64 protein-coding genes, 1 tRNA gene and 1 pseudogene (1 of these 66 running past the window's edge) are annotated in these 54,722 nt (G+C 57.6%); 34 read left to right on the forward strand and 32 right to left on the reverse strand.

Annotated features, from left to right (window positions below):
- From J5Y17_RS17295 to J5Y17_RS17305, 3 genes are all read left to right on the forward strand, one after another.
- On the forward strand, positions 1-215 hold a 215-nt coding region (locus J5Y17_RS17295; protein WP_219787027.1), incomplete at its 5' end, for a hypothetical protein.
- Between the two features lie 243 nt (positions 216-458).
- Positions 459-719, forward strand: a complete 261-nt coding sequence (locus J5Y17_RS17300; protein ID WP_219787029.1) for a pyocin activator PrtN family protein — start codon at positions 459-461, stop codon at positions 717-719.
- 7 nt (positions 720-726) lie between these two features.
- Positions 727-996, forward strand: coding sequence for a pyocin activator PrtN family protein (locus J5Y17_RS17305; RefSeq protein ID WP_219787031.1), 270 nt, complete (start codon positions 727-729; stop codon positions 994-996).
- A gap of 317 nt (positions 997-1,313) precedes the next feature.
- On the opposite strand, the gene J5Y17_RS17310 is transcribed toward J5Y17_RS17305, so the two are convergent.
- The 6 genes from J5Y17_RS17310 to betI form a co-directional block, all read right to left on the reverse strand.
- Positions 1,314-3,110, reverse strand: a complete 1,797-nt coding sequence (locus J5Y17_RS17310; protein ID WP_219787033.1) for an SUMF1/EgtB/PvdO family nonheme iron enzyme — start codon at positions 3,108-3,110, stop codon at positions 1,314-1,316.
- 526 nt (positions 3,111-3,636) lie between these two features.
- A complete protein-coding gene (locus tag J5Y17_RS17315) occupies positions 3,637-4,167 on the reverse strand; it encodes a flavin reductase (protein WP_219787035.1) in 531 nt (176 codons plus the stop codon).
- A 170-nt stretch (positions 4,168-4,337) separates the two neighbouring features.
- A complete protein-coding gene (gene betA, locus J5Y17_RS17320) occupies positions 4,338-5,987 on the reverse strand; it encodes a choline dehydrogenase (protein WP_219787042.1) in 1,650 nt (549 codons plus the stop codon).
- A gap of 12 nt (positions 5,988-5,999) precedes the next feature.
- Positions 6,000-7,463, reverse strand: coding sequence for a betaine-aldehyde dehydrogenase (gene betB, locus J5Y17_RS17325; protein ID WP_219787050.1), 1,464 nt, complete (start codon positions 7,461-7,463; stop codon positions 6,000-6,002).
- A gap of 23 nt (positions 7,464-7,486) precedes the next feature.
- The gene (gene betC / locus J5Y17_RS17330; RefSeq protein WP_219787052.1) at positions 7,487-9,001 is read right to left on the reverse strand and encodes a choline-sulfatase; all 1,515 of its coding nucleotides are present in this window, start codon (positions 8,999-9,001) and stop codon (positions 7,487-7,489) included.
- A 12-nt stretch (positions 9,002-9,013) separates the two neighbouring features.
- Positions 9,014-9,601: a transcriptional regulator BetI gene (gene betI, locus J5Y17_RS17335; RefSeq protein WP_219787054.1), complete on the reverse strand. Its 588-nt coding sequence runs from the start codon at positions 9,599-9,601 to the stop codon at positions 9,014-9,016.
- An 81-nt stretch (positions 9,602-9,682) separates the two neighbouring features.
- Here betI and choX point away from each other — a divergent pair, with 81 nt between their 5' ends.
- The 7 genes and pseudogenes from choX to J5Y17_RS17370 form a co-directional block, all read left to right on the forward strand.
- Positions 9,683-10,612, forward strand: coding sequence for a choline ABC transporter substrate-binding protein (gene choX, locus J5Y17_RS17340; protein ID WP_219787064.1), 930 nt, complete (start codon positions 9,683-9,685; stop codon positions 10,610-10,612).
- Positions 10,613-10,694: 82 nt separating this feature from the next.
- On the forward strand, positions 10,695-11,528 hold the full coding sequence (gene choW, locus J5Y17_RS17345) for a choline ABC transporter permease subunit (protein WP_219787066.1): 834 nt from the start codon (positions 10,695-10,697) through the stop codon (positions 11,526-11,528).
- Entirely contained in the window at positions 11,525-12,547 is a 1,023-nt protein-coding gene (choV, locus tag J5Y17_RS17350; protein WP_219787068.1) for a choline ABC transporter ATP-binding protein, read from the forward strand. The genes choW and choV overlap by 4 nt, the downstream gene beginning before the upstream one ends.
- A 312-nt stretch (positions 12,548-12,859) precedes the next feature.
- The gene (locus tag J5Y17_RS17355) at positions 12,860-13,957 is read left to right on the forward strand and encodes an ABC transporter ATP-binding protein (protein ID WP_370628997.1); all 1,098 of its coding nucleotides are present in this window, start codon (positions 12,860-12,862) and stop codon (positions 13,955-13,957) included.
- Between the two features lie 86 nt (positions 13,958-14,043).
- Positions 14,044-15,141 (forward strand): extracellular solute-binding protein, encoded by a 1,098-nt coding sequence (locus tag J5Y17_RS17360; protein ID WP_219787072.1) that lies wholly within the window; start codon positions 14,044-14,046, stop codon positions 15,139-15,141.
- Between the two features lie 93 nt (positions 15,142-15,234).
- Positions 15,235-16,521: an ABC transporter permease gene (locus tag J5Y17_RS17365; protein WP_219787074.1), complete on the forward strand. Its 1,287-nt coding sequence runs from the start codon at positions 15,235-15,237 to the stop codon at positions 16,519-16,521.
- A 5-nt stretch (positions 16,522-16,526) separates the two neighbouring features.
- Positions 16,527-17,378: pseudogene (locus J5Y17_RS17370) on the forward strand (ABC transporter permease); the annotation flags it as partial.
- Here the strand turns inward: J5Y17_RS17370 and J5Y17_RS17375 are convergent.
- The gene (locus J5Y17_RS17375) at positions 17,365-17,763 is read right to left on the reverse strand and encodes a carboxymuconolactone decarboxylase family protein (RefSeq protein ID WP_255572193.1); all 399 of its coding nucleotides are present in this window, start codon (positions 17,761-17,763) and stop codon (positions 17,365-17,367) included. The pseudogene J5Y17_RS17370 and the gene J5Y17_RS17375 overlap by 14 nt on opposite strands.
- The gene (locus tag J5Y17_RS17380) at positions 17,720-18,145 is read right to left on the reverse strand and encodes a MerR family transcriptional regulator (protein ID WP_219787078.1); all 426 of its coding nucleotides are present in this window, start codon (positions 18,143-18,145) and stop codon (positions 17,720-17,722) included. Before J5Y17_RS17380 ends, J5Y17_RS17375 begins: the two co-directional genes overlap by 44 nt.
- Before the next feature lie 188 nt (positions 18,146-18,333).
- Here J5Y17_RS17380 and J5Y17_RS17385 point away from each other — a divergent pair, with 188 nt between their 5' ends.
- From J5Y17_RS17385 to J5Y17_RS17430, 10 genes are all read left to right on the forward strand, one after another.
- Entirely contained in the window at positions 18,334-19,029 is a 696-nt protein-coding gene (locus tag J5Y17_RS17385) for an MOSC domain-containing protein (RefSeq protein WP_219787080.1), read from the forward strand.
- On the forward strand, positions 19,026-19,877 hold the full coding sequence (gene pdxY / locus J5Y17_RS17390) for a pyridoxal kinase (protein ID WP_219787082.1): 852 nt from the start codon (positions 19,026-19,028) through the stop codon (positions 19,875-19,877). Before J5Y17_RS17385 ends, pdxY begins: the two co-directional genes overlap by 4 nt.
- 273 nt (positions 19,878-20,150) lie before the next feature.
- Positions 20,151-21,452 carry a site-specific integrase gene (locus J5Y17_RS17395; RefSeq protein ID WP_219787084.1) on the forward strand — a complete coding sequence of 434 codons (1,302 nt, stop codon included), beginning with the start codon at positions 20,151-20,153 and terminating at the stop codon, positions 21,450-21,452.
- Entirely contained in the window at positions 21,445-21,915 is a 471-nt protein-coding gene (locus J5Y17_RS17400) for a hypothetical protein (protein WP_219787085.1), read from the forward strand. Before J5Y17_RS17395 ends, J5Y17_RS17400 begins: the two co-directional genes overlap by 8 nt.
- Before the next feature lie 68 nt (positions 21,916-21,983).
- Positions 21,984-22,160, forward strand: coding sequence for an AlpA family transcriptional regulator (locus tag J5Y17_RS17405; RefSeq protein WP_219787087.1), 177 nt, complete (start codon positions 21,984-21,986; stop codon positions 22,158-22,160).
- A gap of 157 nt (positions 22,161-22,317) precedes the next feature.
- Entirely contained in the window at positions 22,318-22,479 is a 162-nt protein-coding gene (locus J5Y17_RS17410) for a hypothetical protein (RefSeq protein WP_219787089.1), read from the forward strand.
- Complete coding sequence (locus J5Y17_RS17415) at positions 22,476-22,799, forward strand: hypothetical protein (protein ID WP_219787091.1); 324 nt, start codon at positions 22,476-22,478, stop codon at positions 22,797-22,799. The genes J5Y17_RS17410 and J5Y17_RS17415 overlap by 4 nt, the downstream gene beginning before the upstream one ends.
- Positions 22,796-23,668 carry a hypothetical protein gene (locus J5Y17_RS17420; protein WP_219787092.1) on the forward strand — a complete coding sequence of 291 codons (873 nt, stop codon included), beginning with the start codon at positions 22,796-22,798 and terminating at the stop codon, positions 23,666-23,668. The genes J5Y17_RS17415 and J5Y17_RS17420 overlap by 4 nt, the downstream gene beginning before the upstream one ends.
- Before the next feature lie 160 nt (positions 23,669-23,828).
- Positions 23,829-24,029: a hypothetical protein gene (locus J5Y17_RS17425; RefSeq protein ID WP_219787095.1), complete on the forward strand. Its 201-nt coding sequence runs from the start codon at positions 23,829-23,831 to the stop codon at positions 24,027-24,029.
- A gap of 304 nt (positions 24,030-24,333) precedes the next feature.
- Positions 24,334-26,799 carry an AAA family ATPase gene (locus J5Y17_RS17430; protein ID WP_219787097.1) on the forward strand — a complete coding sequence of 822 codons (2,466 nt, stop codon included), beginning with the start codon at positions 24,334-24,336 and terminating at the stop codon, positions 26,797-26,799.
- Between the two features lie 583 nt (positions 26,800-27,382).
- Here J5Y17_RS17430 and J5Y17_RS17435 read toward each other — a convergent pair.
- From J5Y17_RS17435 to J5Y17_RS17445, 3 genes are all read right to left on the reverse strand, one after another.
- A complete protein-coding gene (locus J5Y17_RS17435; protein WP_219787099.1) occupies positions 27,383-27,958 on the reverse strand; it encodes a hypothetical protein in 576 nt (191 codons plus the stop codon).
- A 548-nt stretch (positions 27,959-28,506) separates the two neighbouring features.
- Entirely contained in the window at positions 28,507-28,779 is a 273-nt protein-coding gene (locus J5Y17_RS19350; RefSeq protein ID WP_370628998.1) for a helix-turn-helix transcriptional regulator, read from the reverse strand.
- 112 nt (positions 28,780-28,891) lie between these two features.
- Positions 28,892-29,221: a hypothetical protein gene (locus tag J5Y17_RS17445; RefSeq protein ID WP_219787103.1), complete on the reverse strand. Its 330-nt coding sequence runs from the start codon at positions 29,219-29,221 to the stop codon at positions 28,892-28,894.
- A gap of 287 nt (positions 29,222-29,508) precedes the next feature.
- Here J5Y17_RS17445 and J5Y17_RS17450 point away from each other — a divergent pair, with 287 nt between their 5' ends.
- The 7 genes from J5Y17_RS17450 to J5Y17_RS17475 all read left to right on the forward strand — a co-directional run bounded on the left by J5Y17_RS17450 (position 29,509) and on the right by J5Y17_RS17475 (position 33,940).
- On the forward strand, positions 29,509-29,964 hold the full coding sequence (locus J5Y17_RS17450) for a hypothetical protein (protein ID WP_219787105.1): 456 nt from the start codon (positions 29,509-29,511) through the stop codon (positions 29,962-29,964).
- Between the two features lie 102 nt (positions 29,965-30,066).
- Entirely contained in the window at positions 30,067-30,198 is a 132-nt protein-coding gene (locus tag J5Y17_RS19250) for a hypothetical protein (RefSeq protein WP_255572194.1), read from the forward strand.
- A gap of 4 nt (positions 30,199-30,202) precedes the next feature.
- Positions 30,203-30,745, forward strand: a complete 543-nt coding sequence (locus tag J5Y17_RS17455; RefSeq protein WP_219787107.1) for an HK97 family phage prohead protease — start codon at positions 30,203-30,205, stop codon at positions 30,743-30,745.
- Positions 30,735-31,190: a hypothetical protein gene (locus J5Y17_RS17460; protein WP_219787109.1), complete on the forward strand. Its 456-nt coding sequence runs from the start codon at positions 30,735-30,737 to the stop codon at positions 31,188-31,190. Before J5Y17_RS17455 ends, J5Y17_RS17460 begins: the two co-directional genes overlap by 11 nt.
- 181 nt (positions 31,191-31,371) lie before the next feature.
- Entirely contained in the window at positions 31,372-32,112 is a 741-nt protein-coding gene (locus J5Y17_RS17465; RefSeq protein ID WP_219787111.1) for a DNA-packaging protein, read from the forward strand.
- The gene (locus tag J5Y17_RS17470) at positions 32,109-32,279 is read left to right on the forward strand and encodes a hypothetical protein (protein WP_219787112.1); all 171 of its coding nucleotides are present in this window, start codon (positions 32,109-32,111) and stop codon (positions 32,277-32,279) included. Before J5Y17_RS17465 ends, J5Y17_RS17470 begins: the two co-directional genes overlap by 4 nt.
- A 299-nt stretch (positions 32,280-32,578) precedes the next feature.
- Positions 32,579-33,940, forward strand: a complete 1,362-nt coding sequence (locus J5Y17_RS17475) for a P-loop NTPase fold protein (protein ID WP_219787114.1) — start codon at positions 32,579-32,581, stop codon at positions 33,938-33,940.
- Between the two features lie 218 nt (positions 33,941-34,158).
- On the opposite strand, the gene J5Y17_RS17480 is transcribed toward J5Y17_RS17475, so the two are convergent.
- The 14 genes from J5Y17_RS17480 to J5Y17_RS17545 all read right to left on the reverse strand — a co-directional run bounded on the left by J5Y17_RS17480 (position 34,159) and on the right by J5Y17_RS17545 (position 43,999).
- Positions 34,159-34,235: transfer RNA gene (locus tag J5Y17_RS17480), tRNA-Arg, on the reverse strand.
- A 92-nt stretch (positions 34,236-34,327) separates the two neighbouring features.
- Positions 34,328-35,545, reverse strand: coding sequence for a cysteine desulfurase (locus J5Y17_RS17485; protein ID WP_219787116.1), 1,218 nt, complete (start codon positions 35,543-35,545; stop codon positions 34,328-34,330).
- A 1-nt stretch (position 35,546) separates the two neighbouring features.
- Positions 35,547-36,041, reverse strand: coding sequence for a YIP1 family protein (locus J5Y17_RS17490; RefSeq protein ID WP_219787118.1), 495 nt, complete (start codon positions 36,039-36,041; stop codon positions 35,547-35,549).
- Positions 36,042-36,054: 13 nt separating this feature from the next.
- The gene (sufD, locus tag J5Y17_RS17495) at positions 36,055-37,353 is read right to left on the reverse strand and encodes a Fe-S cluster assembly protein SufD (RefSeq protein WP_219787121.1); all 1,299 of its coding nucleotides are present in this window, start codon (positions 37,351-37,353) and stop codon (positions 36,055-36,057) included.
- Positions 37,353-38,114 (reverse strand): Fe-S cluster assembly ATPase SufC, encoded by a 762-nt coding sequence (gene sufC, locus J5Y17_RS17500; protein ID WP_219787123.1) that lies wholly within the window; start codon positions 38,112-38,114, stop codon positions 37,353-37,355. The genes sufD and sufC overlap by 1 nt, the downstream gene beginning before the upstream one ends.
- Positions 38,115-38,240: 126 nt before the next feature.
- Complete coding sequence (locus tag J5Y17_RS17505) at positions 38,241-38,507, reverse strand: hypothetical protein (RefSeq protein WP_219787125.1); 267 nt, start codon at positions 38,505-38,507, stop codon at positions 38,241-38,243.
- 123 nt (positions 38,508-38,630) lie between these two features.
- A complete protein-coding gene (locus J5Y17_RS17510; RefSeq protein ID WP_219787127.1) occupies positions 38,631-39,188 on the reverse strand; it encodes a hypothetical protein in 558 nt (185 codons plus the stop codon).
- A gap of 129 nt (positions 39,189-39,317) precedes the next feature.
- Positions 39,318-39,941, reverse strand: a complete 624-nt coding sequence (locus J5Y17_RS17515; RefSeq protein WP_219787129.1) for a hypothetical protein — start codon at positions 39,939-39,941, stop codon at positions 39,318-39,320.
- Positions 39,942-39,953: 12 nt separating this feature from the next.
- Positions 39,954-40,166 carry a hypothetical protein gene (locus J5Y17_RS17520; RefSeq protein WP_219787130.1) on the reverse strand — a complete coding sequence of 71 codons (213 nt, stop codon included), beginning with the start codon at positions 40,164-40,166 and terminating at the stop codon, positions 39,954-39,956.
- A 3-nt stretch (positions 40,167-40,169) separates the two neighbouring features.
- Positions 40,170-40,481: a heavy metal-binding domain-containing protein gene (locus J5Y17_RS17525; protein ID WP_219787132.1), complete on the reverse strand. Its 312-nt coding sequence runs from the start codon at positions 40,479-40,481 to the stop codon at positions 40,170-40,172.
- A gap of 2 nt (positions 40,482-40,483) precedes the next feature.
- Positions 40,484-40,789, reverse strand: a complete 306-nt coding sequence (locus J5Y17_RS17530) for a hypothetical protein (RefSeq protein WP_219787134.1) — start codon at positions 40,787-40,789, stop codon at positions 40,484-40,486.
- Positions 40,790-40,832: 43 nt separating this feature from the next.
- Positions 40,833-42,374 (reverse strand): Fe-S cluster assembly protein SufB, encoded by a 1,542-nt coding sequence (sufB, locus tag J5Y17_RS17535; RefSeq protein WP_219787136.1) that lies wholly within the window; start codon positions 42,372-42,374, stop codon positions 40,833-40,835.
- Positions 42,375-42,450: 76 nt separating this feature from the next.
- Positions 42,451-43,500, reverse strand: a complete 1,050-nt coding sequence (locus J5Y17_RS17540; RefSeq protein ID WP_219787138.1) for an aminotransferase class V-fold PLP-dependent enzyme — start codon at positions 43,498-43,500, stop codon at positions 42,451-42,453.
- 37 nt (positions 43,501-43,537) lie between these two features.
- Complete coding sequence (locus J5Y17_RS17545; protein ID WP_219787140.1) at positions 43,538-43,999, reverse strand: Rrf2 family transcriptional regulator; 462 nt, start codon at positions 43,997-43,999, stop codon at positions 43,538-43,540.
- 374 nt (positions 44,000-44,373) lie between these two features.
- Between J5Y17_RS17545 and J5Y17_RS17550 the strand changes: the two genes are divergently transcribed.
- The 3 genes from J5Y17_RS17550 to J5Y17_RS17560 are packed head-to-tail and all read left to right on the forward strand — an operon-like array spanning position 44,374 to position 46,497.
- On the forward strand, positions 44,374-45,027 hold the full coding sequence (locus tag J5Y17_RS17550; protein WP_219787142.1) for an alpha/beta hydrolase: 654 nt from the start codon (positions 44,374-44,376) through the stop codon (positions 45,025-45,027).
- A gap of 13 nt (positions 45,028-45,040) precedes the next feature.
- Complete coding sequence (locus J5Y17_RS17555; RefSeq protein WP_219787144.1) at positions 45,041-45,310, forward strand: hypothetical protein; 270 nt, start codon at positions 45,041-45,043, stop codon at positions 45,308-45,310.
- Positions 45,311-45,318: 8 nt separating this feature from the next.
- Positions 45,319-46,497: an HD family hydrolase gene (locus tag J5Y17_RS17560; protein ID WP_255572196.1), complete on the forward strand. Its 1,179-nt coding sequence runs from the start codon at positions 45,319-45,321 to the stop codon at positions 46,495-46,497.
- A 64-nt stretch (positions 46,498-46,561) separates the two neighbouring features.
- Here the strand turns inward: J5Y17_RS17560 and J5Y17_RS17565 are convergent, their stop codons facing one another.
- A complete protein-coding gene (locus tag J5Y17_RS17565; RefSeq protein WP_219787145.1) occupies positions 46,562-48,043 on the reverse strand; it encodes a carboxypeptidase M32 in 1,482 nt (493 codons plus the stop codon).
- Positions 48,044-49,201 (reverse strand): heme A synthase, encoded by a 1,158-nt coding sequence (gene ctaA / locus J5Y17_RS17570; RefSeq protein ID WP_219787147.1) that lies wholly within the window; start codon positions 49,199-49,201, stop codon positions 48,044-48,046. It abuts the gene before it with no gap.
- Between the two features lie 188 nt (positions 49,202-49,389).
- On the opposite strand from ctaA, the gene J5Y17_RS17575 reads away from it, so the two are divergent.
- A complete protein-coding gene (locus J5Y17_RS17575) occupies positions 49,390-49,803 on the forward strand; it encodes an SH3 domain-containing protein (protein WP_219787149.1) in 414 nt (137 codons plus the stop codon).
- Positions 49,804-49,879: 76 nt separating this feature from the next.
- On the opposite strand, the gene J5Y17_RS17580 is transcribed toward J5Y17_RS17575, so the two are convergent.
- Positions 49,880-50,629 (reverse strand): RNA methyltransferase, encoded by a 750-nt coding sequence (locus tag J5Y17_RS17580; RefSeq protein WP_219787151.1) that lies wholly within the window; start codon positions 50,627-50,629, stop codon positions 49,880-49,882.
- 118 nt (positions 50,630-50,747) lie between these two features.
- Here J5Y17_RS17580 and J5Y17_RS17585 point away from each other — a divergent pair, with 118 nt between their 5' ends.
- On the forward strand, positions 50,748-51,374 hold the full coding sequence (locus tag J5Y17_RS17585; protein WP_219787153.1) for a thiamine phosphate synthase: 627 nt from the start codon (positions 50,748-50,750) through the stop codon (positions 51,372-51,374).
- Positions 51,371-51,595 (forward strand): hypothetical protein, encoded by a 225-nt coding sequence (locus J5Y17_RS17590; RefSeq protein WP_219787155.1) that lies wholly within the window; start codon positions 51,371-51,373, stop codon positions 51,593-51,595. The genes J5Y17_RS17585 and J5Y17_RS17590 overlap by 4 nt, the downstream gene beginning before the upstream one ends.
- Positions 51,596-51,607: 12 nt before the next feature.
- On the opposite strand, the gene J5Y17_RS17595 is transcribed toward J5Y17_RS17590, so the two are convergent.
- The 3 genes from J5Y17_RS17595 to J5Y17_RS17605 all read right to left on the reverse strand — a co-directional run bounded on the left by J5Y17_RS17595 (position 51,608) and on the right by J5Y17_RS17605 (position 53,607).
- Entirely contained in the window at positions 51,608-52,465 is an 858-nt protein-coding gene (locus tag J5Y17_RS17595) for a 1-acyl-sn-glycerol-3-phosphate acyltransferase (RefSeq protein WP_255572197.1), read from the reverse strand.
- Positions 52,462-53,238: a GNAT family N-acetyltransferase gene (locus J5Y17_RS17600; protein WP_219787157.1), complete on the reverse strand. Its 777-nt coding sequence runs from the start codon at positions 53,236-53,238 to the stop codon at positions 52,462-52,464. Before J5Y17_RS17600 ends, J5Y17_RS17595 begins: the two co-directional genes overlap by 4 nt.
- A gap of 189 nt (positions 53,239-53,427) precedes the next feature.
- The gene (locus tag J5Y17_RS17605) at positions 53,428-53,607 is read right to left on the reverse strand and encodes a DUF3553 domain-containing protein (protein ID WP_219787204.1); all 180 of its coding nucleotides are present in this window, start codon (positions 53,605-53,607) and stop codon (positions 53,428-53,430) included.
- A gap of 66 nt (positions 53,608-53,673) precedes the next feature.
- Between J5Y17_RS17605 and J5Y17_RS17610 the strand changes: the two genes are divergently transcribed.
- Entirely contained in the window at positions 53,674-54,309 is a 636-nt protein-coding gene (locus J5Y17_RS17610) for a histidine phosphotransferase family protein (protein WP_219787159.1), read from the forward strand.
- A gap of 55 nt (positions 54,310-54,364) precedes the next feature.
- On the opposite strand, the gene J5Y17_RS17615 is transcribed toward J5Y17_RS17610, so the two are convergent.
- Positions 54,365-54,722, reverse strand: the 3' portion of a protein-coding gene (locus J5Y17_RS17615; protein WP_219787160.1) for a glutamate-5-semialdehyde dehydrogenase. The gene runs 908 nt beyond the window's last position; only the last 358 of its 1,266 coding nucleotides appear in the window; its start codon lies beyond the right edge, outside the window; it ends in the stop codon at positions 54,365-54,367.

Genomic DNA, 54,722 nt, shown 5'->3' on the forward strand with positions numbered 1-54,722 from the left:
GCGACGAAATCCGGCGAGAGCTCAATGAGATCAAGCCCGGTTTTGGAGATGGCGCGATGCTCAGGGATACCAGCGAGGACTTTGGGATGTCGGATAGGATGGCGCAACTCTCGCATCTGATCGAAATCTTTAAAGCGTTTCGGCGCGCGTTGCGGGAAGCCCGGGATCATGTGCTCGCGTCGCGGACGGCCGAGCAACTGCTCGAAGAGCGGTAGGATAGAGGTCCCAAACGAAACTATTCGATCCCCGGGAACGCTCGGGGATCGTGTTATTAAAAAGCGATATCCAAGCAGAGCAATACATCACTCAAAGCCATAAAAAATATGGATTCAAACCCTATAAAAAATTTCTTCCGCGAAAACCTATTTGAGCCATTTCCTCAAAACCGTCGCCATGGGGGGCGGTTTTCGCAAGCCAGGCAGCCAAACCGAAAAGGCTGTCAATCAAGAGGAAATCAAATGAACACGGCGATCATGATGATGGCAATGTATAACGCCAAAGCAATTATCGACACTGAAACCGTCGCGCGCGATTGGTTCAAACTTTCTGTCGGGAAGTTCCACGAAAAAATCCGAGCTGGGGAAATTCGGCTTCCACTGGTTCTCATGGAGGAAGAAAGTCAGAAATGCGCCAAGGGTGTCCACCTAATCGATTTGGCAGACTACGTTGATGCCAGACGCGCTGCCGCCGAAAAAGAACTGACGCTGATGGCAGGGTGAAGTCTACATGACAACTTTGATGCTGCTTTTAGCCCGCCATGATGGGCGCGAGGAAATCCCGTTCTCCCAAATGGCGCGAGAGTACTTTGGGCAGGAACCAGAAGCTCTTGAACGAAAAATCAAACGGGGGGCGATTCAAATCGGCCTACCACCTGAAGGTCTGAAATATCTACGGTCAAGTAACGTGCCCTTAACCCTCTTGGCCAGGTACATCCAAGACCGGCGTTCAGCAGCGATGATCAAGATGGATGACTACGCAACGGACGTCTCATCATAAACGGCACCTGACCAACTTTGACTGTGAGGACGCGACATCTCCTCAACCGACAGAGGGCACAGACGGGGGCACCGATGCCCCCGCCCCTTTCAATACTACTTGCCTTTACCGCCACCGGCAGGGCCATTTGACCGTCCACCGCCAGATGGATTTCCTGTCGTGCTCGGCCATCCGCCACCGTTTCCTTGACCTTTGCTCATTGTCTCGTCTCCATGTTTGAGTTGTTCTAAATAATCGGTTGTGAATTGTTCAGATTTTGGAAGTGATTGGGCGTCGGAATGCTCTGTGCCAGAACAATTCCCGCCGCGCTCATTCGTTCATTCAAGCTCATAAACAAGCCTGAACCCGATACGCCAAGACTTGTATGCACCAGTTGAGTCCGGTGCCATCCGATCCCGCGTTGCAGACACCCTGTTTTCCCACCGTGGAGCGGAGCGATCACCGTCTTCCCCAAACGTCGCCGAGTAAGCCTCGAGATGAAGAGGAACCACATTCATAGACCCAAGGTGTTTGGTGTTGATCGCAGCCCCTTTGGGCAGCAACCATTCCCCAATATCAATGGATCTTAAGAATTTGACGTTATCTTTGGTTTCACACCAGGGTAAATCTGGATCGGGACACTTGTATGTGGTCCCGAACCAACCGTGCATGGGACTGGTTTCCCCTCTTACAACGACCCGTTGATCCGCTGAGTAAATATCGGCCATCTGCTCTGTATATAGATTCGACTGAAATTCTTCGGTGATCGCAAGCCACTCGTCCTCCGTAGGAAGTCGCACGGGTAAATTTCTTTTTTTGCTCATCGTGGCAGCGAAAGCAGAGGCATCATACCAAGTAACTGACGCAGGAGCCGTCCCAATGTCATCCTCCTGATTACATTGCTGCCAATCTTCCTGGTCGGGAGCTTTAGGGCGATACTCTGCATACAAATCGTTTTCTTGGATCATGAAATCGCGGAACCGAGAAATTGAAATCAAATCTGAGACCGCCAGAAACTTGTCGCCAACGCGGACCCTCTTAAAGCCATCGACCAATGCCGCCTTCTTAGATGGCGCCTTGTAGCGACCATTCTTCAGCAGATAGGCACGCAGGATTTCGTCTTTCCCCGGATAGTTTCTTGCTTGCCCACCCTGAGCGTAGAACGCAATCTCCGCTTCGTGCATATCCCATTCCCGCCAGCCATCGTATTCGAAGTAACACCAGCGCTGGAAATGATAATGATCATCCGACTTTGGAACATCGGCGTTTTTCAAAAAGGGCAGATGAACGTTGTGATCAAACCTTCCCTTCCGCAGGCGTGGGAAAACAAAATCATAACCTCCGTTCTGATCGCGCAGAAACACCAAACGCTCGTTGAACGGAATGATATCGACCCATCCTTTGTCGATCTTGGAAATGAGCCGAGAGAGAATGCGCCCCGCGCCCAGGGTTGCCTTTTGCTCCGATAAGATTTCCCCCGACGTCATCGAACTTGGGAAATAAAGCTGCGAAACAAATTCGCGTGTTTCCTGCTCACCTGCGAAGGTCAGAAGTTGATCACCCAGCAAGTTTTCAAGTTCTATACACCCGTGAAACGAGAGGCTATCTTCCTCATTATGAATGACCCATTGCGCGGGAGGATCACGCCGAGCAAGATCCACCTCAAAATCGTGACCAAGAGCTTGGTGACTGAAAAGATTCACGACAGTGAAACCCGGCAAATGCAGAGCCTCTGTCAGCAGGTCGTACCAATCGACCCCTACCCCGGTAAAAACACGCAATGGCCTCTCACGCTCCGAATGAAAGAGCCGGTCTGAAATCCGTTGCAAATCTATTCGAATAGGACGGTCAAAAATTTCAGGGTTGTAAAGGCCAGGTTGCTGCAGACCATTTCTTGCCATGAAATCTTCAACTTCACTCTCATAACCTTTTTTGTAACCCGCAAACCCACCTTGGAAGCCAAGTTCTTTGCAGATGAAATTGAGGGCTGTTGTGTGTTTGATGTCTTCCCGGTCGCGCACCAAACGGCGGGCGGACCCGCGCAGATAGTCGGGTTTGACATCCGTCAGTTCTGCAATATGGAATTCTTTATACGGAAGGTATTTTACAACACATTTACTTGATGATTTAGTCATCTTTTGCTTCTCCACTGTTCGGTGGAATAGCAGAACAATGTAGGCACAGCTGACGCTGTCGATCTCTTTGTCACCTACACCGAACTTCGTAAATGCCACTGGCCGATCAAGCCGTGACTCAGCAAGTAGGATGATCCAGCGGCTTTGTCAACCTATGCGAGCAGATCAAATTTGTGGTAACTCAACCCAGCATTTGCACCTGAAACGTATTCGCTATTTGGTACAACGCAGATCAATCAAAGAGAATGAAACGATACAGATCAATCAAAGAGAATGAAACGATACAGTGCTAAAATCGGTGCTACAGAAACACACAACGCGTCCAAAGCCCAATGAAACAAAGGCTTTCAAGAAGTACCCTTCCCATCCATCATCGGGGCGACGGACAGGCGGGCGGCCTGCTCTAAATTCAGGGGCAAACGGCTCATTTCGGGGCTTTCAGACAGATCTCGGGTGCAGCCGGTCGGATAACATTGCGCCCCTCAGATGCCAAGTCTCTTTGCTTTCACCCCTCGGGGGGAGCCACTCAGCTTTCTAGGGCGTGGAATTTGCGCGCGTAATAGACGGAGGCACGCGGGTGTTCGGCCCTCGTCACGTTCACCACTTCGCAGAACAGCACCGCATGTGTGCCGATCTCCTGGCGGGCCGTGACTTGGCAATCAAAACTGACCGAAGCACCTTTGAGGCACGGTGCGCCGGTGACGCCCGCGCTCCAATCTTCCTCGACAAAACGATCTTCCACCGGGAGTTTGCCGCCGAAATCCATCGCAAGCGCATCCAGATCGGGACCAACCGTGTTCACACAGATAGCCGTGTTCTCGAGAAAGGAATGCGCCACGGAGCTGTTCAAATTCACGCAGACCAAAAGCGTCGGCGGCGTGTCGGTCACGGAACACACAGCCGTCGCGGTGAACCCCGCCCGGCCCGCAGGCCCGTCGGTGGTCACGATGTTCACCGCCCCCGCCAGATGCGCCATGCCATCGCGAAACGCCTCGCGCGAGACATGCGGAAGCGACGCCGAGGCCTGATCCGAATTTGAACTCTTCACGTCCGCCATGAAAGCGCAACTCCTCTTCTTGCCTGCGCAGACATATATGGCATCACCGGGGCGCGACCAGTGCGAAACGCAGCGCAAACAGGCTCAACCAGCATCCCGGCCGAGTGTCAAGCAGCCCCCGAATGACCGAACGCAGTCACGAAGAGTCATATCACAGTTTTCACGACGTTCTAACGCTGAGCGCTCTCCCATCTCGGGCTGATCCAGGCTTCGGCGTTCGAGGCCGGCAAAGGCGTTTTGCCCAGAATGTGATCCGAGGCTTTTTCGCCCGACATGATCGACGGCGCGTTGAGGTTGCCGTTGGTGATCTGCGGAAAGATCGAACTGTCGGCGAGGCGTAGCCCTTCGACCCCAATTACGCGGTTTTCCGGGTCCACGACGGCCATCGGATCATCCGCGCGCCCCATACGACAGGTGCCGCAGGGATGATAGGCGCTTTCCACATGCTCTTTGATGAACCCGTTCAGCTCTTCGTCGCTTTGGACCCCGGCTCCCGGTTGGATTTCGTGTTTTACGTAGGGCTTGAATGCGTCCTGTGCAAAGATTTCGCGCGTGAGACGGATACAGGTCCGGAAGTCCTCCCAATCCTTCTCCTGCGACATGTAGTTGAACAGAATTTTCGGCGCCTCACGCGGGTCTTTCGAGCGTAGCGTCACCTCGCCGCGCGAGGGTGAGCGCATCGGGCCGACATGGGCTTGGAACCCGTGGCCTTCGGCCGCGGCCTGCCCGTCATATCGCACCGCAATGGGCAGGAAATGATATTGAATATCAGGGTATTCGACACCGGCCTTTGAGCGGATAAAAGCGGCACTCTCGAACTGGTTCGACGCGCCGAGACCCTGTTTCGTAAACAGCCATTGCGCGCCGATGAGAGCTTTGGAAATCAGGTTCCAATGCTTATAGAGCGTGATCGGCTGAGAGGCCGCCATTTGCAGGTAAAGCTCAAGGTGATCTTGCAGGTTCTTGCCCACGCCACGGCGGTCGGCTTTGACCTCGATCCCCAATGCGGCCAGCTCGTCCGCCGGGCCAACACCCGACTGCAAAAGGATTTTCGGCGAGTTGATCGAGCCCGCCGAGAGCACCACTTCGCGTCGGGCCTTGATCACCCGACCATCGACCAGACGCACGCCGGTGGCACGGCCCTCTTCGATCTCGATGCGGTCCACAAGCCCGTGCACCAGATCGCAATTCTCGCGTTTCAACGCCGGTTTCAGATAGGCATTGGCGGCGGACCAACGGCGGCCTTTCCAGACCGTCTGCTCCATCGGGCCAAAGCCCTCTTGTTTCTCGCCGTTATAGTCGCCGGTGACCTCATAGCCCGCCTGCGCGCCCGCATCGACAAAGGCCTGAAACAGCGGGTTGTCACGGGGACCACGCGTCACATGCAAAGGCCCGTCGGTCCCACGCCAGCTCGGATCGCCGCCATGACCACCGTCATGCCAGGTCTCCATGCGTTTGTAATAGGGCAGCACATCTTTATAGGCCCAGCCATCCGCGCCCATCTCCGCCCATGTATCGAAATCGCGCGCGTGGCCGCGCACATAGACCATGCCGTTGATCGAGGACGAGCCGCCGATCACCTTGCCGCGCGGCGTGGCGAGGCGGCGCCCGTCCAGATACGGCTCGGGTTCGGATTGATACCCCCAATCGTAGCGCTTCATGTTCATCGGATAGGACAGCGCGGCAGGCATCTGAATGAGAGGCCCCGCATCCGTGCCGCCGTGTTCGATGACCAGAACCGAGGCGCCGCTTTCGGCCAGACGATAGGTCATGGCCGAGCCTGCGCTGCCCGCGCCGATGATGACAAAATCTGCTTCCATAACGTGTTCCTCTCAGAAGGCGGCTTCGACCGGAGAGAGGCCGACATAGACGGATTTAACTTCGGAATAATGCTCAATGGCGGCATGCGCGTTTTCGCGCCCGACGCCGGAGGCTTTGACACCGCCAAAGGGCATCTCGATGGGCGTCAGGTTGTAAGCGTTGATCCAGCAGGTGCCCGCCTCGAACCCTTTGACCACCCGATGCGCGCGGGTCAGGTCCGAGGTGAACACACCTGCGGCAAGCCCGAATTCGGTGTCATTGGCACGCGCCATGACTTCCTCTTCGGTCTCGAACGGCAGAACGGACATCACCGGGCCGAAAATCTCTTCGCGCGCGATGGCCATGTCGTCGGTGACGTCGGAGAAGACGGTGGGTTCGATGTACAAACCACCCATCTCATGGGCCTTGCCACCGGTGATCAGGGTCGCGCCCTCCTCAATCCCCTTCTCGATATAGCGAAGCGTGATGTCGAGCTGGCCTTGCGACACCATCGGGCCGAAATTCGTCGTCTCATCCATCGGGTCGCCGATCACCGCGCGCTCGGTACGGGTTTTGAGCCGCGCGAGGAAATGCGGCAGGATGCCCTTTTGCACAAAGACCCGCGTACCGTTGGAGCAAATCTGGCCGGAGGAGTAGAAATTGCCATTGATCGCGGCAGAAATCGCGTCCTCGATGCTTGCGTCGTCGAAGATGATCAGGGGGGATTTGCCGCCCAATTCCATTGTGACATGCTTCATGCCCGCCGCCGCCGCCGCGTAGACCTTGCGGCCCGTCGGCACGGAACCGGTGAGCGAGACTTTCGCGACACGTTTGTCCTCGACCAGCGCGGCGCCCACGTCTCCGTAGCCCTGAACCACGTTGAACACGCCGTCCGGCAGACCCGCTTCGGAGAGGATTTCCGCCAGTTTCAACGCTCCCAAAGGCGTCGTCTCAGAGGGTTTGAACACCATCGTGTTGCCACAGGCCAGCGCAGGCGCGGCCTTCCAACAGGCGATCTGGGTCGGGTAGTTCCATGCGCCAAGGCCTACGCAGACCCCCAGAGGCTCGCGGATCGTATAGGCGAAATCCGCGCCCAACTGGATATGTTCGCCGGTCAGCCCCGCCGCGATCGACCCGAAATATTCGAGGCAATCGGCGCCGGAGGCGGCGTCGGCAATCAGCGTTTCCTGCAAAGGCTTGCCGGTGTCATAGGTCTCCATGACGGACAGCTCATGATTGCGGGTGCGGATGATCTCGGCGGCGCGGCGCAGGATGCGGCCACGTTCCGAGCCGGTCATCGCGGCCCAACCGGCACGCGCGGCATCGGCGGCAGCGAGAGCTTGATCCACGATGCTGGGCGTCGCGGAATGAAGTTCCGCGATCACCTCACCCGTCGCCGGATAGGTGGAATTGAGCGCTGCGCCGTCACTGTCTTCGACGTAACGGCCATTGATGAAATGGCTGGCTTTGGGTTGTTGGATGGGGGAGGTTGTCATCACTTCAGTCCTTTTAGCCAAAGTCATTCGCCACGCGGGAAGCGCGCGATGTCTTCGACGACATTCAAATCCATGTGGTTGCGCATGTAGCGCTCGGAGGCTTTTTGCAGCGGCTGGTAATCCCATGGGAAATAGTCGCCGTTGCGGAGCGCCTCATAGACGATCCAGCGGCGCGCCTGGCTTTCGCGAACCTGCGCATCGAAGAGGTCCAGATCCCAACGCGCGTCCGCCATGGCTCTGAGCCGCGTCAAAGTGTCGGCATGGGCCGGATCAGAGGCCAGATCACTCAACTCATGCGGGTCGTTTTCCACATTGAACAATTGCTCGGGATCGAGCGCGCAGCGGGTGTATTTATAGGCCCCATCCCGCAAAGCGACGAGCGGCGCATAAGACGCCTCTGCCGCATATTCCATGGCGACAGGGGCCGCGCGCATCTCGCCCTTGGCCAGTGGAATGAGGCTTTCGCCATCGGTCCAAGGCATGACATCCGCCATCGACACGCCTGCGATGTCGCAAAGTGTCGGCGTGACGTCGATGGTCGACACCGGTGTCTCGATCAGGCCCGGCGCGAGATCGGGAGAGGCGATCATCAAAGGCACCCGCGCAGAACCTTCATAGAAGTTCATTTTGAACCACAGCCCCCGTTCACCCAGCATATCGCCATGGTCGGAGACAAAGAGGATCACCGCGTCTTGGCGCGTGGCCTCCAGCGTGTCGAGGATGCCGCCGATCTTGTCATCAAGATAGGAGATATTGGCAAAATACGCCCGGCGCGATTTGCGGATGTCCTCTTCCGTGATGTCGAAATTGCGCCAATCGTTGGCGTCGAAAATCCGCTTGGCGTGGGGATCATGATCTTCGTAGGCCATCGCCGGAACCTCCGGCGAGAGGTGCTCGCAATCCTCGTAGAGGCCCCAGTATTTCTGCCGCGCCACATAGGGATCATGCGGATGGGTGAAGCTCACCGTCAGGCACCAAGGACGGTCATCCTTGCCACGCGACAAATCCTGAAGTTTGCGGGTGGCGTGATAGGCGACCTCGTCGTCATATTCCATCTGGTTGGTAATCTCGGCCACGCCCGCGCCGGTCACCGAGCCCATGTTGTGATACCACCAGTCGATGCGCTCGCCCGGTTTGCGGTAATCCGGGGTCCAGCCGAAATCGGCGGGATAGATGTCGGTGGTCAGGCGTTCTTCGAACCCGTGCAACTGATCGGGGCCGACGAAATGCATCTTGCCCGACAGGCAGGTCTGATAGCCCGCGCGGCGCAGGTGATGCGCGTAGGTCGGGATGTCGGAGGCGAATTCGGCGGCATTGTCATACACACGCGTGCGCGAGGGCAATTGCCCGGACATGAAACTCGCCCGCCCCGGCGCGCACAGGGGAGAGCCGGTGTAGCTGTTGGCAAAGCGCGTCGAGCGCGCGGCAAGGCGTTTGAGATTGGGGGCATGGAGCCAGTCGGCCGGACCATCGGGAAACAGCGTGCCGTTCAACTGGTCGACCATGAGGATGAGGATATTGGGGGATTGTGCAGTCATGTGAGTCTCCCGTCAGATGCCCTGCTCTTTCGGCAGGTGCAGGTTGAGATAATCGAGCACGATGGCTTCCGGATGCTCCGGGCGGTCGCGTTCGTCGCAAAGCACGAAACGAATGTAGGCGCCGTCGATCAGCGCCGCGATTCCCTCGGCCACCATCGGAGCCTCAGAGGGAATCACCTGCCGCAATTCGGCCAGGAGATTCGACCGTAACCGGCGATGATAGACCCGCAAGAGGCGCGAAACTTCGCCTGATCTTTGGGCATAAACATAAAAATTAAGCCAGGCACCGACCGTGTCCGGTTGCATGTTCATGTCGGAAAAACTGCTGCGAATGATCGTCTCAATGCGTTCTTTGGGATCAGTTTTGCCTTTGAGATTTTGCCGGATCTCTTCGCCGTATTTCGTCAGGATATGACGCATTGCGGCAATGAACATATTGGTTTTGCTACCAAAATAGTGGTGCGCCAAAGCGCTCGACATCCCCGCCCGCTTGGCGATCTGGCTTACAGTCACCTCCATAGAGCCGGTCTGTCCGATCTCCGCGATCACCGCCTCGATCAGGGCCGTCGTGCGGATCGGTTCCATTCCTACTTTTGGCATCACTCTCTCTTTCTGTTGTCAAACCAGACTCAACACGTTTTGATTAACTCATCAATCAAAATAAAACAGGGACCACCTCAGATGCTCAGAACAACCGCTCTCGCGACCATTCTTGCAGCCACCCAATTCAGCGCACTTGCGGCCTATGCCGAAACACCCTGCGACGCCGTGTCCTTCTCCGATGTGGGCTGGACCGACATCACCACCACCACCTCCATCGCCAAACAGATCCTCGAACCTCTGGGCTATGACGTGGATGTCTCCGTGCTCTCCGTACCGGTGACCTTCGCGTCGCTCTCTGGCGGCGACACCGACATTTTCCTCGGCAACTGGATGCCGGCACAGGCCGGCGCCGTGCAGCCCTACCTCGACGACGGCACCATCGTGATTGCGCACGAAAACCTGCAAGGCACCGTCTACACCCTCGCCGTCCCGGCCTATACCTATGAGAAAGGCCTGAAAGATTTCGCCGACATCGCCAAATTCGCCGATGAACTGGACGAGACCATCTACGGCATCGAGCCGGGCAACGAAGGCAACGACTACCTGATCGGTCTGACCGAGGCGAACACCCACGGTCTGGGCGAGTTCGACGTCAAGGAAAGCTCCGAGCAAGGCATGCTGAGCCAGGTGCGCCGTGCGTATGACAAAGGTGAAGACGTGGTCTTCCTCGGCTGGGCACCGCATCCGATGAACGTCAACTTCGATCTGAAATACCTCACCGGCGGCGAAGAGTTCTTTGGCGGCGTGGGCGTCGTGAATACGCTGACCCGCGCGGGTTTCTCCGAAGAATGCCCCAATGTCGGCAAGCTTCTGACCAACCTCGACTTCACCGTCTCCATGGAAAGCGAGATCATGGGCGCGATCCTCAATGACGGCGAAGATGCCGATGACGCGGTCAAAGCCTATGTCGCAGCCCACCCCGAGATTCTCGATCCGTGGCTCGAAGGCGTGACCACCACGGCGGGCGAGCCGGGTCTTCCGGCTGTGAAAGCGGCGTTCGGTCTCTGATCAAACACGGCCCGGGGGCGCACACCCTCGGGCCTTTCGTTTTGAGACCTACCGCCAAGACTCCCAGAAGATCGGAAACGCAATGAGCTGGATCACAGATTATAAAATCCCGGTCGGAGAGGTCGCCGCCGACTTTTTCGACTGGATGCAACACCACGGAGGCTGGTTCTTCGACGCGCTCTCCGCCGCGCTCGAATGGATGATCGATGCCGTTCTGTGGGTGCTGCAAACCCCGCCGCCGCTGGTGGTCATCGCCGTCTTTGTGGCAGGCACATGGGCGCTGCAACGCAATTGGAAAGCCTGCTTGCTCGTGGCTCTCGGGTTTCTGTTCATCCTCAACCAAGACTATTGGGAAGAAGCGACCGAAAGCCTCACGCTCGTTGTCGCCTCCTGTGTCGTCTGTATGGCGCTTGGCGTGCCCATTGGCATCTATGCCGCGCGACGCCCCGGATTTTACCGCGTGCTGCGACCGATCCTTGATCTGATGCAAACGCTGCCGACCTTCGTGTATCTGATCCCCGCGATCGTGTTTTTCGGCATCGGCATGGTCCCGGGCCTTTTGGCCACTGTGGTCTTTGTGCTGCCCGCGCCGATCCGTCTGACGCATCTCGGCATCAGCTCCACCCCGCCCGCTTTGCTCGAAGCCGTTCAAGCCTTTGGCGGCACCTCGCGGCAGTTGCTGTGGAAGGTCGAACTGCCCTTCGCCCTGCCGCAGATCATGGCTGGCCTCAACCAGACCATCATGCTGTCGCTCTCCATGGTCGTGGTTGCCGCCCTCGTGGGTGCCGATGGTCTCGGCGTGCCGGTGGTGCGCGCACTCAATCAGGTGAACACCGCTTTGGGCTTTGAAAGTGGCTTTGTCATCGTCGTGCTGGCCATCATGCTGGACCGTGTCTTGAGGATTGAACGCAAATGACCGCTGTGATTTTTGACAATGTTTCCATCGTCTTTGGAAACAAACCTGAGACCGCCCTGCCCCTTATGGACCAAGGCAAGGAACGCTCTGAGGTGCAGGAGGCCACCAGCCAGGTGCTCGGCGTGCACAACTGTTCACTTGAAGTGCAAGAGGGTGAAATCCTCGTCCTGATGGGCCTGTCCGGCTCGGGAAAATCAACACTTCTGCGCGCGGTCAACGGGCTAAACCCCGTGGTGCGCGGCGAGGTGAAGATTAGCGACGGCAACGGCATGGCCAGCGTGACACATGCCGACGCCAAAGGCCTGCGTGCTCTACGTCAGAGCCGGGTCGCGATGGTGTTCCAGCAATTCGGCCTCCTGCCCTGGCGCACCGTGCGTGAGAATGTCGGACTTGGCCTTGAGCTCGCTCATGTCCCGCCAGACGTCCGCGCGAAAAAGGTCGACGCCCAACTCAGCCTCGTGAACCTGACCGACTGGGCCGAGAACAAGGTCTCGGAACTTTCGGGCGGTATGCAGCAACGTGTGGGCCTCGCCCGCGCCTTTGCCGCCGATGCGCCGATCTTGTTGATGGACGAGCCGTTCTCCGCGCTTGATCCCTTGATCCGCAACCACTTGCAGGACGAATTGCTCGAACTGCAACGCAAGCTCAAACGCACGATCATTTTCGTGAGCCACGACCTTGATGAGGCGTTCAAACTGGGCGACCGGATCGCGATCATGAAGGGCGGGCGCATCGTGCAATGCGGCACACCCAAGGACATCTTCGAGAACCCCGCCGACGATTACGTCGAGGAATTCGTCAACCATATGAACCCCTTGGGCGTCCTGACGGCGGGCGATGTGATGGAAGAGGCCAAGGGCGACCATGTCGAAACCGTGGAAGCCTCCGTGCCGGTGATCCATCTCATGGCCCGTCTGGCGGAGATGGACACACCTCTGGGCGTGATGCAGGACGGGGCGCTGATCGGTCAGGCCTCGCGCGCCTCTTTGCTCAAGGAATTGGCGAAAAAATCGAACTAAAACCACGCCCCTCGCGGGGATCAAAACCGCGAGGGGCCTCTACCCGCCTGTGCGGCACCGCATGCAGCAAACAATTTTGCTACGTTTCAAAGAAATTTTTTGCATCTTTCGGAAAGGATCCTCGAAATTTTCTTTGGACAGCGGCGCCAAAACACGCAAGTATGATCAAAAATCAACCAACCTCGAATGGGTGGCTCAATTCTAAAGGGAGTGCGGTAGACATTCTCGCAAGGGCTGCTTTTCTAAAAGAACAACGGGGACGGCCCAGACGTCGAAAAGATGCAGAGGCCAAAAAACAGGGACGTAAACACTGTGCTTGATCAAGGCTCAGACGCCTTTGTCGTGTTCGACAAGGTGCAAAAAAGTTATGACGGACAGACGCTTGTCGTCAAAGACCTCAACCTCTCAATTGGCAAGGGCGAATTTCTGACCATGCTCGGGCCGTCTGGCTCTGGCAAGACCACCTGCCTGATGATGCTCGCGGGCTTCGAGACCGCCACCCATGGCGATATTCTGCTCGACGGTCAGGGCATCAACAACATCCCGCCGCACAAACGCGGCATCGGCATGGTGTTCCAGAACTACGCGCTTTTCCCGCATATGACGGTGGCCGAAAACCTCGCCTTCCCTCTCGAAGTGCGCAAACTCGGCAAATCCGACCGCGAGGCCAAGGTCAAACGCGCGCTCGACATGGTGCAGATGGGCGATTTCGCCAACCGCCGTCCGGCACAATTGTCCGGCGGTCAGCAGCAGCGGATCGCGTTGGCCCGCGCGCTGGTGTTCGAACCGGAACTCGTTTTGATGGACGAACCTCTGGGCGCGCTCGACAAACAGCTGCGCGAACACATGCAGTTCGAGATCACCCGTCTGGCGCATGAGTTGGGCATCACCACGGTCTACGTCACCCACGACCAGACCGAGGCGCTGACCATGTCCGACCGCGTCGCCGTCTTTAACGACGGACGCATCCAGCAACTCGATCCGCCTGACACGCTTTATGAAGAGCCGAAGAACAGCTTCGTCGCGCAATTCATCGGCGAAAACAATTCCTTGGAAGGCACGGTGAAAGAGCTGAACAACGACACTGCCGTGGTTCAACTCGACGATGGCGGGTTGATCGACTGTAAACCTGTGAACGTCAACAAAGTCGGCGACCGCACCAAGGTCTCGATCCGCCCCGAGCGCGTTGAATACCGGTCGGAACGCTTTCAAGAGGGCGCGCATCTGCTCAAGGCCGAGGTTCTGGAGTTCATCTACATGGGCGATGTGTTCCGCACCCGTCTGCGTGTCGCAGGGCGCGACGATTTCATCATGAAATGCCGCAACGCCCCTGACCAGATCCGGTTGAAACCCGGTGAAACGGTCAACATCGGCTGGATGCCCGAAGATTGCCGCGCGCTGGACGCCTGAGCGTAGCGCGTCGGCCAATTTACCCGTCAAAACGGCGGGTAACATAACCATAAAAACACCAACTAAAGACCAACTTGGAGAGTTACATGAAACTGACGACCCTTGCCGCCGCCTTGTCCGCGACTGCACTCACCCTGCCCGCCTTTGCCGCGGATATGACCATCGTGTCCTGGGGCGGCGCCTATCAGTCCAGCCAGCAAAAGGCCTACACCGAGCCCTATGCCGAGATGAACCCCGACTTCAACGCGATCTGGGACGAAAGCTCCGGCGAGGCCGTGGCAAAACTGCGCGCTATGGACGAAGCGGGCAATGTGACCTGGGATCTGGTCGACGTCGAAGGCCCGGACGCCGTGCGTCTCTGTGACGAAGGCCTCGCGCTCGAGGTTGATGTCGACGAAATTCTGGCGCCGGGCGATGACGGCTCCGCCCCCTCCGACGACTTCGGTCCGTCTTTGATCAGCGAATGCTTCATCCCGCAGATCGTGTTCTCCACCACCTTCGGCTATCGCACCGACGTCGAAGCATGGGGCGACAGCAAACCCGAGGACCTCTGTGCGGTCTTCGATCTGGAGACCTTCCCCGGCAAACGCGCTCTGCAAAAGAGCCCCAAGAAGAACCTCGAATGGGCGCTCCTGTGTGACGGCGTCGAACAAGATGCGCTCTATGACGTGCTGGACGAGGACGGCGGCGTGGAACGTGCGCTGGCCAAACTCGACACCATCAAGGACGAGGTTGTCTGGTGGTCCGCAGGCGCCGAAACCCCGCAGCTTCTGGCGGACGGCGAAGTTGTGATCGGTTCCACTTACAATGGCCGCCTTTTCTCCGTGATCGAAGAACAGGACCAGCCGGTCGCGATGCTCTGGGACTACCAAGTGTTTGACTTTGACGGTTGGGTGATCCCGGCGAACCTTCCGGCAGAGCGTGAAGCCGCTGTGATGGAATTCGTGAAATACGCCACCGACACGCAACGTCTGGCGGATCAGGCGAAATACATCTCCTACGGTCCGGCCCGTGCGTCTTCGCAGCCGCTCGTTGGCCAACACGCCGAACTGGGTATCGAGATGGCGCCGCATATGCCGACCAATCCGGAGAACGCACAGCGCTTCCTCGTGAATAACCTCGACTGGTGGGCCGACAACCAGGACGACGCCGAAGCCAAGTTCCAAGCCTGGCTTGCGCAATAAGTGTTTAAGCTAAACGCTTAAACATGAAATGAAAAAGCAAAGGGGCGCCCTGTCCCTTTGCTCCTGACACGCCTCAGACACGATGGACGGATCATGAGCGACACGACCACAGAAGACAGCACCCAAAACGGCCCGGTTCTCGCCGCCGATGGCACGCCCTTACGCCGCAGTCTCGCACGCGCGCTCCGCCGCCAGAAACTGCGGGCTTTGATGCTGATCGCGCCGCTTCTGATCTTTATCATGGTCACCTTCATTTTGCCCGTGGCAGATATGCTCTACCGCTCAGTCGAGAATGGCATCGTTTCTGAGACCCTGCCGCGCACGGTGGTCGCACTTGCGGACTGGGACGCCAGTGGCGATACCCCACCCGATGAGGCAGTCTTCGCCGCGCTGGCCGCCGATATGCAAATCGCCGCCGAGGAAAAGACTCACACCAAACTCGGGTCGCGCCTCAATTACGAAAATCCGGGCATGTCGTCCCTGTTCCGTAAATCCGGCCGCCAAGTGCGGCGTTGGGATCTGGAAACCGACGCGCCGTTCATGGAGAAATTCCTCGACATCGACGAGGACTGGAGCGACATTGACGTCTGGCGCACGATCCAGACCTATTCGCCCTCGACGACCTCCGGCTATTATCTGGCCGCAGTGGACATGCAGTTGGGCGCCGATGGCCCCGAGATGCGGCCGGAAAACGAACGCATCTACCTCAAACTCTTTGGTCGCACTCTGATGATGTCTTTGGCCATCACCTTGAGCTGTATCGCCTTGGGTTATCCGGTCGCCTGGCTTTTGGCGAACCTACCGATGCGAACGTCCAACCTCTTGATGATCCTTGTCCTCTTGCCCTTCTGGACCTCACTTTTAGTCCGAACATCGGCGTGGAAAATCCTGCTGCAACAACAGGGTGTGATCAACGACATCCTTGTCTGGATCGGCCTTGTGTCAGATGACGCGCGGCTTGTGATGATCAACAACCAATTGGGCACGATCATCGCCATGACGCACATCCTTTTGCCCTTCATGATCCTGCCGATGTATTCCGTGATGCAGTCGATCAACCCGAGTTACCTGCGCGCCGCCAAAAGCCTCGGCGCCACAGATTGGACGGCGTTCTGGCGGGTCTATTTCCCGCAGACCGTGCCGGGCATTGGCGCAGGATCGATCCTCGTGTTCATTCTTGCCATCGGCTATTACATCACGCCCGCCCTCGTCGGCGGCACCACGGGGACATTCATCTCGAACCGCATCGCCTTTCACATTTCGACCTCGCTCAACTGGGGCTTGGCGGCCGCGCTTGGCGGCATCCTTCTCGCGGTCGTTCTCGTGTTCTACTGGGCCTATGACAAATTTGTCGGCATCGACAACGTGAAGCTGGGGTAATTGCCATGAGTTTGCCATCCTACGCCACCACCGGTCAGCGCATCTGGTACTACAGTTTCCGTGTGCTTTGCGGTCTGATCTTTTTCTTCCTGATCGCGCCGATCGTCGTTGTCATCCCGCTCAGCTTCAATGCACAGGATTTCTTCACCTTCACGCCGGAGATGTTGCGCCTTGATCCCGAGGGCTATTCGCTCAAGCACTACCGCGATTTCTTCGGCAACAGCGATTGGCAGCTGGCGCTTTGGAACTCGCTGAAGATCGCGCCTCTGGCAACGATCCTCTCCGTGAGCCTCGGCACCCTCGCCGCCATCGGCCTTAGCCAGCCGCATGTGCCGTTTCGTCGGGCGATCATGGCGCTTTTGATCTCTCCGATGATTGTGCCCCTGATCATCTCCGCCGCCGGCATGTATTTCTTTTTCAGCCGGATCGGCTTGCAAGGCACTTATACCGGCGTCGTTCTGGCCCATGCGGCCCTCGGCATCCCCTTCGTGATCATCACGGTAACCGCGACGCTCGTGGGCTTTGACAATTCGCTCACCCGCGCCGCCGCCAATATGGGCGCCGACCCGGTGACCACGTTTTTCCGGGTGCAGATGCCGCTGATCCTGCCGGGGGTGATCTCCGGCGCGCTCTTTGCCTTTATCACCTCATTCGATGAGGTGATCGTCATCTTGTTCGTCGGCTCGGCCAGTCAAAAGACCCTGCCGTGGCAGATGTTCATCGGCTTGCGCGAACAAATCAGCCCGACGATCTTGGCTGTGGCGACCATCCTCGTGGTGATCTCCATCGCCCTTCTGACGACCGTCGAACTGTTGCGCCGCCGCTCCGAGCGCCTGCGTGGGATTACGGGGCGCTGAAAGCCGCGTCCTGCCGTGCGGCAAAGACCTCCTTGGCGGCGAACAAGCCGTTGAGCGCGGCAGGAAAACCGGCATAGACCGCCATTTGCATCAGGATCTCGGTGATCTCCTCTCGACTAAGGCCGACGTTGAGGCCGGCCTCCAGATGCACCTTGAGCTGCGGTTGCGCCGTGCCCATAGCCGTCAGCGCGGCAATTGTCGCGATTTCGCGATCCCGCAGTGACAGTCCGGGGCGCGAGTAGATGTCGCCAAAGGGAAACTCGAAAAGATAGGTGGCAAAATCTGGGGCAATATCGGCCAGCGCATCGATGACATGTTGCCCCGCTTGGCCGTCGATCTCCTCAAGTGCGCGCTTGCCGCGCTCCAAACGAGTCGTCGTGGTCATTCTGTCGTGGTTCGTCATGGGAATGCGTCCTTTGTTCCGCTTCGACATATGTGTCGATTTTGGTGTCGAGGACGAGAAGACAGGACTGAAGATCGGCCAGATGGGCGCGCACCTCTTCACGATGCTCTTCCAGCATGCGCCGACGCTCCGGCCCGGTGTGATCACCCGCCGCGCGCAACTCCGCATAGCGCAACATGTCACGGATCGGCATGCCGGTCGTTTTCAAACGGTCGAGAAAGGCGATCCAGACGAGAATGCTCTCGTCATAATCCCGCCGTCCGCCCGCATCGCGATCCGCATAAGGCAGCAGCCCGATGCGTTCGTAATAGCGAATGGTATGGGCCGAAAGCCCCGAGCGTTTGGCAAGTTCACCGATCTTCATAGCCCTGCTTTCTCATCAAGACGCAGACAAGCCTAGAGGTTCGAGCGCGCTCTAAGTCAAGCATGTTTCTCACATCTTTTTCCGGCCTTTGAGCCGCGCCCGTCACGCAAACCGGCCTGTGCATCTTCGGAACTGGCCCTTGGCGCATAGGCCGGATATGTCCAGACAAGCACCCATAAGGCCCCCAGATGACTGACAGCCCCACTTTTTCAATCACACTTTTGACCGGCCCCGTCGCCGCTTTGGGAAGCAGCGGCAAAGACAGTGCGATTGCCAAATACCCGGTGGACTGCCCTGTCGCGCTCCTCCCCCAAGGCTTTGAGAGTGACGCGCAGGCCGACCGGCGGGTGCATGGCGGCCTTGAGAAAGCCGTGCATCATTATCCTTATGAGCACTACACGACGTGGCGCACGGAACTTGGCCCCCGCCCCGCGCTGACCGAACCCGGAGGTTTTGGCGAGAATATCTCCACCACCGGGCTGACCGAACACGACGTGGCCGTGGGCGACATCTTTCGAATTGGCACCGCGCTTGTGCAGGTCTCACAGGGCCGACAGCCCTGTTGGAAACTCAACCATCGGTTCGAAACGCCGGATATGTCGCGCCGGGTGCAGCAAAGCGGACGCAGCGGCTGGTATTACCGCGTGTTGGAACCCGGCATCGTGGCACCGGAGGACCAGTTGACATGTCTCGACCGGGTGGCACCGGAATGGACCCTTCACCGGCTCTGGCATGCGCTTTATGTCGACAAAATGAACCTCGACAAACTCAAAGGCATCGCAGCGCTTGAGGTGTTGGCCGAGGGTTGGCGCAAATACGCGGTGCGGCGGCTAGAGAGCCGTCGTGTCGAAGACTGGAGCAAAAGATTGGACGGCACAGAATGACCCAGCCCCCCTTCGTGATCTCAATCCAAAGCCAGGTGGTCTTTGGCCATGTCGGCAATTCGGCGGCGCTGTTCCCGATGCAGGCGGCGGGGCTTGAAGTGGCGGCGATCCCGACCGTGGTGTTCTCCAACACACCCGATTACGAGACGCTGCGGGGCCGTGCGCTGCCGCCCGAATTCTTTTCCGACCTCTTACAAGGCGCACGCGAACGCGGCCTTCCTGAGCGTGCGGATTTCATCCTGACAGGCTATATCGGCTCGCTTGATGTTGCGGAAATGGTGGCGGATTTCGTCGCCGAGGCCAAGGCCGTGAACCCTGCCCTGCGCTATCTCTGCGACCCAGTGATGGGGGATGCAGGTCCCGGTCTCTATGTGCCTGAGGCGATTGCGGATGTGATGCGCGACCGGCTTTTGCCCATGGCCGACATTGCCACACCGAACCCCTTTGAGTTGGGATGGCTCACGGGTCGCGAAATTGCGACGCTCAACGACCTTGAGGCCGCGAAACGCGATCTGAAAATTTCCGAGACCGCGCATCTGATCGCCACCGGCTGCGCACTCGACACCACGCCCGAGGGCCAGATCGAAAGTGTCATTCTTGGGCCGAATGAGGGCATCAGCCGCCATCCGACCGAACACCTGCCGATCGCCCTGCCCGGCACCGGCGATCTGTTCGCCGGGTTGATCCTTGCGGGGCTGGGACGCGGTTTGGCTTTGCCGCAAGCTGTGGAAACCGCGCAGACCCTCACATCGCGCGCGCTTGCCCATGCAAAGGTGCTGGGCGCAGGCGAAGTCGTTCTGAGCGAACCAGAATTTCGCCGCACGCTTTTGAGCCTCGGATCAGACTAACCGACGGGCTGCCGCGCGAAAAACATCAGTCAAAACAAGAGAAATGGCGCACCCAAGAGGGGCATTCTCTCGCTAGCGACCGATAGCAACCGGGGATAACTTTTAGCATCAATTCAACAGCTTAGAATGAATAAGGCGGAAAACCTTTAGCAGCCATTAGCAACCCGCCCCAGCCTAGCGCACAATCTTTTTGGGGTAGAAAATGGGTAGCACCTTGCTTTCAGGAAGTTCGATTACATAAAAAGGGGTAGAAGCACAGAACGGAGCTCCCATATGGCCAAGCCGAAACTTTCAACTGTTAAGGAACTAGACGCCCTGACCCACACGGGGGCCAATGACAAGCCCGAGCGATATGGCGTTGAGGGCATTCCGGGTCTTTACATGCAGATCACCCCGAAAGGGAGCAAGAGCTGGCTTTTGCGAGTGTCAGTGAATGGCAAGAGCCGCGAGCTAGGTCTTGGCGGCTATCCTGAAAACGGCCTCAAGGACGCTAAAAACAAGGCCAAGGAACAGCGCGCCAAAGCGCAGCTTGGCATTGACGCTAAGGCTGAAAAGGAAGAGACCCGAGCCAAGAACGCTGCCGCAGCACGCGAGGTCGAGGCCAAGTCCTACACCTTCGAAAAGGCGCTGGACGATTACGTTGATATTAAGCGCGCCACATTCAAAACATATAAGGCTCAGATGCAGTGGGAGTCGCCAGTGCGCCGGTACGCCCTGCCAGTGGTTGGCAAAATGCTGGTGGACGAAATCACCGTGCAAGACGTGCTTAAGATCATTCAGCCGCTTTGGGACACCAAGAACGAAACCGCCGGTCGGGTACGTTCGCGCATGGAGTTGATTATCGCGTCGGCAACTGTGAGGGGATATCGCAAGGGAGACAACCCGGCCCGATGGGTCGGCAACTTGGCAGCGGTCCTGCCCCCGGCCAAGGCAGTTCATAAGGTTCGCAATATGCCTGCAATCCCATTTGCGCGGGCGGCTGAATGGTTTGCTGAGCTTCACCAGTGCGCGGGCATGGGCGCTCGTGCCTTGGAGTTCCTTGCCCTAACCACCGTGCGCTCCGGCAACGTGCGCGGGGCCGTTTGGGACGAGATAGACCTTGAAGCGGGCATTTGGGAAATACCGGCGGAGCGCATGAAAATGCGTCAAGCACACGCGGTTCCACTCGCCACGGCTGCCCTCGACCTCCTGAAAGCCCTGCCCCGCATGCAAGGCAATCCACTTGTGTTCCCGGCCCCGCGCGGCGGTGAGCTTTCCGACATGACCCTGAGCGCCACCATGCGCCGAATGCACGCCGCCAAGCTGGAACAAGACGGTATCGGCTGGATTGACGAAACGAGCAAGGCCCCGGCAGTGCCGCACGGCCTGCGCAGTACGTTCCGCGATTGGGCTGGCGATATGACCGAATACCCGCGCGAGCTAGCCGAAATGGTCTTGGCGCACACTGTCGGTGGGGTTGAGGGCGCATACCGACGAGGACAGGCTATAGAGCGCCGACGCCCCATCATGGAGGCATGGGCCGCGCACCTTACCGGCGCAGAACAGGAAAGCGGAAAGGTGGTGCGCTTTGGTTAAGATGAACTTCGACGCGACCAAGCCTTTCAGTTGGAAAGACACCTATCCGACGCCGGAAGAATATGCACAGGCCGCGTGGGAGCGCGAATATACATGCGACACTCTGGATGAATTGATCGAACACGCCTACGATTTCCTTGCTGCATACGAAGAACTACATAAGTTTGCTGTCATGAACAGAGACGTCCTGTCAAATGAGGTCAAGGTAGCCATATTCGACGCGCTTATGGTTCCTAAAAAGCCACACAAGAGCAGTGCCGTGACGGATTTCAAGAAAGGGGTTCTTCGTTCTATCGCTATAGTCCTGCATCGCGACTATGGTCTGCCCTATACGCGGAACAGCGAGAACGACACGCACATAAAGAGCGCGGCATCCGTGATGGCAGGCCTTAAGATCGAGAACGGCGAAAAGTCAATAAACAAGAAGCTCGCCGGGCTACCTACCCGCAAAAAAGAGAGCTGATTTTTGCGTGCAATTTTCTAGCGCGACCAAGCTAATTTGGGTGCAACCTAAAGCAATAGGAGCACCCGATGACCTATCTCGACGTGAAACAAGTCGCCGCCCGTTATGGCGTTCACAGACAAACGATCTGGCGCTGGCGCAGCGGCTTGCCCGACTTCCCGCAGCCTGTGGCCTTTGGTCCGCAAACCGTGCGCTGGTCGAAGCAGAGCCTTGACGACTGGGACGCCTCACGCCTTTTGGCGTGATGGCGCCTGCCCCCGGCGCAAGTCTTTGTTGAAATTCAAATTTTTTAATATTGATTCAATAGAAATACCCCCATTTGCCCCATTGCGAGCGTTTCTCTCCTGCCATATTTAATATTTATTAGGTCAGCAATGCTGACCCAAACTACAGGATAGCCAGATGGAAGAAGTCAAGAACTTGATTACGCCGGTGCCAGAGAGTGTGCACCGCGCTATCAAACAGGAAGCCGCCGAACGCGGCATCACAATGACCGAAGTTGTGCGCGAACTTATTCAGCCGCTTATCGCGCGCCGAATGCTTCAAGTGGAGAACCACGCATGAACAGAAAGCAACGCAGAGCTAAGATCAAGCGCGGCAAACCGACCAAACGTCAACAACGCCTCTACGACGCGGCGATGGAGCTTTTCCGGGCATCCGGGTGCCTCCGGTGTGGCGCGCAAGACGAAAGCAAAGGTGCCGCTATGCTGGCCGGAACCTTCCAGATAGTTTGCAATGATTGCGTGAAAGACGCAGACAGCATCATAGCCACCATTACGCCGGTTATTGAAAGCCCCTACCCGCCCCAAATTGAAGGTCTCACTGCCTACGAAGTTACTGGCAAACCTAAACGTGCCGAATTTGTGAAGGTGAGCGACCAATGACAAAGAAAAATGACGATCTCGTGCAATACCTTAAGAGCGACAGCGCCGAACTGACCTTCCAGCGCATGTTGAGCGGGTATGTGATTGCATTCGCGCGCGAAGGGGCCACCGTGGAGGACTTCAAGGGCCACGCCTTCGCTAAGGGCTTCGCGGCCATACTGCGCCGGGGCATTGAAATGCAAACCATGTCTGACAAGAAGTATCAGGCGGAGTTGAACAAGCTCAACACCGAGCACACGATTGACGACGTGTTGGCGACGGAGGGCATTGAATACCCGAAGCCGTGGAAGGTAAAGAACCCGACGCCCGCCAAGATCGCCAAGGTGACAAAGAACGCAATCGCGAACGGGCCGAACCGCATCCCGCCGCGTGAGTTGCCGCCTACGGCACAGCAACGCTTTGAACGCATGTCGATTGGCAATGTCACAGCGCTTAAAACTGGCCATAGCGCGCCGCAAAGCCCGCCGCCGGGGCAAGGCCAGGCAAAAGCGCTCAGTGCGCCCCCTGCCCCCGCCGCAACGCCGCCTAGCCCGCCCCAAATTGGTAGGCCACCCAGCCGCACCGCGCAGTTTACCGTGATGGCGCAATCGCGCAGCGATAACGAGCAACAATACTGGAACGTAACCCTTCGCGACGACATGGACCGCAAGGTCTTGCTTCGCTTCGCCCTCAACGCCGCGCCTGAGACGCAAGCGCAATGGGGCAAGCTCATGATGCACTTTGTGCAGCGCCTTGGCATGACGGGCCACGAGACCGACCCGAACGCGATCCTTAGGCGCACTATTGATATTCCAGTCGGGCGTCTCAACGGCAAGCGGTCGAACACATTCGCTGGGCTGGCATCTGTGGGGGCGGTGCTGGAAGCATGATGATCTACATCGGCTCGAGATATGGCGTGGCGTTTGGTCAAAGCCGAGCTTGAGGGCGACACCCTGCTACCCGCGAAAAACTAACCCGAAATTTGCGCGCAACTCTTCTGAACTCCGGCGGTAGTCATGGACTATCGAAACCACCAAAGGAGTAAACGGAATGCACTATTTTTATGCGATGGCGGACGACCAAATGGTTTTGCACGTCTACCAACAAAAGAACGACGAGAAACTCACCAGAGAGCTGGCGCTGGCGCGCTTGAGAGGCGGGATTTATGGCACGACCACGCGCCCGGACCAAATCCGCTTATATGATAAAAAGTATGCGCACTTTGAAACCATTGAGTTGATCTCTGAATAATCAGTATGGCCCCTATCAACAGGGGCCATACTTCTTTGTAAGTTACTGATTTTTATTATAAATACCGCCTAAACCATTAAAATACCCATTGCGTTTACCCTATTAGCGCCTTATTAATGGGGGGCCTTTTCTGGCCCTTGCTTCGGTGGCCCGGCTACGTCAGCCTTTCCTTCGGGAAAGGAGCTGGGTTCACCACCGCAAAGCCGGTCGGCCTGTGCGTATTGCAACCTCTGCGCATCAATTTGTAGAGCAGCGAACTGACGTTCGCTTTTGTTGAAGCACGGGTTACGAAAGGAAATACCCCATGCAAATTCAAGACAATGCGACGCCTTTGGGCGATAGCGCAACTGTGCCGTTTGACCCGCTGATCGGGTTCTATGGTGAAGGTCGTGGCTTTTCTCTTACCCGGAAAGGCGAAGGCGAATACGCCCCGATAACATGGCGGCAACTGACCCACATGATGCGCAGCACGTCACGAGCGCCTGCCCCCTCGGTTGCCGAGATAGACGCCAAGGTAAAGAACCTACTTTCTGTAGCTAAAGACGCGAAAGAAGGCTCCAAAGCCGCTGAGTTCGCCACATTGTCAGAAGACGAGCAAAGAGCTATCGCCTGCGATGAATGTCACGCTGACATTAAAGGTCGGCAACCGTGGGTTATCTACAGCGACTATCGCGAATGGGACGCCCGCACTTCCGCCGCACAGGAAGATAAAGGTGTAGCGCTGGCCGTTGGCATCGACGCCGACGATGTGAAGGTTGAGGCTGTGAAGAGTGCCTTAGCGCAGGTCCTGCCCGGCGTTCGGTACGCCTTAGTGACTTCTTACAACCATCTTCGCGGCGCTAAAGGCCCGCGCGTTCGCGTGGTGGTGCCAATGACCAAGGGCTTCCATCCAAGATCGTACCCATACTTCGCACAGGCGATCTACGAGGAAATGGCGAAGCACGGCGTTGTCTGTGACGCCACCAGCGGCAAGGTCACTCAAATTCAATACTTCGGCCAAATCCATTGTGAAGGCACCCCGGAGTTCTACGAGAACGACGGTGCGGCGCTGGACGTCTTGGAGTTCCCTCATCTGATGGAGCGCACAGAAGCGCTCTTCTGGGAAGATCATGCAAACGCGGGTAAGACGTCAGAGCGCCAACAGCAAGGCGCGCTTTACGAGTTCAACCGTCATGTCCACACCGAGCAGCTTTTGCAGATGTTTCATTACGAGCTGCAAAGCAACGACAAATGGAAATACCCGAACCAGTCCAACGCGGGCACCTTGGTCGTCCACGACGACGGCGGCTGGGACAGCCTTAGCGGAACAATGCTTGACGAGGTTGGCGGCCTTAAGGGCGCTTGGACCAAAGACAACCGGGTTGGCGGAGACGCCGCTACACTGTTCGTCAAACACGCCCTTGTTGATCATTGCGGCATGGACCCCACGGCTGCCTTCAACACCGTGGTTCAGATCGGTCATGCGATGTCTCTTGGCTACCAGCTAAATATGTTCGATCCGGTGTCGCAGGCAAAGGCATTTAGCCCCGACGACCTGACACCACCGACCGGCCCGTGCTCGCCTCAGAGCTATCGCGCTTGGTTTACAGCGCATGGCGCATGGCTGTGGCAGAACCTTCGCGTCATTGGGGACCAGCCAGCCCCCGCAGCACTGGACCTTTCCGCTGATACCCCATCGCTTTTTGAATTCAGCTTTGCAACAGGAGACGAAATGACCGAACAAGTATTCTACCACATCGACCCGTGGCTTCCGCGTAATTCGGTCGTCGCCTTCTATGGCCGAGGCGAAACGGGCAAATCGACGTTGGTAAGCACGATCTGCGCAAGCGTTTCGGATAAGGTTTCAACGCTTTGGGTTAGCAGCGAGGAAAACAAAAACCAGATCGCCGTGCGCTACACAAAATCCGGGGGCCATACGAACACCCTTGTGCCCTTGTCCGCTGCACCGAAGTTGAACGGAACGGATAAGGTCGCAATTTTCGACTGCTACGAGCATCTGGAAAAGACGATTTGCGACGTTAAGGCCGCGTGCCACCAGAGCCGCCCCCTTGGTGTTGTCGTGCTCGATGCCATTGGTGCACTGGTCACTTGGAAGAAAGGTGAAAATGCCAATGACGACGGAGCGGTAAAGCGCCTTATAGCGCATCTGAGCACTCTGGCAGAACGGCATGAAGTCACCATTGTAATGATTGGTCACTTCAACAAGCGGGCGCAGTTGGAACAGTATGTCTCTGACGCCGTAACTGGGTCAGCCGCTTGGACAAACTCGCTGCGGCGTGCGTTTGCCTGCGTAAAGGACGAAACGAGCGAAGACGGTTTCAGCAACTTTGTCCTGTCCGTTAAAGGCAACCAAGGTTCCCCGCTGGCCTGCGCGTATAAGACGATCCCGGTGCACACCATCCATTCACGAGCAACCGTGGTGAGCGGATCCGCCGATGAGGTCTTGTGCAAAACAGAATTCACAACTGAAATTCAATGGGGCACAAAAGCTGTCAGGGATATGGTGTACGAAGGCGAAGAGCACGAGACCACCGCGAAGAAAAAGGCGAAGAGCAAAGACCAGCTTTCCGCCATGGCAGACGCGTTCAAAGACGCCGTGCTGCAGATCGGTCGGCCTTGTTCAAGGGCCGATGTAGAAGGCTACATTAAGCAACAACGCGGCCTTAAGATTTATCCCTACCATTACAGCAAAGGGCTGGACGAGTTGATACAGGAGCGCGCCGTGAAAATTGAAGCATTGCCGCACAACAAATTCCAATACTCTTGCTGATACTGATTATCGGCAAGCCATTCATAGGCTCGCATTCGTGCGGGCCTTTTTGTTTTTGTGCGGCGCGCAGCTATATAGGGCCACTCCCCTATTATATGGCCCATATTTCTATATATCTAATATTTCTAATATTATGGCCTATGACAGCTATATAGAAATATAGCTATATAGCCCAAATAGGAGGGGGTACTCTATATAGCGTGGCTTGCAACAACAACCGACAGCGGCCGATTGATGTTTGAAAAATGGACAGATGCAGCAACCCACCTATAAAAACCTTAACGAGCCGCCCCCACGGCTGCCAGAGCATCCAACAAACAGCCAATAACGACTTGACAGGATATTCCCAGCTCCTCACCACCTGCCCCCGATCAGACGTCCGCCAAATCCCAGCTGAATTGTGCAGCGCCGCCACAGGTCCGCTTTGAGCCCTTAGTGCCGTATGTCAGAACGTTTTGATTCCTTGTCCTGTGCATCTAAATGGCAGGAAGGTAGCTTTTCGCCGCCCCTTCATCAAAGTCTGCGCTACGGGTATTGCGGTGATCCGTTGCAAACAGTCTGTATGTCCAGAAACGTAAACTCGCTAATGGTCCATGAGCTTTTTTAGAAATTGGGCGGTAAACATCTCTGGCTTGGCCTTCATGACGTAATGAAGCGGCCTTCTAAGAACGTATTGCTTATCGCGCTGCGGGTCATAATGGTGACATTCGAATAGTAAATCTGTATCGAGATCATCAAGGCTTTGGCCCTCAAACAGAGTACCCTCAAAGCTGATCTCAAGGTGTTCACCACCGTTTAGGACATGCTTTGGCCTGTATTCTGCGCGCTGCGAGGACATAAAAACCCAGTCATCTTCCGGGCTTGATCTTCCGTGTCTTTCGTCGAATTCCACGCGGGATGATGTAACCACGAGGCGTCGAAGCACCACAGGATAGGTTCGGCGGTTCCATAACTCTAACTCGACAAATATCGCACAACCCAAACGGTCTTCGACGTTCTTCGACTTTAAACCGTGAGTTACATCCAGCAGGATCGGGGGCCAGCCAAAATTATTTCGATACGAGTGGCGAAGGGAGATGACAGCAACGGTGATACCGGTTGCAGTCAAGGTCACGTATGCAATGAATTGCATGATGTCTAATAAATCGGCGTTAATCATTCGTCTTCCTGATAACATTAAATAACAGGCTTACACTCGACTAGTTGAGCTGTCGACTGGACCTCGGAGCAACCGCCTGTAGGAATTTAATCCGAGGTCGGCCCTGCGCCGGTCGTCTATTCCCTTATGCGGAATCGCCCGAACTTTGCAAAGCTCGCTTCCCTGCACATTGCCGACGCTCGAACCGCTGCAGACTGCGGATGCAGCGAAATGCGGCTCCGTCCGCGCAAATGCCGTGCAGCCCATTTCCGCCCTCCCAGCCCTTCAAAGCGCCAAAGGCATGAATTTGGACGGCCTAGACGGCGCTTCGCGCAATCAAATAGCCTCCCCGCCGGTGCAGCCCGCGCGCCCGGCCCTCCACCCACGGCTGCCAATTATAAGCCCAACAAAGCAGCCGCTCAGACTTGATTGCAAACGCGAATTTCCCCGATCCGATCAGATACCCCATTCAATACCCCCTCTCGGAGAGCATAATCCATGACATTAATACAGCTTGTTTGACTTGGGGTAGCTGTCTCATCCACAAGGTTGCGGCGGAAATTCTGGCCTCATTCCTGGTCCGCCAGAAGATCAATCCAGTTTACACCTAGCGCATCGGCAATCTTTTCTACTGTTCTAAGTGTTGGAGAATGGTCCCCTTTAAGCAACATACTAATATACCCACGCGAACTTCCAATATCTAACGATAGCTGGGTGGGGTAAATTCCGTTCTTATCTAGCATCTTGGAGAGATTTTTTTTGAACACTGACGTCAGCGGGTCATTCTTCACAACGAATATCCAGTAACATTTTTTGTATGCCCGAGAGGCCAAATACGGCATTCGCCTATTTGCCTGCCTTTTACTAGACGCTTTTTAAGTTTCGAATCCAGATCCCACGGCAACAAAAAGGTCCACAAAAGAGTGGACCTTCTCACATCAGATTTTGAAAAGCTCAGTAACCGTTTTTGAGGATGTCACTCACTCGCATACTTTCCTCATTTCGGGCATAACACTCACGCTTAATCAAATCTCCGAATTCACGGTATGATCCCCTGAATTCACGCGCAAAATCCTCATAAACGGGGATGTAGTCTTTCGTCACCATATCCACTGGAATAGATAAATCATCCGCCTTAACCCAGTAAGCGACAGCGGCTGCGATGCGCGCCTGCTCCTCGCATTGTTCAATAACCTGCTCAGATAAGGTTACTTCTTTAGGCACATCATTTGCGACGAGGATCCCGTTAATGACCGAAAACAAACCTACAAGAACCAGTTCCATAAAAATACCCCCATCGGTTGACGGGGGTATTTGAAGCATAGCCTGATCCAGAAGGGAAGAGGCTTATTGCTCTTGTCGAAGTTGGGGCAAAATAACTTCCTAGATGGACTCAGGGAGCGATTTGACCACACCCGAAATAACATTAATTTCACATCACAACACAATGTAAACATTAATTAAATTTCAAAAAATTTCATTTGCGATAGCCCTAAGAGGCCCTATTATGGGCCTAGGTGCTTACGGCACACCGAGCCGCTGCAAACCCAAAAAGAACAAAAGGTGAACTAATGGCACAAGACAGACTGATCACTGCACTGGTCTCGCCGGAACTGCATCAGGATTTTGCATCCCTCGCCAAGTCCAAAGGCATGAGCGCGTCCGAGCTTGCGCGCGGCTATCTGCTCAAGGGCATGACGCTGGAAGCTGAGAAAGCCGGATTTCCGGCCATGGCGGAGATCGGCGACGAAAGCTCCATGCGGGAATATCTGCAACTGCGCTTCGGCCTCGCCCCCACGGTTGCCAATGAACTCGTCACCTTCGCAAAGCATCTGCTCGCCACGACGCCCCCAGCGGAGGTGGTTATGCAAACCGCGCTCTTTCTGAGCGATGCACGGGGCGAAGCGCCGCTCTATTCCAGCATTGACGAAATGCGCGGCTCCCTACTCGCTTGCGGGCTGAGCAACGAGCAAGTGCGCGTTTTGGTGAACGGCGCGAAATTCATGGCGGAGGTCGAACATGCCTGATCCCGAAGCCACACGCGCCCAATTGCAAGATTTGCAGTCGTCCAAGCTTGAACGGGCCAAGGCAGCACTCCGCCGCGAAATCCAACGTAAGGAACAAAGCAAATGAGCTTGAAAGACAAGATCACGAAAGAGGTCGCCGCGCTTGAGGCCAAGGGCAAGGACGCATCGGCATACGAAAAGATGCAGCTCGACAATCTCAAGCTCAAGCTGGCTGCCATGGACCAGAAAGGCTAACGCCATGTTCATCGAAGGATACGCCAGCCACATTTCAATCGACAGCGCCCGCGACATGGTGTTGCCGAGCGCCTTCGCTGACAGCATTGCCAAATACGGGATCAGCGGCCCGAAGGGTATCAAGCTCCTTGCATACCACGACACCCGGATGCCCATTGGCGCGATCACCAAACTGGAAATGCGCAACAGCGGCCTTTGGATGGAGGCTGAGCTTGATGAAGGCATCAGCTACGCCAAAGACCTCGCCGCTGCGATCCGCGCAAACGGCGGGCTGTCCTATTCTATCGGCTATCGGCTGGTGGACGTTGATTTTATCGACAACGCCCCCGAGCCGTATTTCAAGATCAACAAGCTGGACCTGCGCGAAATCAGTGTCGTGACCATTCCCTGCAACAGCGAATGCGTCATGGCCTACTCTGACAGCCGCGAGGCCAAAATGTTGAGCGACATTCGCGCCATGAAAGCCGCCTTCGCACCGACCGGCGGCATGGCGCAATCAATGGCCGAATTCAAACAAGCAATCAAGGAACTGAAGAATGGACGTTGAAGTTTTGCAGGCCCGACTTTCGCGGCAAACTGGCGACGAGCGCCAGAACATGCTCATTGCCACCCGCGTTTCGCCCAAACGCCTTTCCGACTGGCTGGCCTTGCCTAATGCGCACCCGCTGGAACCCGAAGAGGTGGACGAGCTTTTGGGATGGGTGCATGGCGAGTTCGGCATGGACAGCCGCACGCAAGGCTGGATCAGGATCAAGCGCGCCGATGTGGCAACCGTGAAGATGCAGCGCTTCGCAGCGCCGAAAATCGAGGCCAAGACCTACACGGCAGGCCAAGGCACCACTGGTGCCAAGGTAATCAAAGAGGCGAGCGCCCCAGTTGGCAATCAGAACGTGCCGGAAGCTGAACGCGCCAAGGCGAACCGCAAACCGGACGTGCCTGCGAAGAACGAGAAAGAGACGCAACCGTTGTTCGGGCTTGGGTGGCGCAAATGAGCGTGCACGACGTCCCGCCGTGCACACAGAACCCGCCGGAGGAGCTTCCAACCAAGCCACCGCGTCAGACCGGCGCTGATTAGCCGGGGTAAATGCAGGGGTGGCGCGATCATGGCCAGATGTAGCGCAATGCAAACAAACCTTTATGGCCCCCGCAATGGGCGCTTAGGAGAAAACGCCAATGGCGCAAGGTAAGACCAACCGCGTGAACAGCCCCCTTCTGGACAAGTATCTGGACTACTGCCCCGATCCCGAAGCCATTTGGGAAATTCCCGTAGGCTTTGACGATACACCCACCTCGTCGCTGCGCGAGAACGGAAGCGGCAACCCTGCCCGCTTCGACAGCCCCATGGAGCTTTGGGAGGCATGTCGCGCCTATCTGCGCTGGTGCGTCGGCAACCCGCGCCATGAAGCCAAATTCTTCCACCATGACGGTGTCGGCAAGACGCACAAAGTCAACCTCGCACGGGTGCCAACGCTTACTGGCCTGTGTTCGTTCCTTGGCGTGTCGCAAATGACGCTCAACGCATGGTCGAACCCAGACGCCAAGAACGCGGTTGAGCGCTTCCACCCGGTGATGGAGCATTTCCGCAATATCATCTTTGACGAGAAGTATTCGGGCGCAGCCGTTGGCACGTACAACGCCGGATTTATGGCCCGCGACCTCGGCCTCATGGAGAACTTCAACGTCTCCGGCCTGCCCGAGACCAACGTCACCAACAACGTGACCGTTGCCGACCCGTTCCCGCAGGAAGACCGTGCCGTGTGCGTCCACCCCGACGACCCCGACCCTTTCAACCCAGACGGCCCGCGCTTCACCATGCGCCAGATTGCCATGGGCATTCCGTTCTTCGCTCCGAACAAAGAACAGTACGCCGCGACCAAACTGCCACCACCGCCCAAAGAGGAGACAGACGAATGACAAAACCCGATTACAACAAACCGCCCTATTCAGTTGAAGACGCCGAGACCGGCAAGATGATCCCGACACCTCAGAACCCGCATTACTCTGCATGGAAGGCCAAACAGGACATGAAGCGACAGACCACGGTCAACGGCACAGCGAAGTCAATGCCGCGCGCCGGATAGAACCGCCTACCCTGAGTAGACTTTCAGTTCATAGCTGACTTTCAAGCCTCGCGCAGAGGACGACCAGTCTTAGCTCATAGCTGCGCTCCCTTCCAAGTGCAGCAACTTGGCCACGCGAAGACCGAGTATGAAAAGGTCAGTCGCGAAGATATTTCGTCAAGATCGAAGCGCCGAACATTGGCACTCAATCAAGAAAGCTTTCTACTAGTTGATATTATGGGGTGTTCGAGCCTTCGACTTCGTGGTTTGTAAATAGTATCGAACCGTTATTCGGCACAAGCGCCAAGATGAGGGAGAAAATGAAAGGCTCAATTGATGAAGACGACGTTTGGTGCGACGATCGACTCGGGTATTCAAAAATTGGCGCCGCATTTACCAACATCGTGAAGTCAATTTCGGATAGTAAAGTGATTTCCATCGAGGCGCCCTTTGGTCATGGAAAGACCTTCTTTCGAGAGAGGTGGACCAAGGAGTTGGAAGCATCCGGTGAGAGGGTCATTGCAATTGACGCTCAGCAGTCGGACCATTCGGGCGACCCCTTAATAACTTTCATGGGCGCACTTCTTTCGGAGAAGTCGAGGGAGGGAGAGCCGCTTTCCGCCAAGCTGAAAAACAAGGCTTTGCAGCTCGGCGGGCTATTGGGGCGATCAACGCTCCGTGTTCTTCTTCGAAATGGTGCAGAAGAGCTCATCGAAGCTGGCGCGGATTGGGTTAAGGATAAATCCCCAGATATTCAGCAGATCGACGAAAGCGTCGATGAATTAAAGGAAGGACTTTCCAAGGCCGCAGGACACATGATTGCCACCCATCTGGCGGCGGAACACGCAAGAATTCACGAACTCCCAGAGCAAATTGACTCCATCAGAGACACATTAACCGACGGATACGAAAACAATAGGATAATCATTATCATCGACGAGCTAGATCGTTGCCGCCCTGAATATGCGATATTGTTGCTCGAGTCCCTAAAGCTCGTATTCGGCAGGCAAGGGTTTGTATTTTGTTTGATGGTTAATCACAGTTATTTGGAAAGTATCGCGCATCATCGGCTCGGCACTGGAAATCAGGGCGAGCTTTACTTGGAGAAATTCATCGACTTGCGACTTCGATTGAAGCCTAAAGCGGGTATGTCGGCACTTCTAGCTGAGGAAGCATTCAAAGACCTTAGCGTTAGCATTCCCTATGGCGACGTTGCGACGTTTGGTCCAAAGCCAATGCTGGAGCTTCTCGTTAGAATCGTTGAAAACGAGGGGCCATCAATTCGCCAAATTAAGCGCGCATACGAAAGAATGGATTTGCTAACGAGAATGTATAGGGAGCATCCTATTGACCTCCCTCTTTTAATGGTCATGACATTTGAAGACGCTTTGGCAAGAGAAGGGATCATTGAAAAGTATCTACCCCGCGGGGAGCTTTCGCCTGAAAGCATATCAAGATTCGCGGATGAATACGATGAAGCCTCAAGGATGGACGCTTCCCGATTGTTCATGCTGGACGAGTATTTTGACGAAACTTTTGGTGAGTTGGTCGGATTGGCCCCACATCGCTACGGCTACAACGAAGACCTTCCCGCGCCAATTCAACAAATTAAAGACCTTGCGCCTCGTTATATTTCGGCGCATCGACGAATGTTGGATGGTGTCATGGAAATTCAAGTCTGAAATCTGAAAACATAGCCAAATGCCAGAAGCACCGGCTTCCTTCCGCAGCCCTCAATCGAAATAAAGATCATTGGACTTATTTAGCGCCGAATGAAAATTCGGAGACAGTCTTTGTGTGTGGCTCGCTAACACGGCTGCCCCTAGCCGAAAAAGCATATGGGGTAGATATGGGGTAAGCTCCCAAAAATCCTTAAATTCCCAATGGTTTCAAATGTGTTTGGCGCACCCAAGAGGATTCGAACCTCTGGCCTCTGCCTTCGGAGGGCAGCGCTCTATCCAGCTGAGCTATGGGTGCGCGGGCTGACCGCGTCAGTGGGGTTTCTATAGGGGATGAAAAACGGGCGCGCAATCGGTTTTCCGCGCCCGTCTCAGGATTTGCACAGGCGCTTAGCCAAAGAATTCCCGGCAAAGCTCCAACGCCTCGACCAGACGGTCGACTTCCTCGGTGGTATTATACATGGCAAACGAAGCGCGGCAGGTTGCGGTGACGCCGAGATGCTGCATCAACGGCATGGCGCAATGGCTACCCGCGCGCACCGCGACGCCTTTTTTGTCCAAAACGGTCGAAATGTCGTGCGGATGCGCCCCTTCCATGGTGAAGGAGAAAATCGCCCCCTTGCCCGGCGCCGTGCCCTGCACATTGAGCCAGTTCAGGTTTTGCAGCTTCTCGGACGCGTAAGCGGCCAATTTGGCCTCATAGGCGGCGACGTTCTCCATCCCGATCTGCATCAGGTAATCGAGCGCCACACCCATGCCGATGGTCTGGACGATGCCCGGTGTGCCGGCCTCGAATTTCAGCGGCGGTTTGGCATAGGTCACGGCATCTTTCGTCACCGTGTCGATCATGTCGCCACCGCCCATAAAAGGCCGCATCTCGGCCTGACGTTCGGCCCGGATATAGATCGCGCCGGACCCTGAAGGACCGTAAAGTTTGTGGCCGGTGATAGGATAGAAATCGCAACCGATGTCCTGCACATCGACGGGTCCGTGCACCGCGCCTTGCGAGCCATCGATGAGAGTCGCGATGCCCTTCTCGCGGGCGGCGTGGCAGATGGTTTTCACATCGACCCGCGTGCCGGTGACGTTGGACATTTGCGTCACAGCGACAAGTTTGGTCTTCGGTCCCATGGCGTCGATCACTGCCTGCGGATCAAGCGATCCGTCGGCCGCGCAATCGACCCATTTCAGAACGACGCCCTGACGTTCGCGCAGAAAATTCCACGGCACGATGTTGGCGTGATGTTCCAAGACGGAGAGTACGATCTCGTCGCCGGGCTGCAAGTTCTCCATCGCCCAGGAATAGGCGACAAGGTTGATCCCCTCGGTGGTGCCGGAGGTAAAGACAATCTCGTCCTCATGACCGGCGTTCAGGAACTTTGCCACCACCTGACGCACGTTCTCATACTTGTCGGTCGCAAGGTTAGAGAGATAGTGCAAGCCACGGTGAACATTGGCATATTCCTCAGAATAAGCCTTGGTGATCGCGTCAATCACCACCTGCGGCTTCTGCGCCGAGGCACCGCTGTCGAGATAGGTCAGAGGCTGACCGTTGACCTGCCGTGACAGGATCGGAAAATCGGCACGAATGGCGTTGACGTCAAACATCTCAGCTCTCTTTCTCAACTTTTCGGGCGACTTCAGACAGCATCGCGCCCCAGAAATAGATCAAGGCGGCAAGCGCCAAAACGCCCACCGCAGTTGTGGCTGCACCGGGGCCCACAAAGCCTGCGGTCAGACCCCAGAGGAGCCACAGAGGCGCGGCACACAAAAGCCCCCAAAACAGCGCCATACGAGTTTCAAACCCCGTCGCAGGAGATTTTGAAAGACGCAGGACAAAGGCCACGAGGCCTGCCAGCACGTAAAAGACCAAAGGCATGATAAAAAGCCAGCTTAGCAAAGTGGCCCCCATCAGCATTTGCACCTCTTGGCCGGTCTCGAAGGCCACGCGCGACAGACGCGGCCACTGCGCGACAAAAATGAGCCCACAGGCCAGCATCAGGGTGACAAGAGCGCTGCCCTCATTCTCCCCGCCCGCCAGCCTGTGACGGAGCACCGCGCGCGGCGCGCGGTAGCTCTTTGCGATATCGGTGACGACGCCCATGGATCGCTCAGGCTCAGCCCACGCGGCGGCGGGTCAGCCAGCCTTCGAGACGATGCAGGATGTCTTCGGCGATGGCCTCGTCTTCGATCTCCTCAATGGCTTCGGCGAGGAAGGCCAGCGTCAAAAGATCGGTCGCCTCCGCCGTCGGCACGCCGCGCGAGCGCAGGTAGAACAGAGCCTCCTCGTCGATTGCCCCCACGGTCGAGCCATGCGAACAGGCGACGTCATCGGCGTAGATCTCAAGCTCCGGCTTGGCGAGGAACTGGCTGTCGCCATCGAGCAAAAGACCTTGGCTGATCTGATAGCCGTCGGTCTTTTGCGCACCCGCTTTCACCAGAATCTTACCCTGGAACACACCTTTCGCACCGTTGCGCAGCACTTTCTTGAACACCTGACGGCTTTCGCAGCGCTCTGCATCATGGGTGATGAACACCGTGTCGTCGTGGTGGAAATCGCCATCGCCCAGAGCCGCGCCGGCGACATGCGCCATAGAGTCGTCGCCTTGGATGTCGAGCACCACTTCGTTGCGGGTCAAAACGCCATTGGCGGTCATGGTGAAGCTCTTGAACAAAGCCTCTTGCCCGATGGTCGCGAACACATGCGTGACCGCACGACGTTCGTGATCACGGCCCTGCGCACGGACATGGTGGAACGCTGCCTTGTCTGAGACTTCGACCTCCATCACCTTGTTGAACCGTGCCGCCGCCGGACCGTTTTCCAGAACCGTCAGATCAGCCCCATCTTCAACGCGGATCACATGGTGCAGAATCGCGTCAGAGGTCTCGTCGCGGTGCAGATAGACCAAAGAGACCGGCTTCGCGACTTTGCCCGTGGCACGGATCACCACGCCATCGGTGGCGAATGCGGTGTTGAGCGTCGCAAACGGGCGCTCGACGGGCTCCTGCGCCTTTTTCTCCTGCACGCCATAAGCGTCCTTCACCCAATGGATGTCGGCGGAGAGCGCATCAGACAAACGCATGATCTCAAGGTTTTCGCCCTCAAGCGCGTCAGAGGCCTCGGCATCGAAAACACCATCGACGAAGACCAGCTTGATCCGGTCGATGCCGGAAAACACCGGCGCCTCATCGGCGTGGAACACCACTGCGGGTTTGGCCGCGTCAGCATTCAAAGTGTCCGGACGGGTCCAGCGCCAATATTCGTCACGCCCCTGCGGCAAACCCATGGCGAGCAAGCGGCTCAAAGCGTCCTGACGCAGCGCCTCTGCCCAAGCCGCGCCTGCAGGCAGGGTCATGCCTTCAAGGCGGACGCTGGTGGCGTCCAATTTACGTTGTTTCAACTCTGCGCGGTTCATCAGGCGCCCTCCACCTCGGCCAGAAGATCGGCATAGCCGTTGTTCTCGACCTCAAGCGCCAGCTCGGGGCCACCGGTCTTGATGATCCGGCCGTTGGACATGATGTGCACGACATCGGGTTTGATGTGGTCCAGAAGACGCTGGTAGTGGGTGATCACGATGAAGGAACGCTTGCCGTCGCGCAGCGCGTTCACGCCTTCGGACACCAGTTTCATCGCATCCACGTCGAGGCCGGAGTCGGTTTCATCGAGGATACAGAGCTTCGGCTCCAGCATCGCCATCTGAAGAATTTCATTGCGCTTTTTCTCACCGCCGGAGAAGCCGACATTGACCGGACGCTTCAGCATTTCGGCGTCGATTTTGAGCGATTTCGCCTTGGCGCGGATCTCTTTCAGGAAATCAGTGGCCGACAGTTCCTCCTGCCCACGCGCTTTGCGTTGCGCATTCACGGCGGTGCGCAGGAAGGTCATGTTGCCAACGCCCGGAATTTCAACCGGGTATTGGAATGCCAAAAACAAACCAGCTGCGGCGCGCTCTTCCGGCTCCAGTTCGAGGATGTTTTCACCGTCGAGCAACACTTCACCCTCGGTCACCTCATAGCCGTCACGGCCAGAGAGCACGTAGGAAGTGGTAGACTTGCCGGAGCCGTTCGGGCCCATGATGGCATGCACTTCGCCCTCGCCGACTTTCAGGTCGACGCCTTTGAGGATTTGCTTATCCTCTTCTTCAAGTTTGACGTGGAGGTTTTTGATTTCCAACATATTATTGTCCTTTCACGAGAAAGGGCCCGCGCGGGAGAACCCGGCAGGCGCCTGTGTGTTTTTCATGTGCGTGTGTGGAGGTTGAGGCGCGAGATCGCGCCATATCAGAACGGGTGCTTGATGCGATCAGACGCCCGAAAAATGCAAAAAGATCAGCAGGCCGGAGCCCAGTGCAATCAATTTCAGAAGGCCGGATTTGAGCCCCATGGCCAAGAGCGTGCGTTTGAGCAAGCGCTCTTCTTGCACGACACCATGGTGTTTGACGCCCGAGACACGTTTGCCCTTCGGTGTATCCACGTCCTGAAGGCCCGTGTAGACGGTCGCGAATGTATTGGGCGCTCCGGCCTCGATACGTTTGATCCTGTCGGCGAACTGAGCGTGCTGATGCTGCATCTTCTCTCTGCCCCTTTCCTCTATCTTCCGCCTCAGAATGGCCGGAGATTTGGGAAAGATTTGGGCGGGTTACGGGCATTCTTGCGCCCGATACAGATGACGCGGCGTCAGACGCGCGCAGGGTCAGATGTGATAGCTGTGGCCTCGGAAGTAGAGTGTGCCCGGCTCGGTCGTGTCCGTCACATGTTGCACCCATTGCTGGGAGAAGAGTTTCGAGAACAGGTCGGGCATTTCGTGCACCACATTGTGCATCGTCACGAAGGCCAGCAAAATCCCCGCGAATTGCGTTCCCATGCGTTTGACCGCCGAAAGAGACACCATTTCGCGCAGAATGAAGGCCACGAAGATCGCGATGACGACGTCGAGCGCCAGATCGGCATCCGCAGAGCCCAAGGCTTGTGCCCCGGAGATTTGAAAGCGCAACACCCGTGCGATCACTGCCGCCAACCCGCCCATGGCGAAGGCCAGCACATAGGACAGGATCAGCGAGAGCCTCAGGTGCGGATCGCCTGTATAGGCGCGCCCATGCACGCCCTCTGCCTGATGCCGCTCGATGATTTCTGTAAGACGTTGATTGCGGCCATGGGTGCGCGTTTGCGCGGGGCCCATCCCCTCGAGGCGTGTTTTCGGCGCCTGTGAAACACGACCAATGCGGCTGAGAAAGTCCTGATGCTGATCCATCACGGTCCCTTTTACCTTCGCTATGCCCCACATTAACCATGGTTATCACGGAATCGTGGCAAAATTCAGGCAGAGCCAAAGCGCGAGAGGGATCGAGACAAGGGAAAGCAGCTTGGAAATCGGCCATGGTCATGCTTTCACCTGAAAGGCCTTGAGCAGGCTATAAAGCGCGCTGGACGGCAGCGTCGAGATCGGCGTGAGGTCGAATTGCGCCATCCGGCCGTGGAAGGCAGTCGGCGTGGCAAACTCGGTGATGATGCCATATTTGTCTTCGCGCCCGACATAATCATCGACCAGCACACGCGTCGGGCGCGTGATCGACACCATCGTCGCAAAGAAACAGCCAGCCCGAAACCGCCCGTCGATCAGAACCAGATCGGGGGCTTTCAGCTCGTCCCGTTGCCAGACGCCAAAGCAGTAATCCGGGTATTTGAACCACTTGCCATTGCCTTTGGGCCAAGACCATTCCTTGGTCTCGCCAATCTCGGCATGAAGTAGATTCAGTTCGGCTTTCGGCGGATAGGCCGCGAAATGGGTCTCCATCGCCTTGTGCCAGGACTTATCCCCCTCGATCGAATAGATCGTCTTGCCCGCCTGTGCGGCACCATAAGCCGTCGATCCGCCGGAGCCATATTCGACGATCACCTGAGCCGCATCATACTGCGCGCACACAAAATCCCTGACCTCCCCGGGGAAGGTCAGTTCCGGCCCGCCAGGGCCGAACACGGGGATATGTGCGCTTTGCAGGGTCATATGTGGATCATGTCAGCCGGAGAAGGTCACAAGTTTGATCACCGCCGACAGCACAAGCGCGGCGATAGACGCCAGAAACGCCGTGGCCGCGACGGAATTCATGAACAACCCCTCGCGCTTGCCCGCTTTCACGCGGACGAGAAGCCCAATGAAGACGCCGATGAAAACGCCAAGGCCAATGCCCGCGGAACTCGCGAGAAACATAGGGAAAAGGTCGAAGCGCATGGGTTACTCCACTGTAACGGCTGTGCCAGAGGCGGAGACCATAAGCATCTGTCCGATCACCTCATAATCGAGATCGACACCGACGACCGCATTGGCCCCCATGACCGCCGCGCGTTCCTGCATCTCGCGAATGGCGGTCTCTCGTCCCTCGCCCAGCTTTTGCTCATAGGCGCCCGAACGCCCGCCGATGATGTCGGTTACCTGCGCAAAGAGATCGCGCACGATATTGGCGCCCATGATGGCCTCGCCGGTGACGATGCCATGATACGCTGTGATCTTGCGCCCTTCGATGGAGGGGGTCGTGGTGGTGATCATATTCAGTCCTCTGTTCTGTTGTGACGCGCCGTGTTGAGACAGGCCACAAGACGCAACATCAGCAGGCTCCAGATCATGAAGAGTGCCGCGCAGAGCAAAACCTCCCAGGTTTCCGCCCGCAAACCGCTGAGCCAGCCCCGTTCGACCAGCTCTGCGACGATCTCGTCATGGAGCATCGTCAGCCCGAAAACGCCCACCATCAGCAGGACGAGAACGGACACTTCGCGCCCCTCACCCGCCGCACGTGCCCCATGCCCCGGATAAATCCGGCGCGCCTTGGCCACACTTTTGGAAACGGATTGGATCATTGGTCTTCTCTCCCGCTGTTCTAGGTGAATGCGACTGCACCGGTTAGCCCACGGACCCCTCAAGCGAAATCGCCACCAACTGTTGCGCTTCCATGGCGAATTCCATCGGAAGGGCTTGCAGCACCTCCTTGGCAAAGCCGTTGACGATCAGCGCCACGGCTTCCTCTTCGTCCATGCCCCGCTGGCGGCAGTAGAACATTTGTTCGTCGTCCACCTTAGACGTGGTGGCCTCATGTTCCACGCGCGACGAGTTGTTCTTGACCTCGATGTAAGGCACGGTATGCGCCCCGCATTTGTCGCCGATCAGCAAGCTGTCGCACTGCGTGTAGTTGCGCGAATTCTTCGCCTTCGGGTGCATGGAGACCTGACCGCGATAGGTGTTCTGTGCCACGCCCGCCGAGATGCCTTTGGAGACGATCCGTGACTTGGTGTTTTTGCCCAAGTGGATCATCTTCGTGCCGGTGTCGGCCTGTTGATGGTTGTTGGTGATGGCGATGGAGTAGAATTCGCCCTGGCTGTCGTCGCCGCGCAGGATGCAGGACGGATATTTCCACGTCACCGACGAGCCGGTTTCGACCTGCGTCCACATCACTTTCGCCCGGTCGCCCCGGCAATCCGCACGTTTGGTCACAAAGTTGTAGATGCCGCCCTTGCCCTCTTCGTCGCCGGGGAACCAGTTTTGCACCGTGGAGTATTTCACCTCGGCGTCTTCCTCGATGATGATCTCGACGACCGCAGCGTGAAGCTGTGCGGTGTCGCGTTGCGGAGCCGTACAGCCTTCGAGATAGGACACATAAGAGCCCTTGTCCGCGATGATCAGCGTACGTTCGAACTGGCCGGTGTTTTCCGCGTTGATGCGGAAATAGGTCGACAGTTCCATCGGACAGCGCGTGTTCGGCGGGATGTAGACAAAGGACCCATCGGAGAACACAGCGGAGTTCAGAGTCGCATAGTAGTTGTCCGAGATCGGTACCACAGAGGCGAGATATTTCTTCACCAGTTCCGGGTGGTCTTTGATGGCTTCCGAGATGGAACAGAAGATAACGCCTGCCTTCTCGAGTTCTTTCTTGAAGGTCGTGCCGACGGACACAGAGTCAAACACCGCATCGACCGCCACTTTGCGCTCGGAATTGTTGCCGTCTGCAGGCACGTCTTCGGCGCCTTCGACACCTGCAAGGATCATCTGTTCTTTCAAAGAGATGCCCAGTTTCTCGTAGGTCGCCAGAAGTTTCGGATCGACCTCGTCCAGGGATTTCGGCTTTTTCTCCATCGATTTCGGACGCGCGTAGTAATACTGGTCCTGAAAATCGATCTCGGGATACTCGACCATCGCCCAATCCGGCTCCTCGAGCGTCACCCAGCGGCGATAGGCCTCAAGACGCCATTCGGTCATCCACTCCGGCTCTTCGTTCTTGGCGGAAATCAGGCGCACGATGTCCTCGGAGAGGCCCTTCGGCGCATACTCCATCTCGATTTCCGTGTCCCAGCCGTATTTATACTTGCCGGCCAGCGCCTGAACAGCAGCGACGGTTTCTTCCTCGACGCCCTCTTTGACCTGATCCTTCAATTGTACGTCATCCGCCATGGGATCACTCCTTACCGTATCTCTGGAGGCTTGCGCCTCATGTGCTATCCGGGGCCTCTGGCCCTCTCGTTTATCTTTACGCCGCGCGTTTGCGCCAGCGCCCGTAGGCGGCCAGCCAAGCTGTGGCGAACCGCTCCAAATCGTCTTTCGTCACCTCGGGGCTGATCGACACCCGAAGCGCGCTTGCCGCCTCTTCTTCGGTGTATCCCATCGCGGTCAACACCTTGGACGCCTTGACCTTTCCCGACGAACAGGCCGAGCCTGCGGAGACCGCAAAGCCCGCCAGATCCATCTGCATCACCTGCGTCTCGCCCTTCCAACCGGGCGTGATCAGGCTCATCGTATTGGGCAGACGGGCCGCGCCTTTCCCCACAAAAATAGGGGCTTCGATCTCATTCGCAATCAGCGCCTCAAGGTGATCACGCTTTTCCGCGACCTCCTCCCAAACGCCATTCGCCAGCGCCTTGCTTGCGGCTTCTGCCGCCGCGCCAAAGCCTGCGATGCCGATCAGGTTCTCGGTGCCGCTACGGCGCCCCATTTCCTGACCGCCGCCTTTGATCCCGGCCTCGACATCCAAGCCCTGCTTCAACACCAAAGCGCCCACGCCCTTCGGCCCGCCGAGCTTATGCGCCGACACCAGCGCCATATCGCAGCCCAGCCAGTTGAAGGCCAGCGGCATCTTGCCAAACCCCTGCGTTGCGTCACACACCGCCAAGCCTTCGGGAAGTTTCTGGATGACCCCCGTCTCGGAATTTGCCACCTGAAGCGCGCTCTCATGTGGCGCCGTCACGGTCACGCTCCCCTCACGATCCACGGGTAAATCGGCCTCACACCATGAAGATACCGCCTCATGTTCGACCTCGGCACAGTGTATCCCACGCCCGCTCAAAGCCAAAGCCGCCGCTTCCGTCGCGCCCGAAGTAAAGACGATGTCCGCGCCCTGCGCCCCGAAGGCCTCGGCCACCTGACTGCGCGCGCGCTCCATCAATGCCTTGGCCGCACGCCCCTCACCATGCACCGACGACGGATTGCCGACCACATCCATGGCCGCCATCATCGCGTCGCGCGCCGCCTGACACAAAGGCGCGGTGGCGTTCCAGTCGAGATATGTGCGGGTCTTGGTCACGGGTTTCCTTTGCTGGTCAAATACTCAAAAGAGCGCTTCACTCTTCATCCACAACGGCAAACAGCGTCGGCACCGCGGGACAGGGCCGCAGTTCGTTTTTCACCACATCCGACAGACGCGTCTGGTGAAGGAAGACATAGACATGCGCGGACAGACCTTCCCAGAGACGGTTGGTCATCGACTGCGCCCGAGAGCCAGACACACCACCAGACGCACCCGCGCCCGTGTGCATCGCCGAGACGGTTTCATCCACTGCACCCAAAATGTCCGAGACGCGAATCTCGGACGCCGGTCGCGCCAGTTTGTAGCCGCCGCCCGGCCCCCGCACGGAGGTCACAAGCTCAGCACGGCGCAGTTTGACGAAAAGCTGTTCGAGGTAGGGAAGCGAGATATCCTGACGCTTGGCAATTTCCGCCAGCGACAACAGGCTATCGTCCTTTTGCAGCGCCAGATCGGCCAGCGCCACCATGGCATAACGCCCTTTCGTGGACAGTTTCATCCGCTTTCCCCTTCGTTTTGAGCCCCGCTTTTCGGCCAGATGCCCTCTCTTCGACCGCGTTTTCACCGCGCCATCGGCCCTTAGAACCCGGCTTTCAGCGATTCCTATGCACGGCCACGCGAAAAGCCGCGCAAAAACATTGACGTGCGCGCGTGAGGGCCTTACCTCCATACCACCCGCGTGCGCCTTGCTTTCGGTCAATTTAGAATGCTTCTAAATAGCCTGAGCAATTTCGTCAACTATAAAGCGCCCGCGCCACAGACACGAGAGCAAAACCGCCACATCGGCTTTGCCGCAAAAGAGCGCCACGGCCTGAAGACACCTCTCAGGACACACCTTCAAGGCCGCAGCGACATGAGGAGACAGGGACGACTATGCCCGAAGTGATTTTTCCCGGCCCAGAAGGCCGGCTAGAAGGCCGCTACCACCCGCAACCGCAAAAAGACGCCCCCATCGCCATCATTCTTCATCCGCATCCGCAATTTGGCGGCACGATGAACAACCGCGTGGTCTACAACCTGCATTACGCCTTCCACAACATGGGCTTCACCGTGCTGCGGTTCAATTTCCGCGGCGTGGGCCGGTCTCAGGGCGAGTATGACCAAGGTGTAGGCGAACTGTCCGATGCGGCCTCCGCGCTTGATTACCTGCAATCGATGAACCCCAATGCGAAACATTGCTGGGTCGCGGGATTCTCCTTTGGCGCCTGGATTGGCATGCAGCTTTTGATGCGTCGCCCGGAGATCACCGGTTTTATCTCGGTCGCCCCGCCCGCCAACATGTATGACTTCTCGTTCCTGGCGCCCTGCCCGTCCTCCGGTCTGATCATCAACGGCACCGCCGACCGTGTGGCGCCGCCGAAGGACACGCAATCCTTGGTGAATAAGCTTCACGAGCAAAAAGGCATCACCATCACCCACGAGGAAATCGAGGGCGCGGGCCACTTCTTTGAAGACCCGCATATGGAACAGATGATCGGCTCCGTGGACGAATATGTCCGCCGTCGCCTGACCGAAAACACCCGCTAAGGAGCACATCGCAATGGGGATCATGGAGGACATCGCCGACGATCTGGCGAAAGAGACCATCGCGGCGCTCGACATCGTCGGCACCGACGAATTGATCCAGGACGTGGCGCGCGTGATCGGCGCCTCGTCCATCACCACGCAAGAAGCCTTTCTCACCGCCGCGCGCGTTCGCCTCTCTGAGGCCCGCGCGCGCGCCTACCTGAAAAAACGCATTGCCGAGGCCAAAGCTGGCCTCGAAGCCTCCGCCCCGCCTCCGGGCGCAGAGGACGACATCGAATATTAGGATCTGACTTGCCCAAAGACTGCGCCTCCCCCCGCCTCGACGCCCAATACGCTTTCCTGATGGAGGCCGACCGGCTCAAGACGGTAGAGCGCGCCAATCAGGTCATGGACCGCTCCCGGTTCGAAAACTCTGCCGAACACAGCTGGCACGCCTGCCTCTTGGCTTTTCTCATGGCGCCGCTGGCCTCAGAGGCGGTCGACCTGAGCCGCGTGATCCAGATGCTGATGCTCCATGACATTGTCGAGGTCGACGCGGGCGATCACCCGATCCACATCCTCTACGACACCGACGACATCGCCACGCGCGAGTCCGCCGCCGCCGACCGCATCTATGGGCTTTTGCCCGAGGATCTGGCGACGACTTTCCGCGCCATCTGGACCGAATTCGAAGCGATGGAAACCGAGACCGCGCGTTTCGCAAAATCCATCGACTACCTCGCGCCCGCGCTGCAAAGCATTGGCGCCAAAGTGCAATTGGAGGAAGAACGCGAGATCGTCGCAGGCAACCTGCGCCGGGGTCGTGCGGTGAAAACCAAAGACATCCTTCCGAAGCTTTTCGCCTTCACCGAAGCCGCCTTTGAGGGCGAGGCCGCCGACCCCGTTCTCGCGCAACGCTTCGCCTTTTGGTGCGAGGCGGATCGTCTGAAAACCGTCTATCGCGCCACCCCCATCGCCGATGGGTCGCGCAAGGAAAACACCGGTGAGCACAGCTGGCACATCATGCTCTACGCGCTCACGCTCGCGGATCATGCGGGCGATGGCGTGGACGTCGATCTGGCGATCAAAATGCTTTTGCTGCACGACATCGTTGAGGTTGATGCGGGCGACACGCCGATCCACGGCGCCGTGACCCCTGAAGCTCTGAAAGCGCAGGAAGAGGCCGAACTCCGCGCCGCAGATCGGCTCTTTGGTCTCCTGCCCGCCGATCAGGCCATGGAATTCCGCGCCATCTGGGACGAATTCGAGGCCGCTGAAACACCGACCGCGATCTATGCCAAATCCATCGACCGCTGCCAACCGGTGCTGCACAACCTCGCCGATGACGGTGGCTCCTGGCGCACCTATGACGTGAAACTGCACCAACTCGACGCCCGCGTCGGCGTCAAAATCGCCCGTGGCTGCCCGAAACTCTGGCCCTATATCCGCGCCAAATGCGAACCGTGGTTCGTCGCGCGGGACGCCTTGTAATGTGAGTATTTAAAACCAAGAAGAAGACAAGACACACGGCCAATCTTCTTCTTGGTCAAAATACTCAGAATCCGTAGATTCCGGCGAATTTCTCTTCGAGATAATCCAAAAGCGGCGCTTCGGTGGGTTCAAAGCCACAGGCATGGACGATGGTATCACGCGGCTCGCGCAGGCCGCCGAATTGTTGCAGGCTCTCGGCCAGCCAGCGGGTCGCCTTGGATGTGTCGCCCTTAGCCATCTGTGCATCGAGATCGGAAATCTCTGCCCGGAGCGCCTTATGCAGACAGCCCGCGTAGACATTGCCCAAGGAATAGGTCGGGAAATAGCCAAAGAGCCCGACGGGCCAGTGCACATCCTGCAAACAGCCGTTCGACACCTTGTCGACCTTAACCCCGAAATCCGCCTCAAAGCGCGTGTCCCAAGCCTCCGGCAGATCGTCGATCTCCAGCGCGCCACCGATGATCTGACGCTCCAGATCAAAGCGCAACAGCACATGCAGGTTATATTGCACCTCGTCGCTTTCCGTACGGATATAGCCCGGCGTGACGCGGTTGACGGCGGCGTAAAAGCCTTCGGCGCTATCGACACCGATGTCTCCGAAGGTGTCGCGCATCTGGCCATAGAGATATTCGGTGAAGGCGCGCGAGCGGCCCAGTTGGTTTTCAAAGATGCGCGACTGGCTTTCATGCACACCCATCGACACGCCCTCGCCCAGAGGGGTCAAAAGGTAATCGCGGGAGATGTTTTGTTCGTAGCAGGCATGCCCGGTCTCGTGGATCGTCGAATAGATCGAGTTGAGCGGGTCTTCCGGGTTGGTGCGCGTGGTGATGCGCACATCGAGGCCAGACCCCGACGAGAATGGATGCACCGCCTTATCGACCCGGCCATGGGCGAAATCATAGCCGAAAGCGGCGGCCAAGCCTTCGGTCAGGGCCATTTGTTTGGCCTCATCGAAGGTGCCAGAGAGGCCCTTCGGCTGATCCGCCCCCATGATTTTATCACGCAGCGCCACCAGACGCGGGCGCAGCGCGCCGAACATGGCGTCCAATTCTGCGCCCGTCGAGCCGGGTTCGTAATCCTGATGCAGCGCGTCCCAGAGATCGAAATCCGTGCCCTCTTTCAAAGCCGCCGCCTCTTCGCGGCGCAGGCGGACCACCTCTTTGCAGGTCGGCGCAAAATGGGCGAAATCATCACGCGCCCGCGCCTCGGCCCATGTGCCCTGCGCGACCGAGGTCACCCGCGCGATCTCGGCGGCCAATTTGGCAGGCACCTTGGTGTTGCGCTCGAAAGAACGGCGGATGTGGCGCAGCTTCGCCAGCCCCACCTCGCCTAACACAGAAGCATCAATCGCCTCCAGCCAAGCGCCGATTTGCGGATCGGTGCGCCGAGCGTGCAGCACGCCTTCCAAAGCCGCCATTTCTTCGCCGCGTTGCTCAGCAGCCCCGCGTGGCATCATGGTTTCCTGATCCCAGCTCAGCCGACCCATGATCGCGCCAAGCGCCTCGGTCTCACGGGTGTAGCTCATCAACTCATCATAGGCAGACATTCAAAGGCCCTCCCGGACCGATTGGGGTTTCGGAAATTGGCTGAGGAAGCGCGCGCGGGAGATCGCCACAAACAGCGCCACGGCGCCGACTTGGTGCGCAAGACCCAACGCCAAAGGTGCGCCATGCAGCACCGTGACGATGCCCAGAACGACTTGCAGGAACAGGACAGCGCCCATCATGTTAAAGGCGGCCACGGTGGTTTTATTCGCGGATTTGCGGCCCTTGAGCCAAGTCACGACACCGAAAGCAAACAACAGGTAGCCCGCGACGCGGTGAATGAATTGCACGGTTGACGGGTTCTCAAAGAAATTGCGCCACAGAGGCTCGATGTAGAACGGATCGGGCGGCAAGACCTGCCCGCCCATCAGCGGCCAATCGGTATATCCGCGGCCTGCGTCGATGCCCGCGACCAAAGCGCCCAAGAGGATTTGCAGGAAGGCGAAATGCAGCATGCCGGTGGACATGCCGAAAAGTTTCGCATCCTTGGCGCGCCGCGCCTGCATCAGCTCAGCCTCAGTTCGGCCCAAGAGGAAAACATACCAAGCGATGAAGCCCAGAATAACAAAGGCCAACCCCAGATGCGTCGCCAGACGATAAGAGGCCACATCGAGCATCTCGCCCGTCAGCCCAGAGGACACCATCCACCAGCCAATCGCGCCCTGAAGCCCCCCCAAAGCGCCGATGAAAATCAGGCGTTTGTGCCAGCCGGTCGGGACCTTTTTGGCGACCGCGAAGCCCACATAACCGAGCGCCCAGACGAGGCCAATGACGCGGCCCAACTGACGATGGCCCCATTCCCACCAGTAGATCGATTTGAACTCCGACAGGCTCATGCCTTCGTTCTGCAGCGTATATTCCGGAATTTGTTGATATTTCTCAAACTCCGCCTGCCATGAGGCCTCATCCATCGGCGGCACAGCGCCCGTCACCGGTTTCCACTCGGTGATCGACAACCCGCTGTCAGTAAGACGCGTCAGACCGCCCACGGCGATCATCATCATCACCAGCGCGAATATCACCATAAGCCACGCCCGGATGCCCTTGCGCGCGCCCCGGTTGCCCTTTTCGATCAGCCCGCCTTTGGGTTTGGACTCCGTTGCGGTTTTGGGCTTTTGATCTGTGCCCACCTCTTCGAAAATGCTTCGTTTTTGTGCCATTTGGGCCTCGTAGGGTCTCGTCTCATTGCTTGCGGAGACCCTAGGTTCGTCACAGGCGAAGGGCAAGCGTTTCGGGCTGAATTTCACAGGCCGCGACTTGGCAAGTTTGCGCCGAGGGGCAAAGTTTTCTGGAACCCAGCTCGGCGCCTTAAGCGTTTCTCCCTAGAACAGACGAAAGGAGACGTCTCATGACTGCTCAACGCAACATTCTCGCCGCCACCCTGATGGGCGCCGCGCTCATCGCCGCCCCGATGCTCGCCCCCACCGCCGCCTCCGCGCAAACGCAGGCCGTGGCGCATGCGGATTACAGGGTCAAACCCGGCGTGACGCTCAACGCGCGCTCTGGTCCCGGCACTGGCTATCGCGCCGTGACCGCCTATGCGCCCGGCACGCCGCTCACAGCTCTGGGTCACAGCGGCGGTTGGGTGAAGGTGTCCGCCCATGGTGCCGCGCCGCTTTGGGTTTCGGGCAGCTACCTTGATCCGGTCACCCAGTCAGCACCTCAGCCCGAAGGGCTTTTGGTGGTGCCGCAGGCGAAACCCGACCCGAGCAAACCCGCCTTTGAGGGGCAATACCCGCTCGTGGTGCGCCCTCAGTCGTAATCCCCGACTTAATAAACACAAAAGAGCGCGGGGGCACCCTCGCGCTCTCTTTCTGACTACGTTGGAATTGAACCGCTTAGCTGCGGTCTTTCCAACGCTTCATCTGACGCATCACCCCATGCAGCATCTGCACATCGGCCCGCGTCAAAGGCATGCGCGACCAGAGATTGCGCAGGTTGAGCTTCATGTTCTCGGCCTTGTGCTCGGGGAAAAAGAACCCGGCCTCTTCCATCACCTCTTCGTAGTGATCGCCGAGTTTCTCGACCTCAACGTGACCGGCCCACTCCGTCTTGGCCATTTCCATGACCTCGGGCGGAACTTCCGTGGTCTGACGGCCCCATTCGTAGGACATGAGCAACACCGCCTGCGCCAGATTGAGCGAGGCGAACGCCGGGTTCACCGGCACGGTCACGATGGCATTGGCCTCGACCACATCCTCATTCTCAAGCCCCGCACGTTCCGGACCGAACATCACGCCGACCTTCTTGCCCTCCGCGACCAATGCGCGGGCATGTTCCATCGCTCGTTCGGGTGTCATGATCGGCTTGGTGATGCCGCGCATCCGGGCGGTCGTGGCAAAGACGTAATCGCAATCCGCCACCGCCTCGCGCACCGTACCGAAAAGCCCCGCCTCATCCAGCAGCCGCCCGGCGCCGGAGGCCATCGCCACCGCTTTCTGGTTCGGCCAGCCGTCTCGTGGTGCCACGACGCGCATCCGGTCCAACCCGAAATTCCACATCGCACGTGCCGCGCCCCCGATGTTCTCGCCCATCTGCGGGCGCACAAGGATCATGGCTGGGGTGATGACATCTGGCTTTTCGGACATGGCGGCGTTTCCTTTCGGCTTTGCCTGCCGATTATCGACATTTCTCCCCGCGAGCAAGGCTTTGACCCGCCCGTGAAAGGCGCTATAGGAGGCGAAAGCCGATTTGAGGAAATGAAACATGTCCGAGCCGCAATCCGAACTGCCGCAGATCTACCTGCTGACGCCGACAGCTTTTGAGCCGGAAGACTTCGCGCCGAAACTGGCCGCGGTTCTGGATGCGCATGAGGTGGCCTGTGTGCGCCTCGCTTTGGCCTCCAAAGACGAATATGTGCTGGGCAAGGCTGCGGACGCCTGTCGCGAAGTGTGCCACGCCCGCGACGTGGCCATCGTGATCGAGAGCCATGTGGCCCTGGCCGAACGTCACGGCCTCGATGGCGTGCACCTCACCGATGGCTCACGCTCGATCCGCAAGGTGCGCAAGACTTTGGGCGATGACGCCATCGTCGGCGCCTTCTGCGGTGCCTCGAAACATGACGGCATGACCGCGGGTGAGTCCGGCGCGGATTATGTGGCCTTTGGCCCTGTGGGCGACACCGATCTGGGCGACGGCACCAAAGCACCGCGCGATCTCTTCGAATGGTGGTCGATGATGATCGAAGTGCCGGTCGTCGCCGAAGGCGCGCTGTCCGTCGAGATCGTCAAAGAACTGACCCCCGTGACCGATTTCTTTGCCGTGGGCGATGAAATTTGGGGCACTGAGGACCCTGTGGCGGCGCTGAGCGAGTTGATCGCGGCGATGGGATGAAGTTTCCATACGGAGAACTTGTCAGGCTCACTGACGCCGCGCCCGATCAATTCCGTGCGATAGGCATCCTCGGCTCTATCTGTGGCGCAGACAAGATTGCGAACCAAGAGCGCTCTCAGCATTGGAATGCACCAGTCGGTAGTTGGGTCTATCTTATGGAAGTGCCAAGTGGCGAGGCGATTGAAGTGCCTGAAATGTATCTGGAAATGGCAGAAGATTGACGGCTTTCAGCCTTAAACATCCACATACCCCGCCGGTATCTCCGGCAAGCCCGACCGCACCGCAGCCTCACATCTCGCGGCCATCTCCTTGCGATCTTTGACGTCTTTCACCGCAATGGGATCGTGGAAAATCACTTCGACACGGCCTTGTGGATTGGCTTTCAAAACCTGCACCAGAGACGGACCGAATTCCATCTCGCCCCACCAGCCATAGAACCGCGCATCTTGTCCCTCGGGCGCGATGTAGCGCGCGGTGACGGGTTGAATCCAGACCTCTTCACGCAGCTCCGGCGTAAAGAAAGCCGCGAAAAGCGTTGGTTTGAAAGGAAAAACCCGAAGGCTGTCTGACGACGTACCCTCTGGGAAGAACAGGAGTTTATGCCCGAGGTGCAGCCGCTCTTCGAACACGCGTTTCTGCTCGGCGGCCTCTTTGCGGTCACGGTTGATAAAAACCGTGCCCGTCGCCTTGGCCATCGTGCCAATGCCGGGCCAATTCGCGACCTCGGCTTTCGAGACAAAGAAAATCCGCTGAACGGCGTTTAGGACGAAGATATCGAGCCAGGTCGAATGGTTCGCCACGACTGCACCGTGGTGGCGCATCGGCTGGCCTTTCACACTGAGCTTGATGCCCATCAGGCGCAGCGCCGTGCGCGAGACGAAACGCGGGTAGATTGATGACCACGGACGCCGCAAGCCGTAGAACAGCCGCTCCACCGCGCGCGTCGCGAACATCAGCACCATACAGATCACGATCAGCAAGATGATCGGCAGGCCACGGCGGATCATGCGCCAGGTGCCACCTTTGAATGCTGCGGGCTCGGACGGCGGAATGCGGCTTTCCCAGAGAGGTCCATTCGGCGCACGGCTCATGTGAGACCCTTGGCATACATTGTGCGTTGGCGATCGGAGATTTGGTCGACATCGAGGATCAGCAGCACATCCACCGTATTGAACGCCCGATCCACGAACGCCCCCTCGCCCACAGTGCCGCCAAGTCTCAGATAGGCCTTGATCAGTGGCGGGATCGCCAGCATGGCGCGTTTGCGGTCAATCTGATCTTCGGGGATCAAATCCATGCTCTGGAAATGCGCCTCTTGTGCCCGCGCGCGCAGGGCCTCAGGCGCAAGGTGACGGTGATGCAGCAAAGACAAAGCCTCCGCATGTTGCGCCACATCCGCGCCGAAAAACGACGCAGTGCCAAAGAGTACATCATAGCCCTCTTCGATCACATATTTCGCCAGCCCCGCCCACATCTGAAAGAGCGCCACGCCGCCGCGATATTCGCGCGCCACGCAGGACCGGCCCAACTCCAGGAGTCGTTTTCCAGAGGTTTTCAGAGCCGTCAGATCATATTCACCTTCGGAATAGAAATGGCCAAGCTCGGCGGCCTTTTCTCCGGTCAGAAGCCGGTAGACGCCGACACAATGCTCCAGAGGGTCGGCAGAGCGCGTCGGGTCCATCAACATGAGATGCTGGTAATCCGGATCGAAGCGGTCGGCCTCAAGCTGGGCCACATGATCCACCATCTCGCCATCCGAGCCCAGCTCCTCGACGAACACCCGATAGCGGAGCCGTTGTGCTGCGCGTATGTCCTCGGGGGTCTCTGCGAATTTCAACTGGAACGGCTGCGCCTCTGCGCTCATGGCGATCTCTTTTGCTTTGGCCTGTCGGAGTGCAGGTGGGCGGGTTTTAAGATTTTGTTGATTTCAATGCAACAGAATGGCGGCGATCCTTGACGGAAAACTCCCGCTAAGGTTGATTTAGAGAGATATTCGCGCGACCATAGAGGGAAATTCGCGCGCAATCTGAGCGCTTTGGGTCCCCCCGAGAGCTCAGTCAAAAACAGGAAGGAGCGCAAGACGCCGACTGTCGATCACCACTTTGCCAGCATGCTGAAACATCACCGTCAGCTTGCCATTGATGTTCGACTGCACCTGCCCAAGCCCCCAATCGGGCTCCGACGGATGGCGCACCATCTGGCCGGGTTCCAGCATGGCGTTGAGATCGTCCACATTGCGATTTTGCATCGACTTTTTCCTCAAAATACCGGCCAGGACTGGCCACAAACGGAGACTTGAATGACCTACGAGACGCCCACAGACACGCCAAAAGACACGAAACGAGACATGACCCGCGACATCGCCGCCCTGATCGGTTCCCGTATCTGTCACGACCTGATTAGCCCGGTGGGCGCGATCTCGAACGGTGTCGAATTGATGGCCATGTCGGGCGCGGGAACCGGCCCTGAGCTTAGCCTTATCTCCGAAAGCGTGGACAATGCCAATGCCCGGGTGAAATTCTTTCGCATTGCCTTTGGCATGGCATCACCCGGTCAAATGACCTCGCGAACGGAAATCTCCGGCATCTTGAAAGCGATCTCCACGCCGCGCCTCACCTATGTCTGGGACCCCGCAGAAGACCTGCCGCGCGAAGAGGTGAAACTCGCTTGCCTGATTCTCATGTGTCTGGAGACCGCCCTGCCCCGAGGCGGCGAAATCAAAGTAACCTACTCGAACGGCCAATGGAAAATTCGTGCGTCGTCCGCGCGGCTTGAACCATCGCCCGACCTCTGGGCGCGGCTCGGCAGCGTCACCAGCACAGAGGGGCTGAAACCCTCTCAGGTGCAATTCATCCTCGCCCCTTTGCAAGCGGCCGCACTGAGCCGCCGCATCACACAAGGTTCTGGAGATGGGGTGATCTCTTTGATGGCATGAAAAAAGGCGCGCTGGTTCAGCACGCCTTCCCTTCATTCCAGTATCGATACGCGGCTCAGGCCCGCACGGCCCCATCCGAGGTCACGAGGTATTTGAAGCTCGTCAGTTGCTCCGCGCCCACCGGCCCACGCGCATGCATTTTGCCCGTGGCAATGCCGATTTCCGCGCCCATGCCGAACTCGCCTCCATCGGCGAATTGCGTCGAGCTATTGTGCATCAAAATCGCGCTGTCGATGCGGGAAAAGAATTTCTCCACGTTTTCCGGCGTCTCGGACAGAATGCATTCGGTGTGCGAAGAAGAATAGCGCTGGATATGCGCGATGGCCTCATCCGCATCCGCAACGACTTTCGCAGCGATGATGCTGTCGAGGTACTCACGCCCCCAATCCTCGTCTGTGGCGGGGGTCACCTGA

The organism is Celeribacter sp. PS-C1, from assembly GCF_019429625.1.
Lineage (GTDB): Bacteria > Pseudomonadota > Alphaproteobacteria > Rhodobacterales > Rhodobacteraceae > Celeribacter.

Excerpts from the sequence above, each read along its gene's own strand:
- J5Y17_RS17300 (WP_219787029.1), top strand. The coding sequence starts at position 459 with ATGAACACGGCGATCATGATGATGGCAATGTATAACGCCAAAGCAATT.
- J5Y17_RS17305 (WP_219787031.1), top strand. The coding sequence starts at position 727 with ATGACAACTTTGATGCTGCTTTTAGCCCGCCATGATGGGCGCGAGGAA.
- J5Y17_RS17310 (WP_219787033.1), bottom strand. The coding sequence starts at position 3,110 with ATGACTAAATCATCAAGTAAATGTGTTGTAAAATACCTTCCGTATAAA.
- J5Y17_RS17315 (WP_219787035.1), bottom strand. The coding sequence starts at position 4,167 with ATGGCGGACGTGAAGAGTTCAAATTCGGATCAGGCCTCGGCGTCGCTT.
- betA (WP_219787042.1), bottom strand. The coding sequence starts at position 5,987 with ATGGAAGCAGATTTTGTCATCATCGGCGCGGGCAGCGCAGGCTCGGCC.
- betB (WP_219787050.1), bottom strand. The coding sequence starts at position 7,463 with ATGACAACCTCCCCCATCCAACAACCCAAAGCCAGCCATTTCATCAAT.
- betC (WP_219787052.1), bottom strand. The coding sequence starts at position 9,001 with ATGACTGCACAATCCCCCAATATCCTCATCCTCATGGTCGACCAGTTG.
- betI (WP_219787054.1), bottom strand. The coding sequence starts at position 9,601 with ATGCCAAAAGTAGGAATGGAACCGATCCGCACGACGGCCCTGATCGAG.
- choX (WP_219787064.1), top strand. The coding sequence starts at position 9,683 with ATGCTCAGAACAACCGCTCTCGCGACCATTCTTGCAGCCACCCAATTC.
- choW (WP_219787066.1), top strand. The coding sequence starts at position 10,695 with ATGAGCTGGATCACAGATTATAAAATCCCGGTCGGAGAGGTCGCCGCC.
- choV (WP_219787068.1), top strand. The coding sequence starts at position 11,525 with ATGACCGCTGTGATTTTTGACAATGTTTCCATCGTCTTTGGAAACAAA.
- J5Y17_RS17360 (WP_219787072.1), top strand. The coding sequence starts at position 14,044 with ATGAAACTGACGACCCTTGCCGCCGCCTTGTCCGCGACTGCACTCACC.
- J5Y17_RS17365 (WP_219787074.1), top strand. The coding sequence starts at position 15,235 with ATGAGCGACACGACCACAGAAGACAGCACCCAAAACGGCCCGGTTCTC.
- J5Y17_RS17375 (WP_255572193.1), bottom strand. The coding sequence starts at position 17,763 with ATGACCACGACGACTCGTTTGGAGCGCGGCAAGCGCGCACTTGAGGAG.
- J5Y17_RS17380 (WP_219787078.1), bottom strand. The coding sequence starts at position 18,145 with ATGAAGATCGGTGAACTTGCCAAACGCTCGGGGCTTTCGGCCCATACC.
- J5Y17_RS17385 (WP_219787080.1), top strand. The coding sequence starts at position 18,334 with ATGACTGACAGCCCCACTTTTTCAATCACACTTTTGACCGGCCCCGTC.
- pdxY (WP_219787082.1), top strand. The coding sequence starts at position 19,026 with ATGACCCAGCCCCCCTTCGTGATCTCAATCCAAAGCCAGGTGGTCTTT.
- J5Y17_RS17395 (WP_219787084.1), top strand. The coding sequence starts at position 20,151 with ATGGCCAAGCCGAAACTTTCAACTGTTAAGGAACTAGACGCCCTGACC.
- J5Y17_RS17405 (WP_219787087.1), top strand. The coding sequence starts at position 21,984 with ATGACCTATCTCGACGTGAAACAAGTCGCCGCCCGTTATGGCGTTCAC.
- J5Y17_RS17410 (WP_219787089.1), top strand. The coding sequence starts at position 22,318 with ATGGAAGAAGTCAAGAACTTGATTACGCCGGTGCCAGAGAGTGTGCAC.
- J5Y17_RS17415 (WP_219787091.1), top strand. The coding sequence starts at position 22,476 with ATGAACAGAAAGCAACGCAGAGCTAAGATCAAGCGCGGCAAACCGACC.
- J5Y17_RS17420 (WP_219787092.1), top strand. The coding sequence starts at position 22,796 with ATGACAAAGAAAAATGACGATCTCGTGCAATACCTTAAGAGCGACAGC.
- J5Y17_RS17425 (WP_219787095.1), top strand. The coding sequence starts at position 23,829 with ATGCACTATTTTTATGCGATGGCGGACGACCAAATGGTTTTGCACGTC.
- J5Y17_RS17430 (WP_219787097.1), top strand. The coding sequence starts at position 24,334 with ATGCAAATTCAAGACAATGCGACGCCTTTGGGCGATAGCGCAACTGTG.
- J5Y17_RS17435 (WP_219787099.1), bottom strand. The coding sequence starts at position 27,958 with ATGATTAACGCCGATTTATTAGACATCATGCAATTCATTGCATACGTG.
- J5Y17_RS19350 (WP_370628998.1), bottom strand. The coding sequence starts at position 28,779 with ATGCCGTATTTGGCCTCTCGGGCATACAAAAAATGTTACTGGATATTC.
- J5Y17_RS17445 (WP_219787103.1), bottom strand. The coding sequence starts at position 29,221 with ATGGAACTGGTTCTTGTAGGTTTGTTTTCGGTCATTAACGGGATCCTC.
- J5Y17_RS17450 (WP_219787105.1), top strand. The coding sequence starts at position 29,509 with ATGGCACAAGACAGACTGATCACTGCACTGGTCTCGCCGGAACTGCAT.
- J5Y17_RS19250 (WP_255572194.1), top strand. The coding sequence starts at position 30,067 with ATGAGCTTGAAAGACAAGATCACGAAAGAGGTCGCCGCGCTTGAGGCC.
- J5Y17_RS17455 (WP_219787107.1), top strand. The coding sequence starts at position 30,203 with ATGTTCATCGAAGGATACGCCAGCCACATTTCAATCGACAGCGCCCGC.
- J5Y17_RS17460 (WP_219787109.1), top strand. The coding sequence starts at position 30,735 with ATGGACGTTGAAGTTTTGCAGGCCCGACTTTCGCGGCAAACTGGCGAC.
- J5Y17_RS17465 (WP_219787111.1), top strand. The coding sequence starts at position 31,372 with ATGGCGCAAGGTAAGACCAACCGCGTGAACAGCCCCCTTCTGGACAAG.
- J5Y17_RS17470 (WP_219787112.1), top strand. The coding sequence starts at position 32,109 with ATGACAAAACCCGATTACAACAAACCGCCCTATTCAGTTGAAGACGCC.
- J5Y17_RS17475 (WP_219787114.1), top strand. The coding sequence starts at position 32,579 with ATGAAAGGCTCAATTGATGAAGACGACGTTTGGTGCGACGATCGACTC.
- J5Y17_RS17485 (WP_219787116.1), bottom strand. The coding sequence starts at position 35,545 with ATGTTTGACGTCAACGCCATTCGTGCCGATTTTCCGATCCTGTCACGG.
- J5Y17_RS17490 (WP_219787118.1), bottom strand. The coding sequence starts at position 36,041 with ATGGGCGTCGTCACCGATATCGCAAAGAGCTACCGCGCGCCGCGCGCG.
- sufD (WP_219787121.1), bottom strand. The coding sequence starts at position 37,353 with ATGAACCGCGCAGAGTTGAAACAACGTAAATTGGACGCCACCAGCGTC.
- sufC (WP_219787123.1), bottom strand. The coding sequence starts at position 38,114 with ATGTTGGAAATCAAAAACCTCCACGTCAAACTTGAAGAAGAGGATAAG.
- J5Y17_RS17505 (WP_219787125.1), bottom strand. The coding sequence starts at position 38,507 with ATGCAGCATCAGCACGCTCAGTTCGCCGACAGGATCAAACGTATCGAG.
- J5Y17_RS17510 (WP_219787127.1), bottom strand. The coding sequence starts at position 39,188 with ATGGATCAGCATCAGGACTTTCTCAGCCGCATTGGTCGTGTTTCACAG.
- J5Y17_RS17515 (WP_219787129.1), bottom strand. The coding sequence starts at position 39,941 with ATGACCCTGCAAAGCGCACATATCCCCGTGTTCGGCCCTGGCGGGCCG.
- J5Y17_RS17520 (WP_219787130.1), bottom strand. The coding sequence starts at position 40,166 with ATGCGCTTCGACCTTTTCCCTATGTTTCTCGCGAGTTCCGCGGGCATT.
- J5Y17_RS17525 (WP_219787132.1), bottom strand. The coding sequence starts at position 40,481 with ATGATCACCACCACGACCCCCTCCATCGAAGGGCGCAAGATCACAGCG.
- J5Y17_RS17530 (WP_219787134.1), bottom strand. The coding sequence starts at position 40,789 with ATGATCCAATCCGTTTCCAAAAGTGTGGCCAAGGCGCGCCGGATTTAT.
- sufB (WP_219787136.1), bottom strand. The coding sequence starts at position 42,374 with ATGGCGGATGACGTACAATTGAAGGATCAGGTCAAAGAGGGCGTCGAG.
- J5Y17_RS17545 (WP_219787140.1), bottom strand. The coding sequence starts at position 43,999 with ATGAAACTGTCCACGAAAGGGCGTTATGCCATGGTGGCGCTGGCCGAT.
- J5Y17_RS17550 (WP_219787142.1), top strand. The coding sequence starts at position 44,374 with ATGCCCGAAGTGATTTTTCCCGGCCCAGAAGGCCGGCTAGAAGGCCGC.
- J5Y17_RS17555 (WP_219787144.1), top strand. The coding sequence starts at position 45,041 with ATGGGGATCATGGAGGACATCGCCGACGATCTGGCGAAAGAGACCATC.
- J5Y17_RS17565 (WP_219787145.1), bottom strand. The coding sequence starts at position 48,043 with ATGTCTGCCTATGATGAGTTGATGAGCTACACCCGTGAGACCGAGGCG.
- ctaA (WP_219787147.1), bottom strand. The coding sequence starts at position 49,201 with ATGGCACAAAAACGAAGCATTTTCGAAGAGGTGGGCACAGATCAAAAG.
- J5Y17_RS17575 (WP_219787149.1), top strand. The coding sequence starts at position 49,390 with ATGACTGCTCAACGCAACATTCTCGCCGCCACCCTGATGGGCGCCGCG.
- J5Y17_RS17580 (WP_219787151.1), bottom strand. The coding sequence starts at position 50,629 with ATGTCCGAAAAGCCAGATGTCATCACCCCAGCCATGATCCTTGTGCGC.
- J5Y17_RS17585 (WP_219787153.1), top strand. The coding sequence starts at position 50,748 with ATGTCCGAGCCGCAATCCGAACTGCCGCAGATCTACCTGCTGACGCCG.
- J5Y17_RS17590 (WP_219787155.1), top strand. The coding sequence starts at position 51,371 with ATGAAGTTTCCATACGGAGAACTTGTCAGGCTCACTGACGCCGCGCCC.
- J5Y17_RS17595 (WP_255572197.1), bottom strand. The coding sequence starts at position 52,465 with ATGAGCCGTGCGCCGAATGGACCTCTCTGGGAAAGCCGCATTCCGCCG.
- J5Y17_RS17600 (WP_219787157.1), bottom strand. The coding sequence starts at position 53,238 with ATGAGCGCAGAGGCGCAGCCGTTCCAGTTGAAATTCGCAGAGACCCCC.
- J5Y17_RS17610 (WP_219787159.1), top strand. The coding sequence starts at position 53,674 with ATGACCTACGAGACGCCCACAGACACGCCAAAAGACACGAAACGAGAC.